The organism is Streptomyces sp. NPDC051578, from assembly GCF_044454045.1.
GTDB lineage: Bacteria > Actinomycetota > Actinomycetes > Streptomycetales > Streptomycetaceae > Streptomyces.
Genome location: NZ_JBITDH010000013.1, coordinates 56,407 through 114,077, shown reverse-complemented (window position 1 = coordinate 114,077; position 57,671 = coordinate 56,407). Strand labels below are relative to the sequence as shown.

Annotated in this window: 45 protein-coding genes and 2 pseudogenes (2 of these 47 only partly in view); 15 read left to right on the top strand and 32 right to left on the bottom strand. The window is 70.7% G+C overall.

Features of this window, described 5'->3' with window-relative positions:
- The 9 genes from metK to ACIA6C_RS31380 form a co-directional block, all read right to left on the bottom strand.
- Window positions 1-1,143 carry the 5' portion of a methionine adenosyltransferase gene (gene metK / locus ACIA6C_RS31420; RefSeq protein ID WP_399280999.1) on the bottom strand. The gene continues 84 nt to the left of window position 1, outside the view, so 1,143 of the gene's 1,227 nt are visible here — the first part of the coding sequence; it begins with the start codon at window positions 1,141-1,143; its stop codon lies beyond the left edge, outside the window.
- A complete protein-coding gene (gene acpS, locus ACIA6C_RS31415) occupies window positions 1,140-1,910 on the bottom strand; it encodes a holo-ACP synthase (RefSeq protein WP_399280997.1) in 771 nt (256 codons plus the stop codon). The genes metK and acpS overlap by 4 nt, the downstream gene beginning before the upstream one ends.
- Before the next feature lies 1 nt (window position 1,911).
- Window positions 1,912-2,772, bottom strand: coding sequence for a hypothetical protein (locus ACIA6C_RS31410; RefSeq protein WP_399280995.1), 861 nt, complete (start codon window positions 2,770-2,772; stop codon window positions 1,912-1,914).
- 33 nt (window positions 2,773-2,805) lie between these two features.
- Window positions 2,806-3,699 carry a diiron oxygenase gene (locus ACIA6C_RS31405; protein ID WP_361131489.1) on the bottom strand — a complete coding sequence of 298 codons (894 nt, stop codon included), beginning with the start codon at window positions 3,697-3,699 and terminating at the stop codon, window positions 2,806-2,808.
- Between the two features lie 59 nt (window positions 3,700-3,758).
- The gene (locus ACIA6C_RS31400) at window positions 3,759-4,805 is read right to left on the bottom strand and encodes a class I SAM-dependent methyltransferase (RefSeq protein WP_399280993.1); all 1,047 of its coding nucleotides are present in this window, start codon (window positions 4,803-4,805) and stop codon (window positions 3,759-3,761) included.
- On the bottom strand, window positions 4,802-5,641 hold the full coding sequence (locus ACIA6C_RS31395) for a class I SAM-dependent methyltransferase (protein WP_399280991.1): 840 nt from the start codon (window positions 5,639-5,641) through the stop codon (window positions 4,802-4,804). Before ACIA6C_RS31395 ends, ACIA6C_RS31400 begins: the two co-directional genes overlap by 4 nt.
- 32 nt (window positions 5,642-5,673) lie before the next feature.
- A complete protein-coding gene (locus ACIA6C_RS31390) occupies window positions 5,674-6,177 on the bottom strand; it encodes a MaoC family dehydratase (protein ID WP_399280989.1) in 504 nt (167 codons plus the stop codon).
- A gap of 88 nt (window positions 6,178-6,265) precedes the next feature.
- Window positions 6,266-7,441 (bottom strand): trans-sulfuration enzyme family protein, encoded by a 1,176-nt coding sequence (locus ACIA6C_RS31385; RefSeq protein ID WP_399280987.1) that lies wholly within the window; start codon window positions 7,439-7,441, stop codon window positions 6,266-6,268.
- Window positions 7,442-7,530: 89 nt separating this feature from the next.
- A complete protein-coding gene (locus tag ACIA6C_RS31380; RefSeq protein ID WP_399280985.1) occupies window positions 7,531-8,967 on the bottom strand; it encodes an MFS transporter in 1,437 nt (478 codons plus the stop codon).
- A 160-nt stretch (window positions 8,968-9,127) separates the two neighbouring features.
- Between ACIA6C_RS31380 and ACIA6C_RS31375 the strand changes: the two genes are divergently transcribed.
- Together ACIA6C_RS31375 and ACIA6C_RS31370 are read left to right on the top strand one after the other, a co-directional pair.
- The gene (locus ACIA6C_RS31375; RefSeq protein WP_399280983.1) at window positions 9,128-9,583 is read left to right on the top strand and encodes a hypothetical protein; all 456 of its coding nucleotides are present in this window, start codon (window positions 9,128-9,130) and stop codon (window positions 9,581-9,583) included.
- 399 nt (window positions 9,584-9,982) lie between these two features.
- Window positions 9,983-11,158 carry a cytochrome P450 gene (locus ACIA6C_RS31370; RefSeq protein ID WP_399280981.1) on the top strand — a complete coding sequence of 392 codons (1,176 nt, stop codon included), beginning with the start codon at window positions 9,983-9,985 and terminating at the stop codon, window positions 11,156-11,158.
- A 429-nt stretch (window positions 11,159-11,587) separates the two neighbouring features.
- On the opposite strand, the gene ACIA6C_RS31365 is transcribed toward ACIA6C_RS31370, so the two are convergent.
- From ACIA6C_RS31365 to ACIA6C_RS31325, 9 genes are all read right to left on the bottom strand, one after another.
- Window positions 11,588-12,901 carry a TIGR02679 family protein gene (locus tag ACIA6C_RS31365; protein ID WP_399280979.1) on the bottom strand — a complete coding sequence of 438 codons (1,314 nt, stop codon included), beginning with the start codon at window positions 12,899-12,901 and terminating at the stop codon, window positions 11,588-11,590.
- The gene (locus tag ACIA6C_RS31360; protein ID WP_399280977.1) at window positions 12,898-17,031 is read right to left on the bottom strand and encodes a TIGR02680 family protein; all 4,134 of its coding nucleotides are present in this window, start codon (window positions 17,029-17,031) and stop codon (window positions 12,898-12,900) included. Before ACIA6C_RS31360 ends, ACIA6C_RS31365 begins: the two co-directional genes overlap by 4 nt.
- On the bottom strand, window positions 17,028-18,329 hold the full coding sequence (locus ACIA6C_RS31355) for a TIGR02678 family protein (protein ID WP_399280975.1): 1,302 nt from the start codon (window positions 18,327-18,329) through the stop codon (window positions 17,028-17,030). Before ACIA6C_RS31355 ends, ACIA6C_RS31360 begins: the two co-directional genes overlap by 4 nt.
- A complete protein-coding gene (locus ACIA6C_RS31350; RefSeq protein WP_399280973.1) occupies window positions 18,326-19,882 on the bottom strand; it encodes a TIGR02677 family protein in 1,557 nt (518 codons plus the stop codon). Before ACIA6C_RS31350 ends, ACIA6C_RS31355 begins: the two co-directional genes overlap by 4 nt.
- 117 nt (window positions 19,883-19,999) lie before the next feature.
- Entirely contained in the window at window positions 20,000-24,544 is a 4,545-nt protein-coding gene (locus ACIA6C_RS31345) for a sacsin N-terminal ATP-binding-like domain-containing protein (RefSeq protein ID WP_399280971.1), read from the bottom strand.
- On the bottom strand, window positions 24,531-27,410 hold the full coding sequence (locus tag ACIA6C_RS31340; RefSeq protein ID WP_399280969.1) for a pPIWI_RE module domain-containing protein: 2,880 nt from the start codon (window positions 27,408-27,410) through the stop codon (window positions 24,531-24,533). The genes ACIA6C_RS31345 and ACIA6C_RS31340 overlap by 14 nt, the downstream gene beginning before the upstream one ends.
- A 67-nt stretch (window positions 27,411-27,477) precedes the next feature.
- The gene (locus tag ACIA6C_RS31335) at window positions 27,478-30,924 is read right to left on the bottom strand and encodes a signal recognition particle (RefSeq protein ID WP_399280967.1); all 3,447 of its coding nucleotides are present in this window, start codon (window positions 30,922-30,924) and stop codon (window positions 27,478-27,480) included.
- Entirely contained in the window at window positions 30,917-32,113 is a 1,197-nt protein-coding gene (locus ACIA6C_RS31330) for a hypothetical protein (protein WP_399280966.1), read from the bottom strand. Before ACIA6C_RS31330 ends, ACIA6C_RS31335 begins: the two co-directional genes overlap by 8 nt.
- Window positions 32,110-33,735: a PD-(D/E)XK nuclease family protein gene (locus tag ACIA6C_RS31325; protein WP_399280964.1), complete on the bottom strand. Its 1,626-nt coding sequence runs from the start codon at window positions 33,733-33,735 to the stop codon at window positions 32,110-32,112. The genes ACIA6C_RS31330 and ACIA6C_RS31325 overlap by 4 nt, the downstream gene beginning before the upstream one ends.
- Before the next feature lie 138 nt (window positions 33,736-33,873).
- Between ACIA6C_RS31325 and ACIA6C_RS31320 the strand changes: the two genes are divergently transcribed.
- Genes ACIA6C_RS31320 through ACIA6C_RS31305 form a run of 4 tightly spaced genes read left to right on the top strand, consistent with a single transcriptional unit; the run spans window position 33,874 to window position 38,799 of the window.
- Complete coding sequence (locus tag ACIA6C_RS31320) at window positions 33,874-34,773, top strand: hypothetical protein (protein WP_399280962.1); 900 nt, start codon at window positions 33,874-33,876, stop codon at window positions 34,771-34,773.
- A gap of 53 nt (window positions 34,774-34,826) precedes the next feature.
- Window positions 34,827-35,951 carry a hypothetical protein gene (locus ACIA6C_RS31315; RefSeq protein ID WP_399280960.1) on the top strand — a complete coding sequence of 375 codons (1,125 nt, stop codon included), beginning with the start codon at window positions 34,827-34,829 and terminating at the stop codon, window positions 35,949-35,951.
- Window positions 35,948-37,459, top strand: a complete 1,512-nt coding sequence (locus ACIA6C_RS31310; RefSeq protein WP_399280958.1) for a hypothetical protein — start codon at window positions 35,948-35,950, stop codon at window positions 37,457-37,459. The genes ACIA6C_RS31315 and ACIA6C_RS31310 overlap by 4 nt, the downstream gene beginning before the upstream one ends.
- Window positions 37,456-38,799, top strand: a complete 1,344-nt coding sequence (locus ACIA6C_RS31305; protein WP_399280956.1) for an AAA family ATPase — start codon at window positions 37,456-37,458, stop codon at window positions 38,797-38,799. The genes ACIA6C_RS31310 and ACIA6C_RS31305 overlap by 4 nt, the downstream gene beginning before the upstream one ends.
- Before the next feature lie 79 nt (window positions 38,800-38,878).
- On the opposite strand, the gene ACIA6C_RS31300 is transcribed toward ACIA6C_RS31305, so the two are convergent.
- Window positions 38,879-39,721 (bottom strand): tyrosine-type recombinase/integrase, encoded by an 843-nt coding sequence (locus tag ACIA6C_RS31300; protein WP_399280954.1) that lies wholly within the window; start codon window positions 39,719-39,721, stop codon window positions 38,879-38,881.
- Window positions 39,722-39,920: 199 nt separating this feature from the next.
- Between ACIA6C_RS31300 and ACIA6C_RS31295 the strand changes: the two are divergent.
- The 5 genes and pseudogenes from ACIA6C_RS31295 to ACIA6C_RS31275 all read left to right on the top strand — a co-directional run.
- A pseudogene (locus tag ACIA6C_RS31295) lies at window positions 39,921-40,025 on the top strand (ATP-binding protein); the annotation flags it as partial.
- A gap of 105 nt (window positions 40,026-40,130) precedes the next feature.
- Window positions 40,131-41,000, top strand: a complete 870-nt coding sequence (locus tag ACIA6C_RS31290; protein WP_399280952.1) for a DUF2637 domain-containing protein — start codon at window positions 40,131-40,133, stop codon at window positions 40,998-41,000.
- Between the two features lie 64 nt (window positions 41,001-41,064).
- Window positions 41,065-41,673, top strand: a complete 609-nt coding sequence (locus ACIA6C_RS31285) for a plasmid mobilization protein (RefSeq protein ID WP_399280950.1) — start codon at window positions 41,065-41,067, stop codon at window positions 41,671-41,673.
- A pseudogene (locus ACIA6C_RS31280) lies at window positions 41,670-42,848 on the top strand (relaxase/mobilization nuclease domain-containing protein); the annotation flags it as partial. The gene ACIA6C_RS31285 and the pseudogene ACIA6C_RS31280, both read left to right, overlap by 4 nt.
- On the top strand, window positions 42,838-43,044 hold the full coding sequence (locus ACIA6C_RS31275) for a hypothetical protein (protein WP_399281015.1): 207 nt from the start codon (window positions 42,838-42,840) through the stop codon (window positions 43,042-43,044). The pseudogene ACIA6C_RS31280 and the gene ACIA6C_RS31275, both read left to right, overlap by 11 nt.
- Window positions 43,045-43,101: 57 nt before the next feature.
- Here the strand turns inward: ACIA6C_RS31275 and ACIA6C_RS31270 are convergent, their stop codons facing one another.
- Entirely contained in the window at window positions 43,102-43,653 is a 552-nt protein-coding gene (locus ACIA6C_RS31270; RefSeq protein ID WP_399281012.1) for a flavoprotein, read from the bottom strand.
- A 224-nt stretch (window positions 43,654-43,877) separates the two neighbouring features.
- On the opposite strand from ACIA6C_RS31270, the gene ACIA6C_RS31265 reads away from it, so the two are divergent.
- On the top strand, window positions 43,878-44,909 hold the full coding sequence (locus tag ACIA6C_RS31265; protein WP_399281010.1) for a phosphotransferase: 1,032 nt from the start codon (window positions 43,878-43,880) through the stop codon (window positions 44,907-44,909).
- Here the strand turns inward: ACIA6C_RS31265 and ACIA6C_RS31260 are convergent.
- The 10 genes from ACIA6C_RS31260 to ACIA6C_RS31215 all read right to left on the bottom strand — a co-directional run bounded on the left by ACIA6C_RS31260 (window position 44,906) and on the right by ACIA6C_RS31215 (window position 52,783).
- A complete protein-coding gene (locus tag ACIA6C_RS31260) occupies window positions 44,906-45,937 on the bottom strand; it encodes a glycosyltransferase (RefSeq protein WP_399280948.1) in 1,032 nt (343 codons plus the stop codon). The two genes, ACIA6C_RS31265 and ACIA6C_RS31260, sit on opposite strands and share 4 nt — an antisense overlap.
- Before the next feature lie 6 nt (window positions 45,938-45,943).
- The gene (locus ACIA6C_RS31255) at window positions 45,944-46,558 is read right to left on the bottom strand and encodes a hypothetical protein (protein ID WP_399280946.1); all 615 of its coding nucleotides are present in this window, start codon (window positions 46,556-46,558) and stop codon (window positions 45,944-45,946) included.
- Window positions 46,552-47,478: a PIG-L deacetylase family protein gene (locus tag ACIA6C_RS31250; RefSeq protein WP_399280944.1), complete on the bottom strand. Its 927-nt coding sequence runs from the start codon at window positions 47,476-47,478 to the stop codon at window positions 46,552-46,554. The genes ACIA6C_RS31255 and ACIA6C_RS31250 overlap by 7 nt, the downstream gene beginning before the upstream one ends.
- Entirely contained in the window at window positions 47,475-48,206 is a 732-nt protein-coding gene (locus ACIA6C_RS31245; protein ID WP_399280942.1) for a glycosyltransferase, read from the bottom strand. Before ACIA6C_RS31245 ends, ACIA6C_RS31250 begins: the two co-directional genes overlap by 4 nt.
- Window positions 48,203-48,967, bottom strand: coding sequence for an aminoglycoside phosphotransferase family protein (locus ACIA6C_RS31240; RefSeq protein WP_399280940.1), 765 nt, complete (start codon window positions 48,965-48,967; stop codon window positions 48,203-48,205). The genes ACIA6C_RS31245 and ACIA6C_RS31240 overlap by 4 nt, the downstream gene beginning before the upstream one ends.
- A gap of 116 nt (window positions 48,968-49,083) precedes the next feature.
- Window positions 49,084-49,971, bottom strand: a complete 888-nt coding sequence (locus ACIA6C_RS31235) for a glycosyltransferase family 8 protein (protein WP_399280938.1) — start codon at window positions 49,969-49,971, stop codon at window positions 49,084-49,086.
- A 65-nt stretch (window positions 49,972-50,036) separates the two neighbouring features.
- Window positions 50,037-50,231: a hypothetical protein gene (locus ACIA6C_RS31230; protein ID WP_399280936.1), complete on the bottom strand. Its 195-nt coding sequence runs from the start codon at window positions 50,229-50,231 to the stop codon at window positions 50,037-50,039.
- Complete coding sequence (locus tag ACIA6C_RS31225) at window positions 50,228-50,674, bottom strand: hypothetical protein (protein ID WP_399280934.1); 447 nt, start codon at window positions 50,672-50,674, stop codon at window positions 50,228-50,230. The genes ACIA6C_RS31230 and ACIA6C_RS31225 overlap by 4 nt, the downstream gene beginning before the upstream one ends.
- Window positions 50,675-50,867: 193 nt before the next feature.
- Window positions 50,868-52,070: a helix-turn-helix domain-containing protein gene (locus ACIA6C_RS31220; RefSeq protein WP_399280932.1), complete on the bottom strand. Its 1,203-nt coding sequence runs from the start codon at window positions 52,068-52,070 to the stop codon at window positions 50,868-50,870.
- An 89-nt stretch (window positions 52,071-52,159) separates the two neighbouring features.
- Window positions 52,160-52,783, bottom strand: coding sequence for an HAD-IA family hydrolase (locus tag ACIA6C_RS31215; protein WP_399281008.1), 624 nt, complete (start codon window positions 52,781-52,783; stop codon window positions 52,160-52,162).
- Window positions 52,784-52,988: 205 nt separating this feature from the next.
- On the opposite strand from ACIA6C_RS31215, the gene ACIA6C_RS31210 reads away from it, so the two are divergent.
- The 3 genes from ACIA6C_RS31210 (at window position 52,989) to ACIA6C_RS31200 (ending at window position 55,693) form a co-directional block, all read left to right on the top strand.
- Complete coding sequence (locus tag ACIA6C_RS31210; RefSeq protein ID WP_399280930.1) at window positions 52,989-53,675, top strand: DUF488 family protein; 687 nt, start codon at window positions 52,989-52,991, stop codon at window positions 53,673-53,675.
- 118 nt (window positions 53,676-53,793) lie between these two features.
- Window positions 53,794-54,579, top strand: coding sequence for a hypothetical protein (locus ACIA6C_RS31205; protein ID WP_399281007.1), 786 nt, complete (start codon window positions 53,794-53,796; stop codon window positions 54,577-54,579).
- A gap of 613 nt (window positions 54,580-55,192) precedes the next feature.
- Complete coding sequence (locus ACIA6C_RS31200) at window positions 55,193-55,693, top strand: very short patch repair endonuclease (RefSeq protein ID WP_399280928.1); 501 nt, start codon at window positions 55,193-55,195, stop codon at window positions 55,691-55,693.
- Window positions 55,694-55,956: 263 nt separating this feature from the next.
- Here the strand turns inward: ACIA6C_RS31200 and ACIA6C_RS31195 are convergent, their stop codons facing one another.
- Window positions 55,957-57,288 carry a class I SAM-dependent RNA methyltransferase gene (locus tag ACIA6C_RS31195; protein ID WP_399280926.1) on the bottom strand — a complete coding sequence of 444 codons (1,332 nt, stop codon included), beginning with the start codon at window positions 57,286-57,288 and terminating at the stop codon, window positions 55,957-55,959.
- A 142-nt stretch (window positions 57,289-57,430) separates the two neighbouring features.
- On the bottom strand, window positions 57,431-57,671 hold the 3' portion of the coding sequence (locus tag ACIA6C_RS31190) for an APC family permease (protein WP_399280924.1). Its footprint extends 1,808 nt past the window's final position; 241 of the gene's 2,049 nt are visible here — the last part of the coding sequence; its start codon lies beyond the right edge, outside the window — the gene reads right to left on this strand; the stop codon is at window positions 57,431-57,433.

Genomic DNA, 57,671 nt, shown 5'->3' with positions numbered 1-57,671 from the left:
GTAGGCGGCGGTCTGGGCGTAGATGGGCCGCAGCAGGTCCAGGTCGCGGATGATCGCGGCGGGGCGCAGGTCGAAGACCTGGGAGACGGCGTCCTGGATGCGCTCGTCGGGCAGGGTCCCGGTGCCGAAGGTCTCCACGAACAGGCCGACGGGCTCGGCCTTGCCGATCGCGTACGCCACCTGCACCTCGCAGCGCGAGGCCAGACCGGCGGCGACCACGTTCTTGGCGACCCAGCGCATCGCGTACGCGGCCGAGCGGTCGACCTTGGACGGGTCCTTGCCGGAGAACGCGCCACCGCCGTGGCGGGCCATGCCGCCGTACGTGTCGATGATGATCTTGCGGCCGGTCAGGCCCGCGTCACCCATCGGACCGCCGATCTCGAACCGGCCCGTCGGGTTCACCAGCAGCCGGTACCCCTCGGTGTCCAGCTTGATCCCGTCCTCGGACAGCCGGTTCAGGACGTACTCCACGACGAACTCGCGGATGTCCGGGGCGAGGAGGGAATCGAGGTCGATGTCGGCGGCGTGCTGGGTGGACACGACCACGGTGTCGAGGCGGACGGGCCTGTCCCCGTCGTACTCGATGGTGACCTGCGTCTTGCCGTCGGGCCGCAGGTACGGGACGACGCCGTCCTTGCGGACGTCCGTCAGCCGCCGGGCCAGGCGGTGGGCCAGGGCGATCGGCAGGGGCATCAGCTCGGCCGTCTCGTCGCAGGCGTAGCCGAACATCAGGCCCTGGTCGCCGGCGCCCTGCCGGTCCAGTGCGTCGGCCTCGCCCCGACCTCCGCTTTCGCCTTCGACACGCTGCTCGTAGGCGGTGTCGACACCCTGGGCGATGTCCGGGGACTGGGCGCCGATGGACACCGACACGCCGCAGGAGGCGCCGTCGAAGCCCTTCTTCGAGGAGTCGTAGCCGATCTCCAGGATCTCCGCGCGGACGAGCTGCGCGATCGGCGCGTACGCCTTCGTCGTCACCTCTCCCGCGATGTGCACGAGGCCGGTCGTGATCAGCGTCTCGACCGCCACGCGCGAGGTCGGGTCCTCGGTGAGGAGCGCGTCGAGGATCGTGTCGCTGATCCGGTCGGCGATCTTGTCGGGGTGGCCCTCGGTCACGGACTCCGAGGTGAACAGCCGCTTGCTCATGCCTGCCCCACCTCCAGCGGGAAGAAGTGCTTCTCGATGGCGGCGAAGGTGCGGATCTCGTCGACCTCCAGGGTCTCCATCTGGATCGGCTTCCCGCTGTGCTGCTCCAGCAGGAAGACGAACTCCACGAAGGACAGGGAGTCGATCAGCCGGTGCTCGATGAGGTCCAGGTCGGGAGCGATGTCGTCGAGCTCCGTGTGGCGGGCGAGGAGCCAGTTCTTCAGCTGCTGCAGACCGTTCGACATGATGGTTCTCCTTGGGGTGGTGGTGTCTGTGGAGGCTCGGGTGGTGTGTAAGGGTCTCGCCGGGTCGGGCAGGGGCCGCGGCAGGGACGGGCCGGGTGAGCCGGGCTCCAGGACGGGGGCCGCGACGGCCACCGCGTAGTCCACGTCGTGGCTGATGGACACGGCGATCGAGGCGATCCCCGATTCCGCGGCCATGCGGGCCGCCGCGCGGTGGAGTTCGACGAGCGGCCAGCCGCCCTCGCAGCGCCGGACGACGATGTCCAGCCAGGGCAGGAACCTGCCGCCGACGCGGAGGGTTTTGAACGCCGCTTCCTTGGCGGCGATCCGCCCGCACAGGCTCAGTACGTCGAGCCTGGAGGAACAGCGGCAGTCGGCGAGTTCGCCGGGGGTGAGCATCCGTCCGAAGAAGTCCTCGCCGTACTCGGTGAGGAGCCGGCGGACGCGGGTGACGGACACGATGTCCATGCCGAGGTTCGCCCAGCCCATACCGCCCGCCGGAGGGGCGACGGGTCGGGTCGGCACGTCAGATCGCCGGCCCGGCCGCGTTCGCCCGCAGGACGGCGGCCGTCGCCGCCTCCCAGCTGCCGTGGCGCCTGGTGAGGGCGGACAGCCAGCGTTCCAGGCCGAAGGCGACGCAGCTGGTGAAGGCCGGCCCGCCGCTCGACGCGAGCGGGATGTCGCACCGGTCGCCGAAGAAGTTGCGGTGGGTGTTGACCGAGGCGATCGCGAGGTCCTCGTACAGGAACTCGTGCTTGACCGGTGTCAGCCGCTGGAGGACGGCCTTGGAGCTGCCCTTGTCGAAGAAGGGGTCGCAGGCCGGCTCCTTGCGCAGCGGCAGGTCCAGGGCCTCGGCGAAGGAGGTGATCCGCTCGGTGAACGACGCGAGGTGCGCCTCGGCGTGCTCGCGGGTGCCGATGGCGACTATCTCGCGCATCCGGAAGCCGAGTTGGCGGCGCAGCCCTTCGTAGTGCTCCTCCTTGCGGAAGCACCAGCCCACCACGGTGACGAGTTCGTCGTCGGCGGCCACGCGGCCCCGGTGGTCGATGTACACGGCGTAGCACGACGCGGAGGGGAGGCCGAGCGCGGCCGGCTGCAGCGCGTCGCACGGGAAGCAGCCGGTGTCGGTACAAAACTCGCTGGTCGCTCTTGCGGCGAGGTCGAGCGGGGCGGCGACGACGGCCTGGTGGGGGAAGTTGTCGTAGTAGTCCAGCCGCGCGAGATCGGCGGCCGGCAGCAGCGGGGGCATGGTCATCGGGCGGGCACCGGCCCGGACGCCCCAGCCCTCGAAGGTGTCGTCGAGGAGCCGGAGCAGGGCGGTCCCCTCGGGGCCGAGGGAGGGCAGGCCCTGGCTCGTACCGGGGGTCGCGGTGGTCGTGACGGTCATGGTGGGGTCACCTCTCGGACGGCAGTGGGCCGTTCAGACGACGGGCAGCACGTCGTCGGTGAAGATCCCGGTCTTCAGGAAGAAGCCGAGGGGCTTGCGGATGGTCTTGCGCTCGAAGGGGCGGCGCCGCTCGTCGGCGACCAGCGCGTTGCGCAGGGCCAGCGGATCGGCGATCCCGGCGTCGCGGTAGACGTGGGGGTTGTAGAGCGAGTTGACGCTGTAGACGACGTAGCGCTTGAGGTAGGCCTCCACCTCGGCGAGCCGTGCGGCGGAGACGCTGTCGCGCATCCGGTTGAAGAGCAGGGAGACCAGTTCGCGGCCGAAGGCGATGTGCCGGGACTCGTCCTGGTGGTGGATGCGGTTGACCTCGCGGATGGTGTGGCACAGCGAGTCGTCCTGCGCCATGCGGGTGTTGTAGTGGTCCACCAGCTCCTCGAAGAACAGGATCCGGGCGAAGACCAGGAAGTTCTCCACCTCCGGCTCCCAGGCGGAGTCGGCGCGCATGGCGGTGGATCCGTAGATCTTGTCGCCATAGCGGCGGCAGAACTCGGCGAAGAACCACATGTGCTCGTTCTCCTCACCGATGAAGTGGTGGAAGAAGTCGGACGGGACCTCGAAGCCGGGCATGTGGATCCGGCCGACGACCTCGATGAGCAGTTCGCGGATGCCGTGGACGTTGAGGCTGTAGAAGTTGATGCTCTCCCACTTGGACAGGCGGCGGATGGTCTCCTCGCCGAGCTCCTCGTAGAAGGGGGTGCCGTAGACCGTGAGCAGTTCGGGGGTCATCCACATCCGGCCTTCTTCGAGCTTCTCGGGCCAGTCGAACTGCTGGTAGGGGTTGTAGTACTCCTCGATGGAGCGGGAGCTGAGCCGGTCCAGGACTTCCAGGAACCGGTCGGTGACGGGCAGGGGGGCGCTGACGCCCATGGTGACTCCTCGGTGTGGTGGGGCGCCCGGGGCCGCGATGTGCGGCGCCGCTCAGGGCCTCAGGGCCGGACCTCGTAGACGGCGTTGACCGGGGTCTCGGTCGCGCGGCGCCAGCGCGTGAAGCCGGCTTCCTCGGCGATGGCGCGGAAGGCCTGCTCGCCGGAGTGGTTGCCGAGCGCGTGGGGTCCGCGCTGGGCGACGGCCACGGGCAGGCACATGACGGCGGACAGCGCCATGAACATGCGGGCGGCGGGGGTCTGGGTGTCGATGTCCTCGGGCGAGACGTTGGACTCGACCAGCATCCAGGTGCCCTCGGCGTCCAGCGACTTGTGCACGTGCTGGGCGGCGGCGACCGGGTCGCCCATGTCGTGCAGGGCGTTGAAGAAGGTCACCAGGTCGTAGCCGCTGCCGGGGTAGTCGTCGGCCGCGGCCACCTCGAAGACGACCCGGTCGCCCAGTCCCGCCTCGTCGGCGAGCTGGCGTGCGAGGGCGATGGCCTCTTCGGAGTAGTCGAAGCCGTGCACGGTGGCCTCGGGGAAGGCCTTGGCGATCAGCAGCGTGGTGTGTCCGACACCGCAGCCGACGTCGGCGACGGTGCCGCCCGCGGCCAGCTTGGCGGTGACGCCCTCCAGCGCCGGGAGCCAGTCGGGGACGAGCCGGTGCTCGTAGGCGGGCTGGAAGAAGCTGCCCATCCCGGTGTCGAGCGCCGGGTCGTGCTCGGCCCAGCCGACGCCGTCGCCCGTGCGGTACGCGTCGACGAGCAGGTCCTCGGTGGCGTAGAGCGCCTTGAGGGCGGTGAAGAACCCGGCGGCGAAGGTGACGGCCCCCGGGTCGGCCAGTACGGGGACGTGGTCGGCGGGCAGGGCGTACGTACCCGCGTCCGGATCGCGTTCGACGTACCCGGCGCTCAGCTGGGCGTGCAGCCACTCCTCGGCGTAGCGGGGGCTGATCCCGGCGCGTCCGGCGAGTGCGGCCGGGGTCAGCGGGCCGGCTTCGGCGAGCGCGCGGTAGAGGCCGAGGCGCTCGCCGAGGGCGACGGTCAGTCCGCGTACGGCGGCCCCCGCGTCGCTGATGACGCGCTGGTGGAACTCGTCGGTGGCGCTCATGCCGCTCTCACCCCGGTGGTCGGAAGGTCGCAGGTGAACAGGAAGGAACGGGGGATCCGCGGGACGCTGCGCGCGGGCACCGGGTAGGGCCAGCGGCCGAAGTCGGCGCCCGGCTCCCCGGGCTGGCGCACCTCGCGCACGGCCCAGCCGCAGTCCGCGAGCAGCTGCTCGGGGGTCTCCGTACCGAACAGCCACGGATTCCCGTCCTCGGCGAGGCAGTTGAGGAAGGGGCGGGAGAGCGGGTTCTCCAGCGCGGACTTGCTGATGACGTCGCCCAGCAGGACCGAGCCGGGCGCCGACTGCGTGCCGAGCGTGGAGATCAGGTTCCGTACGGCGGGCTCCGGCAGGAAGAAGAGCAGGCCCTCGACCACCCACAGCACCGGCTCGTCGCTGTGCCAGCCGGCCTCCTTGAGGGGGCCGGTCCAGTCCTCGGTGAGGTCGACCGGGACGGTGACGCGGGTGCGCCCGGCCGGGTCGGGCTCGTCCGCCAGCATCCGCGCCTTGGCCTCCAGCAGCGCGGGGCGGTCGAGTTCGTAGACGGTGACGCCGTCGGGCCACGGCAGGCGGTAGAAGCGGGTGTCCATGCCGGCGGCGAGGAAGACGACCTGGCGGATGCCGCGTTCCTCGACGGCCGAGACGATGGCCCGGTCGAGGTAGGTGGTGCGGATGGCGAGGAACGGCACGGTGCCGGCCCCGGCGTAGCGCTCCAGGAGTTCGAAGCCGATCGTGTCGGCGACGGTGCGCGCGTAGGGATCGGCGAACAGCCGGTCCTCGCGGTCGGTCTCCAGAGCCCGCGCTGCGGCGGTCCACTGGGCGGTGCGGGATACGGCCTCCACTGGAGGTCTCCCTTCACATGGGGTAGGGGGTTTCAGGCGGCGGAGGGGGCCCGTACGACCGGGTCCTGCGCGGCTGCGGGGTGGGTGGCGCGGTCGGTGGGCCGGCGCCGGAAGATGCTGTGCAGGATCATGCTGAAGACGACGGTCCCGTCACGGTCCACGAGGGTGCAGCGGGGCTGCACGACGCCGGTGCCCGGGTTGAACGGGGAGGGGCGCGAGCCGAGGATCTCCACGCGGGCGGTGAGCACGTCCCCGGGGCGTACCGGCCGCAGGTAGCGGACTTCGTCCACGCCGGGGGATCCGGTACAGGCGCTGTAGGCGAGCAGTCCGTCGACGTAGCGACGCATGAACATCGAGGCGGTGTGCCAGCCGCTGGCGATCAGTCCGCCGAACGGGGATTCTGCCGCGAGCGCCGGGTCCGTGTGGAAGGGCTGCGGGTCGAAGCGCCGCCCGAAGTCCAGCACCTCCTCGGCGGTGACGGTGACGGTGCCCAGCTCGTGGACGTCACCGGTCCGGAAGTCCTCGAAGTAGCGCATCACGCGGCCCCCTTGGCGGAGAGGAGTTTCTCTGGCGTGAACCAATCTACGAATCGTCCATTTATTTTGTCAACCCAAAAGAAGCCTCTCAGACTCCGGTCAGCGCCTGTTCGAGGTCCCGCCACAGGTCGTCGGGACTCTCGATGCCGACCGACATCCGCACCAGCCCCGGCCCGATACCGGCCAGTTCCATCGCCCGTTCGTCCAGCTCCCGGTGGGAGGTACTGGCGGGATGCGTCACCAGCGTCTCCACACCGCCGAGGGAGAGCGCCAGGCGCGCCAGCCGGACGCCCTCGACGAACCCCTGCCCGGCCTCCCGGCCCCCGGCCAGCTCGAAGGAGAGCAGCCCGCCGCCGCCCGAGAGCACCTTGCGCGCCATGGCGTACGAAGGTCCTCCGGGGAGCCACGGCCAGTGGACGGCGGTGACGGCCGGATGGGCCTCCAGCCGGGTGGCCAGCAGGGCGGCGTTGGCGCAGTGCTCCCGCATCCGCAGGGGCAGGGTGGCGATGCCGCGCAGGGTCAGCCAGGCCGCGAACGGATCGGCGGCAGCGCCGAGTTCGACCGTGCGGGGCCATATCCGGCGCCGCAGTGCGTCGTCGGCGAAGACCGCCGCCCCGCCGAGGACGTCGGAGTGTCCGGCCAGGTACTTGGTGGTGGAGTGCAGCACGATGTCCGCGCCGAGTTCCAGGGGTCGGCACAGGACGGGCGAGGCCAGGGAGTTGTCCACCGCGCCGATCACGCCGTGGCGGCGGGCGGCGGCCAGCAGGCCGGGCAGGTCCGGGACCCGGCCGGTCGGGTTGGCGACCGTCTCCAGCAGGAGCAGCCTGGTGCGCGGGCCCACGTACGATTCGAACTCGGCCACCTCGTCACCGCTGATGTAGCGGACCTCGACCGAGTAGCGGTCGGCGAGGTCGGCAAGGGCCGCGTACGTCCCGCCGTACAGGCACCTTTGGGCGATCACCTGGTCGCCGGGGCGCAGGAGCGCGAGCAGGACTCCGCTGATGGCCCCCATGCCGGAGGCGAAGGCGATGGCGGACTGTCCGCCTTCGAGGTCGGCGAGGGTGTGCTCCAGGGCGCGGACGGTGGGGTTGCCGCGGCGGCTGTACACGTACGGGCAGTCCGGGCCGGCCATCGCCCGCGCGAGTTCGGCGGCGGAATCGAAGGCGAAGGCGGACGACTGGACGAGGGGGACGGACAGCGGCCGGCTGCCTTCGGCCTGCGGCTCGTGGACCACGTGCACGGCGCGGGTCCGGATGTCCTTCATGGCGTCTCCTCTTGATGCTGGCGGATACGGGAAAAGGGGCCGCCCGACGTCCGGGAAGGACATCGGGCGACCCCTGGCCGAGCGTCGTCTCACACGCCGGCCGTCTCGCCCCGCGGCGCGGGTGCGGAGGCGGGCGCGGCGGCGGGCTTGTCGCTCTTCATCGCGATGAGCGTGATCAGGGCGCCCACGGCCGCGATGCCGGCGGCGCCGAGGAACGCGGCCCCGAATCCGTCGGTGAGGGCGGGCAGGTTGCCCAGTTCACCGGCGCCCCGGGTGGTGGCGAGCGCGGTCAGCGCGGCGAGGCCGAGGGCCGAGCCCACGTTGTAGGTGGTGTTGACGATGCCCGAGGCCAGACCGGCCTGCTCCTGCGGTGCCCCGGACATCGCGGCCATCATCGACGGGATGTACGCGAGCGCCATGCCGAGGGCGGCGACGAGGGAGGCGGGCAGGACGTCCACCAGGAAGGTGCCGGTCGGCTCGACCGCGGACAACCACACCAGACCGGCGGCGAGGGCGAACAGGCCACCGGCGATCAGCGGCTTCGCCCCGAACCTGGCCATGAGGCGGGCGGTGATGGCCGTCATGAAGATCATCAGCAGGACGGTCATGGGCAGCAGCGCGGCGCCCGAGGCGAAAGCGCCGTAGTGCAGGACCTGCTGGAGGTAGAGGTTGAGGAAGTACCACATCGGGATCCAGGCGGCGCCGAGCAGCGTCATCGCCAGGTTGGCCGAGCCCAGGCGCGGGATCCGCCAGACACTGAGCGGCATCAGCGGCTCCCGCACGGTGCGCTGGATCACGAAGAAGAGGGCGAGCAGGGCGGCCGCGGCGACCAGTTCGAGCACGGTGGCGCTCGCTCCCCAGCCCACTTCGGGGGCCCGGACCACGGCGAAGACGGCGAGCGCGAGACCGGCGGTGACGGCGACCGCGCCGAGCACGTCCACCGATCCGCGGCGGGCCTGGACGGCGGGCAGCAGCTTGGTGGCGGCGAGGGTCAGGACGCCGATCGGGATGTAGATGATGAACACCCACGGCCAGCTGACCCACTGGGTGAAGACGCCGCCGAGGAAGACTCCCGCGGTACCGCCGGCCGGAGCGGCGGCGCCGTAGAGGGCCATGGCCTTGCCGAGTTCCTTCGGGTCGTGGCCGAAGAGCATCATCAGCAGGGTCATGGCGGAGGGCGCGATGAGCGCACCGCCGACGCCCTGGACGGCGCGGCCGGCGATCTCGACCCAGGCGGTCTGCGCGGCGGCCGCGAGTACGGAGCCGACGATCATGGTCGCCCAGCCGGTGGCGAAGATCTTGCGCGCCCCGAAAAGGTCGGAGAGCCGGCCGCCCAGCAGGAGCAACCCGCCGAAGACGATGACGTAGGCGTTGAAGACCCACTGCAACTCGCCCTGCGAGAAACCGAGGTCCTTCTGCATCTCGGGGAGTGCGACCCCGATGATCGAGGTGTCCATGATGACCATGAACTGGGCGGCGGCGAGCACGGCAAGTGCCCACCAGCGCCGGGGATTGACGGTTGACATTGCCCTGACTCCTCTCCTACACATACCCCTAGGGGGTACCTTCGGGGAGCACCGTAGCATACCCCCTGGGGGTATGTAAGGCCGGTATTCCGGCCGCGAGGAGCCGAGAGGATCCGAGAGGAGAGGCGCGATCCGAGCCCGATGGTTGATCATGGTGCCCATGGAGCACCCGTCACTTCCCACCACCGAGTCGGCCGTGACCGCCGTACGCGAGATCGCCGACGCGTACCGCCTGACGATGACCGTCGCCCACGACATCGGCGCGGACCAGACCGCGCGCCGCTCATCGGCAGAACTCTTCAAGGCGACCGACCCCGACGGCACCCTCCCCCACGAGGCGTTCATCGACCTCACGGGCCGCCCCACGGTGTCGGTCCGCCTCTTCCCCGAGGACGACGCCCTGATCACCGTCGAGGGCGTGGAGTTCCACGACGTCCCCCGCGACGCCGTCCCGGCGTTCCTCCGCTCGGTCTACGGCGGCCTGGCCCACGTGACGGCCCGCTTCTTCCCCCCGGGCTACCGCCTCACCATCCCCCTCCCGGGCGACGAGACCTACCGCGAACCCCTCTCCTCCCTCACCCTGACCCCCTGGCTCACCTCGATCCTCCGGCCCTGACGCCTACGTGCTGGGCAGCGCCGACGGTGAGCGGCCGGCGGGCGACGGCGGGCCGATGCGCGGTCCGGTCTTGCCCCCCGGATCGGCATCGCGCCGAACACGAAGGTGCCGTCATCGGTGTAACGCAGCACGAAACGCCGCTCTTACCAAGCAGATGTCGGCGAGCCGGATCGCCCAGGGCGCTGCCGGGCCGTCACCGGGCGGGGGTGGAGGGCTCCGGCTGCCAGCGAGCTCACGGCGTGCCGCTCGCACCGTCGCCTGGCCCGGTGCGCGCCAGCCTGCGACCGCTCCGGCCGGAACCCGTTCGTCACGCCGGGAACCTTGCGGAAGGACGTAACCTCGGCGGTACCGGAGGCCGCGCTGGGCCCCGGGGGACCGAGGGAGCGCGAGGACAGGAACGTGAACGACCCCTTGCGCGAGCCGCTCTTCTTCCAGGACCCCTACTCCACCTATGACCGCTTGCGCAGTGCGTCGCCGGTGCAGAAGATCCCCGCCGGGTCCCAGGGCCACCACGCGTACCTGGTCACCGGTCACGCGGAGGCCCGGCAGGCGTTCACCGACCCCCGCCTGTCCAAGGACACCGCCCGCTTCTTCGCCGGACGGCCGTCCGGGCGCGACCTCCACCCGGCCGTCGCCAGGAACATGCTGGCGAGCGATCCTCCCGAGCACACCCGTCAGCGCGAGGCGGCGGCGCCGTTGTTCACCACCGGGCGCGTCACGCACCTGCGCCCGTACATCGAGGAGGTGGTCGACCGCCTGCTGGAGGGGTGGACGGCGGGCGCCGAGGTCGACCTGGTGAAGGGGCTGGCGGTTCCCCTGCCGGTCACCGTCATCTGCCAGTTGCTCGGTGTGCCGGAGTCCGATCGCGACATGGTCTCCCGCTGGTCCAACGACCTTTTCGACGCGGGAGATCCGCACACCATCGACACCGCGTCACACGCCATCGGCGAGTACATGACCGACCTCGTCCGCGCGGCCCGCGACACACCCGGGGAGGGGCTGCTCCACTCGCTCCTCCGGCGCGGCGAGGCAGGCCTCCTCGACCAGGACGACGTCACGTCCCTCGCCGTCCTCCTCCTGGTGGCCGGGCACGAGACCACCACCCACTTCATCGGGAACTCCGTCCTGGCCCTGCTCCAGCACCCGTCCTCACTCGCCCGGTTACAGCAGGACCCCGGCCTGATCGGCAGATCCCTGGACGAACTGCTGCGCTACGACTCGCCCGTCGGAATCGCCACCTTCCGGTACAGCACGCAGCCGCTCCGGCTCGGCGGGGTCGAGATCCCCGCGGGCTCCGCGGTACTCATCGCTCCCGGAGCGGCGAACCGTGACCCCGCCTCGTTCGCCGAGCCGCAGCGACTCGACCTCGACCGCGACGCCGGCGGCCACCTGGCATTCGGTCACGGAATCCACCGGTGCCTCGGCGCACCCCTGGCGCGGGCGGAAGCGGAGATCGCCCTCCGCGCGCTCATCACCCGCTTCCCCGGCTTGCGTCTGGCCATCGCCGAGGAACAGCTCGAATGGCGTCGCACCCGCCTGACCCGCGGCCTCACGTCCCTGCCGACCGTGCTCTGACCGACCGGCTCCCGATCGGGTAGACGGCGGTCAGCGCGGGCCGGAGTCACTCCTTGCTCAGCCGCACCGCGTCTCCCGCCCCTCCGCCCGCGAGGTGGGCGAGCAGCGCGGATCGGGCGGGCCCGGCTCGACCTCCCCCAAGAAGGCCGCCGCCTCGGCCGGGCACAAGCCCGGTCCAAGAGGCGGCTCCATGATGCCGGCGCTACATCAGGACATGCGTCCGGCCGGCGTCACCGCTTACCCACTACCCCACACGACAAAGCGGCAGTTCAGGCGCTCTTTGCGATGGGCTCAAGGATCGCGACGCACTCCACGTGGTGGGTCATCGGAAAGATGTCACGCGAAACGGCAGTCGACATAATCGCAGGTCAGCACCGGTATACGGCTCCTCTGAGCGCCCCTTTGACCGCTTGGAGCGTCAAATGAGCGTCACGAACAGCCAGCGGGGTGCTCCTGGCGGGCCGCAGCAGCGAGATCTTCCAACAGCACATCGGCTACCAGCTCCTCGACCACGGCGATGTCGTGCTCCGCCATGGCTTCGGCCAACTCGGGATCCCACGGTGCTCCGGTGATGCGCCCCGGTTGAGGACCGTGCGCGTTGCGGACGATCGCGGATCGGTAGTCTGCCGCCGTCATGCACCAGGGGTGCGCCCCTGTTTTCTCCATGACGTATGCGGCAATGCGGATGCCTTCGCCATCGAAGTCACCGTGGTAACGGAGAGCAGCGCCTTGGTCCGCGAGTAGGCGCAGGAGCTGGATAGCTGCGCTGTTGGGCCAGCCGGACGTGCAGACAAGCGGCGGGCAGCTGGAGCCGAAGCGACGGAGGGCGAGGGCCAAGATACTGGGGTTCTCCACTACGTGGACGACGAGTGGGGCAGGGGTGGCGGGCAGGGTGAGCTCGCCCGGGCTCCTGACGTGGGCGAGGGTCAGGCTGGCGGCCTGGCCGGCCTCCGTGCACAGGCGGGCCACACGGGCGAAAAGGCCGTCGCCGCCAGGGCGCAGTCCGCCGGCGATGACGGTGGCGGACAGCTCGTCGTCGGCGACGCCAGCGCGGGACCACAGGGCGCGCCGTTCCGCTGCGGACTGCGGCGGAGCAATGTCGTACAGAGTCGCCAGGGCACGCAGGACGAGGGTGGAGACGGGTGCGCCGTCGTCGAGAGCGTGGGCGTGGCCGTTCAGGACTCGGGCGGCGAAGACGGGCAGGGGTTCGGCCTGGCCCGGTAGTTCGGCGAGCACCTTGAGCGTGTCGGTGAGGAGCGTACGGGTACGTTCCGCCGAGCCGCCGACCAGTCCCGCGGCTCGACAGGACGCAGCCCAGTCGGCGAGCACCGGCTGCGCCCGTACCATGTCGTGACCAGCCAGCCAGGCCCACAGACCGGCGCGTTCGTCCTCCTGGCGGCGGCGTTCACCGGCTCTGTCACCGAGTGGGCCGATGAGTTCGGCGACGACTTCTCGTATGGTGCGGCCGGAGAGTTCGGTGACGGCCTCCTCCAGGCGGGCCAGGGCCACGGAGGGCCGGGGGTCCGGCAGTCGATCCAGGCCGAGGAGGTCCGCGAGGGCTTCGCGCTGGGTCTCGTCCAGCAGTCCGAGGCGTACGCGTGTGACGGGGCGGCCGGAGGAGAGACGGTCGTGGACCGTTTGCCAGACGGGATGGAGTTCGGGGCGGCGAAGGGTCGCGTCACCCAACGCGAGATGCTCCCGAGAGGTCGTCCCGCCGGACACGGGGTGGTCTCGCAAAGTCATCCTTCCTCCATTCCGGTGCCGTTCCAGACGAAGCGCGCGCTGGTGACGGCGTCGTCTCCGTCGGTCAGGAGTTGGTGGACGGCGATGCCGGGTAGCTCCCTGTAGTTTCCCCACTCGTGGTCGGAGGTGATCATGAGGTCCAGATCGAGTGCGGTGAGCAGGGCGAAGACCTGTCCGCGGTTGACGGTGTCGACGCCGACGAAGACCTCGTCGAGGAGGATCGGGCGGGGGGCCAGGGGCACGTCCTCGTAGTGGGCGGCGACGGCGGCGAACAGGGGCAGGTGCAGTGCGATGGCTTTCTCCCCGCCGGAGAGCGCACCGTGCAGCCGCTTGGTCAGGGGCTGCCAGCCGCTCCCGTCCGCCCGGTCGAGGCGGACGGTGAAGGTGTGCCAGGCGGTGTAGTCGAGCACCTCGCCGAGGTGCTCCTCCCAGCTCGCGGCCGTGTCGCTGCCCTTGGCCTCCTCGATGCGGGCACGGAAGAAGGCGTGCAGGGCCTCCCGATCGGACTCGGTGACCCGACCGGGATCCTTCAGGAGCAGCTGGCGGGCGGTGCGGGTGCTGTCGGGGAGGTCCGGGCGGACGTCCCAGACGAGCTGGACGGCGACGTTGGAGGCGGTACGGACCCGCTCCAGGTGCCCGTTCATGTGCGCGACGAGTTCGCCGGCCCGGCGGATGCGGGCGGCGAGGTGGCGGCGGATGTCACCGGTAAGGATCTGGTCGAAGAGGCGCCGTTCGGCGGTGCTGATGTCCTCGCGGCTGCGGTCGCGCTCCTGGGTGAGCGCGGCGAGCAGACCGGTCGCCCCCACGCGGACGCCCTCCAAGGTGGCGGTGAAGAGCTGGATGTCGTCGTCGGGCTCCAGCTCCAGGTCGGCGCGGACGCCGAGGTGGCGGCGGGCCTCGTGGACGGCTTCGGAGAGGCGGGTGGCGGCGTCGCCGAGGTGGCGCGGGGCGTGCGGGACCTGGGGCCACCGTGCCGCCATGGCGCGCGCGGCCTCCAGAGTGGCCTTGGTGCCGTCCCCGGCGTCGAGTTCGGGTACGACGCCCGCGTCCTCGGCCAGACCCACCAGGCACAGGTGCCGGAACCGCCGCGCCGCGCCGTCGCGGGCCTCGGCTGCCTTCTCCTGCCGGTCGGCGTCCTGGCCACTGGTGGCCCTCAGCTCTCCGATGCGGCCTTCCAGGCCCAGGAGGAGCTCGGCTGCCTGGCGGGCTTCCTTGCCGCAGCGGACCCGTTCGGCACGGGTCTCCGCAACGCGCGCGACGATCTGCCGGTAGTCCGCGCCGACCGTCTCCTCCACCGCCTTCAGGCGTGCCGTCATACCAGCCGCCTTCGCTTCCGCAGCGGCCGCGTCGGCGGTCTGCTTCTCCGCGCGAAGGCGTGACCGGTCCGCCCGTGCGGCCGTCTCACCAGCCCTTTCAGCGGCCGCGATCGCGTCGATGCGGGCGTCCATCCAGGCATCGGCGAGGTCGCGGAAGCTCTCCACGTCGCGGCCGAGTTCGCGCAGCCGGTCGCGGTCCGTGGGCAGTCCGTGTTCGGCGGCCCTGTGGCTCAGCGTGCGCAGTGCGCCGGCCACGTCACCCTCGCGTGCGGCCAGATGCTCGGTCGCGTCACGCACGGCGTCGTCCCGGGCGGCCACCTTCTCCTCGGCCCGGTCCCAGTCCCGTCGGCAGGCGTCGAGTTCCCGGTGGTCGGGCCGGGCGGCGCGGTCCTCCGCCAGCCGGGCGGCGCGGGCGCCGAGTTCCCGCAGCCGGTCGGTGAGGGTGGCCAGGGAGGCGTCCTTCTCGGCGATCAGATCGGTCAGTTCGGCGATCTCACGCTGCTTGGCCCGCTGCCGGGCGAGGGCTCCGATGTGGGCGGGCTCCGGCTTGCTCCAGGAACCCGTGGCCGGCGCGAGGCGCCAGGCGCCGTCGGAGGAGACTGCCGCAGGGTGACCGCCGGGCAGGGTAGTGCCATACGCGATGCCGGCGAGGATGCGGGTCACCGTGCCGACCGGTACGGGAATGTCCTCCTCGGGCCTCAGCACGTCCAGCAGGCTGGAGCCGGGGGCGGTCGTGGCGAGGCCGACCTCGACACGGGTGTCGTGCCCAGGAAGGGTGAGTCCTTCGGATGCGCTCACCCATGCGTCCAGGAGGCCCGACGCCTCCAGTGCCGCTTCCACCCCGGCCTGTGCGGGGAGCGGGACGTCCTCGTGGAAGGCGATCAGCCGCCACAGCGGCGCGCCCGCCGCAGCCGTGCGGACGGTGGTGCGGGTGGGTGGAGCGACGGGCTGGAGATCGGTCTCGCCGCTGAGCTTGCGCCTCCGCGCGTCGAGCAGGTCACGTTCCTGCTCCAACCCCTGTTGCGCCGTGCGGACTCCGGCCCGCTCCGTGGTGATCTCCTGGTCCAGCGGTCGTGCGACCGTTTCGACCAGCTCGCGCACGTCTGCCTCGACGGCCGCCCTGGCGGCCAGTTCATCGAGGTCGGGGATGCGCAGCTCCGTGCAGTCCCGGGCCCAGGCGAGCAGCCGCTCCGCCTGGGCTGCCAGGGCTTCGTCCCAGGCGGCGGCGGTCGTGTCGCGGTGGGTGATCGCGTCCGCGAGCCGGGTTCGGGCCTCGTCCAGCAGGCCCTCGGCGGTACCCCGGTCGCGTACCGCCCGGTCGTGCGCGTCGATCGCGTCGGTGATGTCGGCGACCTGCTGCCGTCGGGCGGTAACCGCGCCCCGGAGCAGTCGGCGGGCGGCGGTGCCAGGAGCATCGGACCGCCTGCTCCCCGTCCTGACCGGGGTGTTCGCCGACTCGTTGCCGAGGGGCTTCACCTCCCCTTCCGCGTCCAGCATCGTCTTCACCTCGTGGTGAATGGACTCCATGCCTGCGGCCCGGGCCGAGCGGTGCGCGTCGTCCGCGGTCGCGCGGGCGTGTTCGTCGCGCGAGCGGGCGTGTCCCGCGACCTCGTCGGCGTGCTTCCGGTCCTCCTCCGCCTCGGCCTCGGCGGACCGGGCGGCGGTACGCAGCTCCGCGGCGGCCGCGACCTGTTCCTCGGTGCCGCGGCGGAGCCGGTCGAGCTCCTCCCCCTTCTGGTAGGCGTCGCTCTCCCGAAGCCCTTCGACGATCTCGTCCAAGGCGTGCGCCCGTAGTTCCAGCTCCTCGCGCAGGGCCAGGGTGGAGGCGCGCTCCTCGCACGCCTTCTCGTACTCCTCGGCGCTGACGCGGGCGTCCCGTGTGAGGTCGTCCATCTCGGTGGTCGCAGAGATCAGCGCTGCCGCGCCGGCCCGCAGGACCCGACGGGCGTAGGCGCGCTGCCGGGAGGCGACGTTCCCGGCGGCCGTCACCTCGGCGTCGAGCCGGTCGAGGTGGTCCCGCTGTCGGTCCAGGCGCTCGAAGCCCTCGGCGAGCTCGGTGATCTCTCCTTCGCCGAGCGGGGGCAGGGCGCGGGACAGCAGGGTGGACAGGAGGGAGGGGTCGAGCCGTTCGGACAGCTTGGGCTGGCGGAGCTGGAGCAAGGCGGAGAGCAGGGACTCGTACCGCTGCTCGCCCATGCCCGCGAAGAGTTCGCGCCGCACAGTGGCGCGGTAGTCGGTGGCTGCCGGATGTACCTCGCCGCGGTCGCGCAGGGCTTCGGTGAGGGCCGCCTTGGTCAGGGGCTGTCCGGTGTCGTTGACGAGGTGAACCCCGTCGGGGTGGGCAATCCGGGCGGTGGTGGTGAAGTAGTCGGCGTGCGCCGTGGTGGTGTGCACGCTCGCGTGCAGGCGGGCTCCGCAGCCGAACCAGTGCTCGGTGCCGTCGTCTCCGACGCGGCGGAACTCCATCCACACATACCCAACACGGGTCTTTCCGGTCGCCCCCTGGCCGAGCAGGTTCCAGTGCATCGTGCGCTCCGAACCGCCGAACGTGGAGAGGCGGTTGGGGCGGAGGCTGGCGTCGAAGAGGAAGGGGAGCAGCAGTTCCAGGGCCTTGGACTTGCCGGTGCCGTTCTGACCGCGCAGCAGCAGGCGACCCTGGTGGAAGGTGAAGGTCTCGTCGTAGTAGCGCCAGACGTTGAGGATGCCCGCGCGATGGGGCTGCCAGCGTCCGCGGCCGGTATCCGCCTCGTGAACGGGTGACGGTTCGATGGTCTCCTCGGGCCGTCGCTGGAGGGGGAGTTCCGTCACGCTCACTGCTTGTCTCCTTCTCCGGCGCTGCCGGCGGCGGTCACGGCTGGCGGATCGTTCTTCGGGGCTGGGCCGGTGGTCTCCGTCAGGCGGTAGCGGTACGCGGCCGGTCGCGCGACGACGCGGTCTCGGGCCCTGGCTGCCAGGCCGACGTCGAGCAGGATCCGTACGGCGTCGTCAGCGAGGCGGGCCGGGCCTTCCTCCGACTGGTACGCCTTGGCCCAGCCCGGGAAGCGGCGCAGCAGCTCTGCTCCGGCCTCGGCCAGCTGCTCGGGCAGCAGGCCTGCAGGCGTGGCGCAGAGCGGTGCGAGGAGGAGTAGCGCGGCGACTCGGGCTGTGGAGGTGTCGTCGGGGAAGCGGACGTCGGTGGCGATGGCGTCCGGGTCGACGAGTAGAAAGCCCTCCGCCCGTTCCTCCAGGATGAAACCGGCCTGTTCGACAGAGCGGCGCAGGATCTGGCGGCCGGTCAAGGAAGTGACATAAGCGAGCTCGTCGTCGGCGAGGTCGGTCCGGTAGAGCACGGGATCGTCGAAGAGGCGGCGCAGCACCGAATGGCGCAGCCGCAGGTTGCGCTGGGCGTCCGTGGTCGCGGCGGTCTCGGCGTGCGTATCGTCGGCAGAAGCGCCTCCGTAGCGGCGCTCCCTGACCAGGTCGGCGAGGAGTTCCTCGAACCGCGCGGGCACCTCCTCCGGAGGCACGGCGAGCCGGGAGGCGCCGACCGGTGCGGCGGGCAGCCGCATGAGCAGTGTGTTGTCCACGCGGTAGAGGACCTTCGCCTCCGCGGAGTCGACGTACGTCTCGGTCGTACCGTCCACCACACGCAGCACGTCGTACGACTCCAGCAGCTTCAGGACGTCGACGAACGCCATGCGCTCCGGCCGGCGGACCGGGTCGAACCCCGCCAGCGCGCGGTCGGCCGCCATGGCCTGGACGACGCGGTCGGCGAGCATGCCGATGGTCGTCATCGGCATCGACAGCAGCTCCGCGGCGGTCACGCACAGCAGGACGTACCGTCGGCGGTCGAACGGGGCCCGGCCGGAACGCGCCCGGCGAGCGGGGCGGGAGCCGTCGGGGTTGACTCGGACCTTGGTGAGGCGGGCGTAGCCCCGGCGGGGCTCCACGACCAGATTCCAGCCGCAGGTGTAGTCGAACCAACGAGCCAGCGGGTCACGGCGGCGGCGCACCAGATCGAAACCGGTCGGGTCGGCTGCCTCGGTGAGCAGCGGGCGGGCCAGAAGGAGGCGGATGGCACGGGCGACCTCCTCCCGTTCGGCGGAGGCCAGTTGGTTGGCGAGGGTGCTCATCCTGCGGCCTCCTGCCCCGTGGCGGCGCGGACTGCCGGGAAGGAGATCGCCCCGCCCACGGCCGTGACGTGGATGACGTAGTCCGGTCCTGCCATCGTCCCCTGCACGGTACGCAGTACGGCGGTGCGCCCGTCGGGGGGCGGCGACAGCGCCACCTCCACCCGGCCGTCGCCGGTCGTGGCCCGTCGCCGGCCACCCGCGTCCGGCCGGGCGGCCAGCGCCCGGCCCAGCAGATCGAGGAGACGGTCGAAGGCCGCGGGGTCGAGGGTGCTGAAAGAGGAGAGCCGTACCGGGCCGTCCGTCTCCAGCGCCTGCCAGGCGCGTGCCAGCTCCGCTCGCTCCGCCCGGGCCCGCTCGGCGCGTTCCGCCCTGACCGCCGCAACGTCCCGCACCGTGGCCGTACGAGTGAAGCGTTCGGTCCGTCCGCTGGTCCTCAGCAGGGCCGACACCTGTACCGGCGGCGCCTCGGACCAGGAGTGGGACGAGGGGATCAGCTCCGGGTCCGGGTGGGCGAGGTGGGCATGGCGGGCCGGGCCGAGGCCGAAGGCGGCCGACCACAGCCGGTGCAGGTCCTCCTCTTCGGGAGCCGCAGCGAACCAGCGCGCGAGCTCCCGGAAGTCCTGTACGGCGCTGGAGGGGCGGCGCCGGGACTCGTTGATCCGCTCCAGCACCTGCAGGAGGGAGACGATGGCGCGCCGGGCGATGTCGTGCAGCTGCTCGATCCGGGGGCGCGCCCCGTCGTCCGGCAGGAACCAGGCCCTCAGCCCCGCCCAGCGCGCCCGCCGGCTCTCCAGCCAGTCGGCTGCCGGGTCCTCTCCCGGGGTCGGGGGCAGCTCGGCACCGCGCAGGGCCCGCTCACGCAGCACCGCGATGCCCCGCTCCTCCACGCGGGCCACGGCGGCGGCCACCGTCTCGCCGCGCCGGTCGAGATTGACCAGGAACTCCTGGAGATACGCGACGGTGGCGGCCTTCACCTCACGGAACACGTCCAGATCCACTCCTTCGGCGCGAAGGAGCCTCTGCAACTGGCCGTTGAAGGCCTTGGTGTTCTCCACCAGGCCCTCCAGATGACCCTCCAGCTCCCGCAGGGTGCTGAAGATCCGTCGGTCGGCCTCGGCAGGTTCGCCTGACAGGAGGGTCAGTTCGTCGAGCCGATCGGCGATCGCCTCCAGCACCGCGGTCTGCAGCGCCCCCGTGGAGGCCAGCACCTCCAGGGCGTGTCGCACCCCGGCGAGCGCGGCCTCGCCCCGGCGGGTCAGCGAGTAGTGCAGGTTGCGCCGCTCGTACTCCTCGGCCGTGCGGTAGTTCTGGGCGTGGTTGTGGACCACGTCGAGGAGTTCCCACTTCACCAGCCGTTTCAGCGTCTCGTGCAGTTCCTCGTCCTCGAGGTCCGAGACCCAGCCCACCGCACGCAGCCGCTCCCGTACGCCGTCGAGCCCGAGCGCGGTCTCCAGGTGCTCGCCGGCCACCCCGAAAGCCTCGAGCACGGCGCCGTTCAAGTCGGCCGTCTCCCCCGTGGTGAACCGGAACATCTCCGGCGGAACCCTGCGCATGCTGGTACGTCCCCTCCGCCGCCACCCCTGCGGCACGTCGGCGCCCGCGTTAAGGGGCGGTCCGAAATCACGTTCTCGAGTCGCTGTCATCATTCTCATGGCAGTCACGGCCGAGGATTACTCCGTGCTCTCGAACGGGTAGACAAGGCTCTGCGCGCCCCGGATGCCGGAGACGAGTACGTTGCTGATAGGACGGTAGGGCAGGTGCTTCAACGGCTCCAGGATGATCCGTACGGTGACCGGTGCGGCTCCGGCCTCCAAACCGGAGACGACCACAAGGAAGAAATCGTCGCTTCCGATCGCCCGCTGGAACTCCGCAGGGGTGAGCTGGATCGTGTCCGGCTCGGCACCGCCGTACGTCTTGAGTTCGTAGAACCGGGCCAGCTCGTCCACTGCGTCCGCCCCCAAACCGTGCTGAGCCCTCAGGTCACGCAGCTCGGTCTCGTCCAGCGCCAGAGCCCGGCGTACGAGGTCCAGTGCCGCCTTCTCCTGCTCCACGGCCGTATAGGGACGTGCGGCGGTGCGCTGCTGGGGGACGGCCGAGCCGGACCGGGGCTGGGGCAGGCCGGCCGGGCCCTTCTTCGGGGCGGTGCCCGTTGCGGGCCCGGCCCCGGATTGCGGTGCCGTGAGGTTTCCCCGGTCCACGACGAGACGGAGGGTCGCGGGATCCACCAGTCGGCGGAACGAAGCGGGGGGCCGCACGGCCGGGACGGAGGGGCCCCGGCCGTGCGGGACCGCGGGTAGTGCGGGCGCCCGGCCACTGATCGTCGACGGGGCTCCCGCAACCGGACGCCTTTCCCGTCCGCTCGTCCGGCCGCGTCGGTCCGCCTCTTCCCGCATCTCCATGAGCCGGCGATCGCGTTCGGCGACGGCGGCTTCCTGTTCACGGCGGACCTGATCCTCCGCGAGGCTCAGGTCCACGGCAGTGCGGCCCCGCTCCGCCCGGTCACACGCGGCGGTCCAGGCGAGGGCCGCCGCCCTGCGGTGTCCAGGGAACTTGGCGGCGATCGAAGCACCGCCCGCAGAGGGCCGGTTCACCGCTGACAGGTCACGGACGTACAGGGTGCTGGAAGCCCAGTCGACACCGGCGTCGACGGATACTTCCACCGGAGTACCGGACAGTTCCACCCGGCAGATCAGGTCCGGTGCCACGCTCACCGTGAGTGTCGCGAGTCCGTCCCAGGAACCGTCCAGGCCACGGGCCACCTCCGGGGCGTTGCGTTGCAGGTCCTCGCGCAGATGGGTGACAGCCGCGCGGACCAGTTCCGTCGCGTCCGGATCGTGCGAAGCGACAACGGAGCTGTGCACACTGAGTTGCTCCACCCCGATCCACGTGAGGCGCAGGGCCCCGGCCAGTGGACGGAACTGCTCCAGCTCTGCTCCCGGCCGCCACACGGCGTGGTCACGGCCCAAGCCCTCGGCGACCATGGGGTCCTCGACCGCGTACACAGGCCGCTTGCTCAGCCATCCCTTGCTCGTGACCAGAGGAAGTCTTCCCAGCCGCCCGGCTGTCAGCTCCTCCGACCGGACGGAAGAGGGGCGACGGAGCATCTTCAGGGTCTCCAGGACTACCGATTGAGTGGTTCCCTCCGGAACGTTCCGCCGCTCCCTCCTGTCCTGCTGCGCCAACTCCCTGATCACCTTCACAGCGTCGTCGACGGTCGGCCGACGCGCCCCGAGCCGCGTCCAGAACGCCTCGCCACCGGTGAACACGGGAGCGAACGCTCGTGACGCTCCGAACAGTGGCTCGCCGATGAGGCACTCGCCCGGGCGCCGCCAGCCGGAGTTCGTGAGGACCAGCCCTTCGCCTGTTGAGAAGGCACGAAGGACTTCGCTGAACGGCATCTCTCCCGATCCGCCCGAAGTCCCCCTTCCGGTGGCGCGCTCGGCCAGGGCCTCGTAGACGATCAGTGCGGCGGGGGCGTTTCGTTCAGCCCCGTCCTTCTCCTCACGACGGAGCCGCCGCAGGCACTCGACGAGATCGCGGGTACGGGCGTCTCCGACGACGTCCAGGGCTCGGAGTACCTCGGTACGCCGACGTGCCTGCTCCTGGATGTCCGGATGCAGGAATTGGGCGTCCCCGTCCCCGTAGACGGCCACGGTGCCCGCGGTGCGGGTACGGAGCCGGAAGGGGCTGGACGGAGTGCCGTTCCAGTCGTCCAGCCAGGCCACCTCGCGCAGTTGCCAGAGCCATAGGGCAGCCGTCCGCCCTCGGTCGTGCCATGTGTGGTAGTCGAAAGCCGCACTGACCTCGGCATGTTCGGAGAAGCGACTCCATGAACGGCCGAGTACGTGGAGAAACGCGGCCGCCCTGCGTCGGCGACGTGCAGAGTCGTCGTCTTTCGCGATATCGGTTGCCACCGCATACAGGTCGGGGCAGTCGTAATCGTTGAGGGTGTAGGTCGCGCGAAGAGCCTCCAGCGCTTTCGTGCGCGCCTTCGAACCCGAGGCGAAGACTGAGGGAAGTCCTCTGGCGCCTCGTTCGAACCGCGAGTGCTGTCCAGGATGACTGCGCGGCCGGGGAGCCGTCTCGGCTCCAAGCAACCGGAGAAACCTCAAGGCTCCGATGCTGCCGCCTTGCAACACCTTGGCGTAACGCGATCGCAGCCACGCCGGGCCGGAAGTCGAGCCGGCGGCGAAGGCGAAGCTCTCGTCGTGCTCGGCGCTGTCCAGCCCGGACGGAAGATAGGCCCGGGCGGGTGCGATCTCCACGTCCTCCCGCGCTCCATCGGTGGTGTAACGGTGGCCTTGGAGCCGGACTGCCAGCCCGACCTTCCTGCCCCACAGCTCACGGCGGCTCTCCGGTACGTGTGCGAAACCGTCCCGCAGCGCCACGAGCTGCTCATCCGTGAGGACAAGCCCAGCTCCACCTCGCGCACCCCCGAAGTCTGCGAGACGCTGAATCACCGCTGCCGGGTCGTCGTCGTTGAGCAGTACCCCTTGCTTGCCGAGCCATTCCCGGACCGACCGCGCGTCGTCGGTGTCAGCCAGAAAGTCCGGGTGGATCTCACGGGTGAGCCCCAGTTCGAATCCCAGCCCACGAGGAGTGGCGGCGAACAGCACGGGTACAGAGCCGCACATGCCGTACCGCGTACCGGAACTGTCCACGAGCCAATCACGTGACGACAGGAGGCCGCTCCAACCCGCTTCGATGACTCGCGCGACCAGTCGGACCGTCGCTCGTGGTGATCGGCTCCCGTCGCCAAGGAGGTCCAGCGTGTCGTACACCTCGACCCGGGCCGGTGCGCCGACACCGTTCTCCTCCCAATCCGACAACACCTCCCGCCACTTGCCGTCCGGGTCTCGCATCGCTCCGGGCAGCGCGGCGGGCACGTCAGCCAGACGGGCGACCTCCTCCTCGGTCACGGCACCTTCGAGTTCTTCGTCCTCCACGGCAAGCGATTCGAGATCGAGGAGACCCTCCCCCGGGACCTCCAGGAGCAGCTTCGCGGACACCAGACGCCGGGCGTGGTCGAGCAACCGCTGTTCCATCGCAGCAGCCGGATTGCGCCCGTCACGGACGTGATCCGGCAGGGGAACAGCACTCCAGGCGTTCACCGGATCCTGCCTGAACTGCCGCAGAACGGCTGCCGTCCACAGATCGGCCACCAATGGAACGAGCGCACGGTTCCACGGGGTTTCGTCGAGCGCCTGCCGGCTGGCGAGCGGGTCGAACTGCGCACTCGTCCAGAGGGCCGGCCCGATCTCCTGAACCGGCAGACCGACGTGGATCCGTCCGGGACCGCCGTGTCCGAGCGGGAGGGCGACGGCGAGAGTCGTGGTGGGTCCGGCAGCCTTGTGCGCCCTGTCGATGCCCGAGGGACTGGGCACAGTGGTACGGCACACCAGCCATCGAGTCCCAGTGGCCGCACGGGCGAGGTGGGTCCCCACCTCTGCCGGTCCACCGCCGACCTCGGCCTCGAAGCCGGGTCCGGGCTCCCGGGATAGAGCGAGCCGGTGCCGGACGCCGCCCTGCGTATCCAGGTGCGTGACGTCGGATACGTGGTCGAGGAAGAGCAGCGCGCCGGAGGTCCAGGCAGCGAGCCACCCGTCGACGCTCTCCGCGTCGAGTGCACCGGGTGCAAAGGGAACGCGGAGCACGGTCCAGGCGTCGTCCGCGAACCAGTCCGGTACGACGAGCGGTTCGGCGACGGAGACATAGGGATCGCCGATGCGCACCCGATAGTGGCCGCTGTGCACTTCCAGATGGGGAGAAAGCGACTGCAGCGTCATCAGCCCGATGCCGAACCGCCCTGTGGATTCGGCTTCGTCCGCCTTGCTGGACAACCACGGCATGGCCAGGGCCACTACGTCCGGCAACCGCACCGGGGCACCGTTATGGGCAACGAGAAGGTCTCGCTCCCTGGTGAGGATGCGCACTTCTGAGGCGCCGAGATCCTCCGAGTTCTGCACGATCTCGGACAGACCCTGCAGTGGATCACTCGAAAGGTTGCCCGCGTGGTCCCGGGTCCGGCCGAAGGCGTGGCGAACCATCCCGGGCAGTGTCGCGAACCGTTTGCCCAGGTGCTCGACGGCTGCGGCCGTCGCTTCACCACCCTCCGGCTCCGGTACGGCGTTCGCGTCCCGCATTTCCTCCTGATCGAAGATGCGGTCGGCGAACCCGAGGGCCCGCGCGGCCGCCTTCGTGTCACGCGTTCCCATGTGCCTGGTCCTCGTCGTCCTCACCGGTGTCGAAGTCGAATGCGAGCTGCCCTGGGCCGTCTTCGACGCCGGTCCCTACGACCGGCCCCGCCGTCGGGTCCACCGCCTCCTCCTCGTCGTGCGGCAGCGCGTACTCGTCCGCGAGCCGTGCGAGGTGGAGAGCGAGCGGCAGGCCGAGCACGTCCCGGTAGTCGTCCTTGCAGATGCGCTGTTGGTGGACGAACGCGGCCCATGCCTCGGGGTCGTCGCCGGGCTGAAGGCAGGCCAGGGTGAGCTCCAGTAGCTCGGGGTTCCACGCGTTCACCGTCGGCCGGTGGGCGCTCCGGCCGGCGGGGTTGACGTGAGGGGTCAGCTTCGCGTCGTCGTTCGTCAACTTCGTCTGCGTGCTCGCCTTGTCCGCCGTGCTGTAGAAGACGCGGCCGGGGGCTCCGGGCTCGTCGGGCACCCACAGTCCCATGCCGAAGCCGCCCCGCTGTTGCCCGGCCAGCTCTTCCTCGCGCTCCTCCCGTTCCGCCCACCACTGGGGCGTCTCGTCACGGCCGCTGTCAGCGACCCTGACGACCCGGAGGTGCTTGCCGTAGAGACCGATTCGCTGCGCGGGGCCCCCGTCGAGGCCGATCCGATCCACCTCGAGCCCGCCGTTGGTGAGCCACGGCCAGCGCTTGCGCACGTCTTGTGCGTGGGACAGGACCAAGGTCGGCGTGCCGCGCAGACTCGCCAGGGTCCTCCTGATGAAGGCAGCCGTGACTGCCGACTGCTGCGCCGAGATCCTCAGGTCATTCCCCCGCACTCGTCCGGTCAGGATCCGGAGCAGGTCCGGGTAGGGCATCCACTCCGAGGTGTCCGCGGTCCGTCCGAGGACACATGGTGCGTCCGGCCGGAGCAGCACGGCGATCGGGGTGAACTGTGCCCTGCCCGTGGGACCGTCGACCCGGCGCTCGACCAGATGGAAGGCCACCTGGTTCAGACCGGAAGGGATGCGATCGCCGAGAGTGTGCTGGGGCACCAGGCGCATCCCGGTCTGACGAAGGCCGTCCGCCCAGGCTGCTTCGGCCCGCAGGGCTGCGTCCTTCTCGGCGTCAGCCGTGTCCATTGCGGTGTCCAGGGGGCGGATGAACTGGGTGACCAAGCCTGCGTCCGCGCACCCGAGCCGGATCGCATACTTGGGATCGGTACGCCTCGCGGGACCTTGGAACGCTTCGCTTCCTTCCAGCTCGACAAGGGCGATCCGAGCCCCGGGCACCTGCTCCCTCAGGCGGGTCATCGCCTCGGCGACCCGTCCGCGCCGCTCACGGATGGCCTGGTCGTGTTCCTGTCTCGCGCGCGGCGGCCGGTCCTCCGCTCCGAGCGGGGATCCCAGCTCGCCCAGCGGGTGGGCGTGGAGCCGCACGGTGAGCTCCTCGGCCTCCCACACCCATGTCTCCGGTCCTCGTTCACGCCGAAACTCTGAGAGTCCGAGCGCGCTCTCGGCGGTGGCGACGAGCCTGTCCCGCTGGTCGTCGGTCTGGTGAACCAGGAAGCCGACGAGATCGGTGCCGTCCAGCGTCGCGGCGAGCGCCGCACGCCGCACCCGTGCGTTGTCCACCGCGGTCCGTTCCGTCCGTTCCAGGAGGGCGGCGAGCTCTTCGGTGGTGGCGTTCTTTGGCATGGAGGGCCGCTTCGTGAGCTGTCTGACAGGCGGGCGACCATACCGGCTGCGCTGGAGCTTCGGGGCGGGGACGAACTCGGGGGCCAGCGCTTGCTCGGCCCACTCGATGAGACGGCGGCGTTCGCTGGGCATCAGTCCGGTCCCGATGGGGTGTCTGCCCATGGCGGCCTGGTGGCCGACCGCCAGCCTGATGCCGTCCTTCCCGTCCCCGATCCAGTGGTCGGCCTCCTTGACCAGTCGATCCACCGACGGGAGCCCGTCGAGCGCGGCGACGGCGGCGAGCATGCCACTGGGGCCGCCCTGCCTCCAATCCGTGGTCCCGTTGCGCCACTGCAGCATGGCAACCGAGAGTCGCCGGGACACCGGTGCGTCCGGCACGAGCGAGATCTCTGGCAGTAGGTAGACCGAGACCCCCTTGCGAAAGGGCATCCAGACCTTTCCGGTGACGAACCGGCGGATTCCCGCGCTGAGGTGAATCCGAGGAACCGGCGAGAACGGGACGGTGCGCACGCCGACGCGGAGGGTGGCCGCGTAGTACGACGGCTTGCGCTCGCCGCCCCTACCAGCGGGTCGGTATTCGATCGGCGGCCACGACATCAGTTCCGCGCTGCTGCTTCCGGCGTCGTACCCGCCGCCGGCGCCGGCGACCTGGTGGAAGGTGAGTTGCCGGCCTCCGTGCTCGTAGGCACCCTGACGTGCGATGCGTGCGGCCAGTTCGTCGGGGAGCAGTCGGTACACCAGACGGGTGGGCTTGGCGGTGCCACCGGGAGAAGGCTGTTGTTCGAGCAGGTCGATGGTGTCTGCGCGCCAGGTCAGGCTTCCGGTGTCCAGCTCGCGGAAGCACTCCGCGAGCAGACGCCGTGCGTCCGGATCCTCGGGATGGCGGGGGAGGTTTCTGAGCCAGGTGGCGGCGTAGAGGTTGGTCACCGGGGTGGGAAACGGCTCGGTGCAGTAGAGCCAGGGGGAGTCCGTTCCGAAGGTGGCGTTGGACGCCACGGTGACGACGTCCGGGGCGGTGGTGCGGATCAGCTGGTTGATCTCCCGGGTGGGGATGCGGCGTGGGCCGTGCCACCGGCCTTCCGGCCGGCCATGGTCACGCAGCTGGCCGAGCGGCTCCTCCCAGTGAGCGGGCAGCGAGAGGGTGTGCCGTAGGACGGGGAAAGGCCCCTGTGCCGGGTCAGGCATGTACGAGGCGGTCCGTACGTGCTGGTAAGCCATCTTGTGAGTCTCCTGATCGGAGGAAGGTGCGTGAACAGGTTCGGGGTGCGGATGGGGAGCCGCGGTCTCAGCCCATGTCGACGAGGGCGCGGTAGAGCGGCTCGTACAGCTCGCGGACGAGCGACTTGTCGATCGGAGGGGGTTCCGGCGGAGCTTCGGCACCTTGAGCGACGATGCCGGGCTCGTCGAAGTAGGGGGCCAGCACGGCGCGCATGCTCGCCAGCAGGCTGGTGTCCGGGGTGTCGACAGCCTCGAATCCCGCCTCGCGGGGTGAGAAGGCGGCGTCCACGAAGGCCACCCTGGCAGGCACACCGCCACGTACGAGGCGGCCGATCACCTGCCACATCACGACCAGCTGGTCCCAGGTGAAGGCGACCTTCTCGTCGTCCCGGAGGCTGGACCAGGCCATTCGGCGGGTGAGGTACCGGTTCCACTGGCGGCGGGCGCGACTACGGAACCCGATGGCGGCCTGGTGCGGCGTGGCAGCCGCGAGCGTCGCCTGTGTGAAGACCCTTCCGGTGTCCCGGAGCTGGCGTACCGCCCAATCGTTGATCGACTGGATGGCGAGGGCGATGTCGTCGGGCCGCGGGTGGGGCCGGGCGAGGAAGTAGACGCTGCCGATCGCCGCCTTGCCCGTGCTCAGCACGATGTTGTGCCCTCGTTCCACCGCGAGCAGCGGCGCGATCAGGAGTTCGCCGCCGATCTTCGCGAAGGAGTGCACGTCACCTCGGGTGAGGGTGCGCACCGCGGGGTCCTCCGGCAGCCGGGCCCAGGCGGTGTCGGCGTCCGCGTCGTCCGAGACGAGCTGGACGACACGGCCGTTCCACTCAGGGATCCCGTTGAGGTACTCGGCCGCGCGCCGCGCCTCGTCGTAGCTGCCGACGAGGAGCAGGATGCGGCGTCGATCCTGGTCGGGGATCTCGTCCAGCTCGGTGTCGAGCATGCTGGACGCGCCGGGCAGGCTGCGGTCAGGAACCGCGAGCTGCCGGAGCATCTCGACGAGCGCCTGGGGCCGCTCCTTCGGGGGGCAGCCCGACAGCCGCAGGGGCCGCGGCCCTTCGCTGCCCGGCCAGTGGAGGAACTCCTTGCGGAACTCGGTGCCGAGGACGGCCTCGACCTCCTCGTCCCGCGGGCGAAGCACGGCTCCCACATCGGCGTGCAGGTGGTACCGGCTGGAAGTGCCGGCCCAGCTGGTCGCGGACATGAGCAGAACGTGGGGGGCGGGTCGACTGTCCACCCGACACAGGTCGCCCATTCGCATGAGGAGTTCGCGCCCCACACCGTTGCAGTGGAAGAAGCGCAGCTCACCGCTGCGGTCACCGTCGCGCTCCGAGTCCGTGAGGCGAAACTGGAAGCCGAGGACGTTGCCCATCGGTGATTCGGGGATGACCGCCTCGTAGTCCTTCGGAGGTCTGCGGGAGAGGACGTTCGACGCGTTCTCCAGGTGGAGTGCGGCCTCGACGCGCGGCCACAGGATGGTCATGAAGTCGAGTCGGCTGTGGAGCGCGGCGAGGAGCAGGGTGAACTCGAAGCGTCGGGCCTGTACGTCGATCCGGTCGAGGACTCCGGAGTCGTGGCCTACGACAGCAGTGAGGGTGGAGCGGAGCCGTTCCCGGGTGCGGGCGCCCTGGGGGGCGTGGAGCAGTTCGAGGGCCAGGTGGACGAAGGTGTTGACCAGGGGGGTCACCTGGTCGCCGTCACCAGTGCTCTCGTGCTCGTGCAGGGGGTCGTCCCGGAACCGCAGCAACGCCTCGTCCAGCAGCCGTGCCGCGGGCGGTGGTTGGTCGCCCGCGTCCCGTCCGGGGAACCAGCTGTCGATCAGCAGGTTGTGCAGGGTGAACGCGCTGAAGTAGTCGACGCTGATCCACTGCCGCAGCTCCCCGTCCTTGACCAGGAGCGAATAGAGCCGGTCGGTGGCGGCGCTCACGGTGTTGACGGCGTTCGTCCAGTCGTCGACGTCGCGTTCGGACAGCTGGAGCCGCCCGTCTCGGGCCATCTGCTGGAACTTGTGGACGGCGACCTCGTCGAACCATGAGTTCGGGTAGGTGCCGACGAGGGTGCTGGCCGGGGCGAACACGGTGTCGAGCTGCATCTGCACGCGGTCCGCCTCGTCGACGATGATCAGGTCGCTGAGTCGGCAGGCGAGTTCCAGGTAACGGATCTGCTCGTCGTGCTGGTGCTGGGGCACGGAGCTGTGCACCAGCCCGGCGGGGGTCGCAACCCAGACGCGGGCATCGACGAGGTCCCGGGCGCCGCGATGTCTCGGACAGCGGTTCCACAGCGGGCACAGCTTCCGCTGGGGCTTGGGGCGCGACCTTCGGCCGGCCGGGTTCTCCGCTTCGACCAGTGGATCGTCCGAGGTCTCTTCCTGGTCCACAGCGGGGTACAGCCCGAGGCATGGGGCTTCCCTGATGCCGAGGGGCCTGCGTGCCTCCATGCCGCGCAGCACGTCCACGGGGCAGGCACTGCTCAGGTATGCGAAGCCGGGGTGGTCGTGTCCCAGCATGGTGTCGGCGCCCGCCACCGCGGTGCGGCGGTGCAGGCGTCCGATGTTCCGCTCTCGCGTGGAGTGGCCGAGGATGGGTGCCGCCGCTACCCCGAGCCGCTTGAACAGCTCCACGACGGCCAGGGTTTCGGCGACGTCGCCGACGACCAGGGTGACACGGCGCGACGTCCGAGTGACCAGGTGGTAGGTGAGGATGTCGCGGAGGGTCGACTTGCCCGCACCGACCATGCCGACCAGGTGGAGCAGCTGGTCGATCCTGAGGCGCTCGCCCCGCGTGAACCGACCGAGGGCCTCGTCCCGGACGAGTAACCGGACACGGCTCAGTCGACCGCGCCATCCGCTTCGGGAGCCGCCGATGACCTCCTCCTTCGCGTCCATGGCTGCGGCCGCCGACTCGAGTTCTTCCCAGGTCACGTCCACGGGTTCCCCGCGCCCGGCGGGTGCCGCGTTGAGGGCGTGCGACCTGGGAAGGGCGCCGAGCAGCAGGTCGTCGGTGATCTCGACCGAGTGGAGCCGGTCCTGGGCCCGGAAGGTGTGCTCGCCCGACCCAGCGAGCGGAACACGGCGGGTCGCGAACTCGGGTCCTGTGGTGAGCAACTCTTCGAACACCTCGAAACGACGCGCTGCCCGGGCGGGTACGCGTCGACGCGGGACCGCGTCGACGCTTTCGAGGTCGTATCCGCGCAGCTGCTGCGGCACGCGTAGGTACGACTCCAGCGCCTCAGACCAAGCGTGTCCGCGTCTGAGGACCCACAGGTGGTGGCGGGCGCGCAGGATGCGCAGCCGCTGTTCGTCGGAGCGGACGTCCCCGAGCGCTTCGCTGTGGGGGTATCCGCCGAGGAGGGGCCACACGTCGAGTGCGGCGCGCGTGGGCGCCACGCTCTGCAGCAGATAGAGGCCCAGTTCGACGTCGAGGAGATCGGCGACCCGGAACGCACCGAGGTCATCCGGCCATACATCGGTGAGCTGGCGGGAGCAACGACGGTGCCAGCTGCTGCGATCACGCATGGTGGTCTCCTTGGCGGCGAGGGGATCCGGCGGCTTCCGTCCGGTCGGCGATCTGCTCGGCCACGAGACGCAGGAAGGTCCGGTCGTCGAGCAGGGTGATGTTCCCTGCCAGGTCTTCGGGAAGATTTCGGCGGAACTGTCGTCCGTACGCCTCGTTCTCGCGGAATCGATAGCGGGGCACGACCAGGAATGCTCGGTCGAAGGGCGGGTCGGCCCGGAAGCGGGTGAGTGTGCGTGCGAGCAATACCGGGTTCACCCGGTCCTTGACGTCCACGGCCCAGTACCGGCCTCCCGGCAGCGGGACGCGCAAGTCGTACGCGTCAAACTGGGGCCACATCTCGGCATCGATGCCGAAGCGTCTCTTGAGGGTTGACCCGATGTCGTTCTCTGCCAGGCCCGGACTGGTGACGAACATCCGCAGGGGGCGGCTGAGCTGGTGGAGCCCGCTGCGGTCGGGACGTACCGGAACGGGGACAGCCGCGGTGGCGTCACGGCGGCAGCGGTCCAGCTCGCAGCGGTGAGCTCCGCCGGGCAGTGGCACCATCAGGCAGCGGCAGCGTCCGCACTGCTGGTACCCGCCGTCGCGTCGATAGGTCGCAGGGACGGGTTCGTAGCACTGTCTGATGACGTGGTGGAGCAGGAGTCCACACTCCGGGTCCCCGCCGAGCAGGGCGAGCTCCGCGCCGGTGAGTACGGGCCGGGTGGTCAGCAGGAACCGGAAGGCGGTGTACGCCGCAGGATCGCCTGCTGCCCGGCATACGGTGAGTGCCTCCAGCATGCGCTGGTTCTCAAAGATCTCTGCGGCGGGGTCCGCCGCATCCACCTCCCACTCGAGGCAGAGCTGGTGCGGCAGTCTCGTCTGGGGATCCACGAGCGTGCCGGCGGCCCCACGGGCTTCGGGAGGCAGGTCCAGCGGCCAGCCCGTCAGCGGTCGTTCGCAGGCCCAGCGCACCATCTCGGGAATGCTGCCCGGCGGTTCGACTCCGTGTCGCAGGCAGTGCAGGACGAGTCGGTTGTAGGCGTTCTGTACCTGGGCCGGATAGATCGGGTGGGGCACGCCGCGCTGCCGGGACAGACGGACCAGCGCACTGGCGATCTCCCGGAGCAGGGGTTCGTCCGAGCCCGCGGACGGTCGGGAGACCAGGCCGGATCGGGCTGCCCCGGAGTTCGGTGGGGTCTGGGTGATCATGCCTTCTCCTCCGCGTCGGCAGGGGCTTGGGCGCTCGGGCACCACCGCGAGACCGGGCACTGGTGGCAGTGCCCGCCCGGCCGTGCCTCCCACGCACGGTCCTCGCGCCAGGGGCCGGCGTACCGTCGGAGCACCGCTCGCGCCTTGGCCAGGCGCTCCGCGTCCATCGGGTCGATGACGTGAGGGTCGGATCCATCGGGACGGAGGACCTCCAGTTCCACCCTCGATCCGGAGGGGTCACCGCCCAGCTCCCCCTGGGCAAGCAGGACGACGGCCAGGGCGAGCTGCGGATACGCGTCCAACGGATCCTTGCCGATGCGGGCAGGAGTGCGGGTGGTCTTGAGCTCCCGCCATACCCAGGAACCGTCCTCCCTGTAGAGCAGGTCGGGTTTGGCCACGACCAGCGCCTGGGCCGCCGTGTCGTGAAACACCCGGGTCGGTTCGCATTCGACCCGCTCGATGGCCTCGGGGAGCTGGAAGGGGCACGAGTCCACATGCTGCAGGAGCATGGCGCGGCCCGTCTCCGCCTCCTCGTCCGGGACCCTCCACCGGCCGGCGGTCCAGTTCTCCCCCGGCGGGGGCATGTCGCCGCGCGTGCAGGGAATGGGGCCGGTGCGGCGGTGGAGCGTCTCGACCCAACCGTGCACGGCCTGGCCGAGCTTGGCCGCGTCGCTGTACTCGCCTGTTTTCGGCAGGTGCAGGGAGCGCAGCAGGGACTGCGCAGGGCAGGCGGCGTGGTACCTGAGGTCGCTGATGGACACCTTCCGCAGCGGTAACCGGCGGGAGGGCAGCGCCAGTACCCCCGGAGACCGGGGCACCGCCTCACACCCGGTGAACTGCTTGCAGTCGAAGCAGGCCGCCCCGGGGCGCTCCGGACCGCCCCTGACCACATTCCTCACGTGGGGGCCGCCGTGCGCCTCGTAGTACGCCTTGGCCTCCTCCGCAGTTCCGTCGAACTGAACGGTCCGCGATCCGTCGCCTAGGCCGATCTCGATGATCCTGACTCTCGCGACGGGCCCGGGAGAGCCGTGGATCACGAACTCCTGGTTCCAGCGGCGCGGCCACGCCGCGTCGGCTCCGAACGCCGCGGTGTACGCGGCGACCGCGATCTCACCCCGGCTCGACGCACGGGCGTCCCCGTGTCTCAGCCGCCGGTACTCGCGCACCGTGCCGTCGGCCGACTGGTAGCGGCGCCACCATGCGTAGAGCTCCCAGCGCCGACCATTGTCCTTGCGCACCGCCCAGTGCGGCTGGACGGGCACGAAGGCGTCCGGCCCCTGGCTCGTGTACTGCCGCACCGCGTGCTCCACGTAGGTCCGGTGCCCCTCGTGCAGAGCAGGCCGGTGGCCGGACAGGGCTCCGAGCGCCTCGTCCACCGTGGCGCCGCCGAACTCGATCCGGTCCAGTGCCGCGCACACGGGACCGAGCGTGAAGGTCTCGTGCTCTTCCCGGGGAAGCTGCGACGGCACCCGCGCCCGAAGTCCTGGCCGGGCCTTCGCCGCGTCGCGGGCCGGGCAGACGTGCGGCTCGTCCGCTCCCCCTCCTGTGCCCGGCCCGATCCGGACCGGCCCCTCGTCCCCCGTCATCCACTGCGGCACACGCCACGGCACGTCGCACGTCATGTCGTTCCCCCTCCCGGCCGAAGCACGGAGTTAGGCCGGCCGTCGGAACCCCGAGGCCGTGCCGCCGAGCGTAGCGCACAACTTTGGAACTCTTTGGAGAACCTTGGAAATCAAAGGGATCGGCGATACAGTGCGCCCATGACCGCATCGCTGGAGGAGCTCGAGGAACGCCTGTCGCGCCTGCGCGCCCTCCTGCGAGAGGCTCGACGCGCCCGCGACAACGCGGCCACCACCCGCATCCGCGCCGAACTGCGCGAGGCGGAGGCCGCGTGGGAGCGAGCCCTCGACGCCGAGGAGACGGAGGGGGCCGCGCCACCTGCCGCGGCTCCTTACTCACCCGCCGGGACCCCGGCACCTGCCACCACCGCCGGGACCGCATCCTCGTTCCGGCTCCAGGCCCACGGGAAGCAGTCCACCCACGGCGCCGTCCCGGTCCGCGAGCAGGTGCACCAGGCGCTCACCCTGCTCGGCGCTCCCGCGTCGCCCAAGCTGATCTCATCCGTATATCAGGCCTTCTTCACCGAGCCGCTGGTCGCGACGAAACTCGCCTCCCTCCGCCGGGACGAGGAAAGGTCCTTCACCGCACAGGGCTACGCCCGCCCCTACTACATCTGTGCCGCCCTCACCCACGACCGGCTCACGCCCGCCCGCGGTCTCCTCGCCGTATCCGTCTGGCCCCTGGAGCAGCGCATCGTCGGCCCGCTGAGCCCGCGTGCCGACTTCCTTGTCCACGCCATCGGCACCGCCGAGCAGATCCTGCGACTCGACGTCGCCGGACACGCACCCTCCGGCGCTGCCCGCCAACTGCTGCGCCGTTTCGCGCTCAACATCCCCGGCGCGTACGACGACGAGGAAATCGACCCCGAACGCGTGATCTCCGCAGCACGCACGGAGGCCGCAGTGCACCAGGAGGCGGACGACTCCCTGCGTCGCACGGCCGCCGACCGCGCACGCGGCCAACTCACAGACGTGCAGCAACTCTTCGGGGCCCCGCCCCTGCACGATGCCCTGCGTGGTTCAGTCGGCTTCACCACCTGACCGACTACCGGATTCCTCCGGTGCCGCCACAGAATTCCGCGTAAGAAGAGAAGATGCCTCCGCAGCACCCCTCTGCCCCCTCTCCGGGAAGGCTCGCCGCCCTGCGCGGACCGCGTCCCCCGCAGGAGTACACGGCACGCAAGATCACCGCCCTCACGGCCAACCCGGCCTGCTCCCGCCGCGCCGTACTAGACGCAGCGGGCGTGGACAAGGCGTTGCTCGCCCAGCGCCTGGGCCATGAGCCGCGTTTCGGCCAGTCCCCCTTCGCGATCCGACGCGAGCAGAGCTTCGAGGCCCTGGTCAAATGGGGCGGCTACGCGGAGCTCATCCGCCTGCTCCGGGAGCAACTCGACGTCCCCGTCGAGGAAGCCGCGGTAGCCGATCTGACCGAGGTGGGCGGCGACGCTTCGCTCGCGGTGCGGGCGGGCGAGAGTCGGCGGCTTCTGAACCGCCTGGCGGCCGGCGCCGACGAGCGGCTGATCCTGGACCGCCCCGTCCTGACCCTGGAGGTCGCCGGTCAGACCGCCCACGTGATACCGCAAGCCCTCAGCCACCGCACCGGCGGACAGTTCTACGTGGTGGAGATCCGCTCCTTCCCGGCCATCGACGGCCAGGCGAACCCCTCGGCGGTCGCCCAGACCACGAAACAGGCGGCGGTCAGCGTCCTCGCCCTGCGGCAGACCTTCACCGAACTCGGCCTCGATCCCAAGGCGATCGCCCACAAATTCCTTCTCATCTGCCCGAAGGACTTCTCCAACCGGCCCTACGGGAAGCTGATCGACCTCCGCCAGGAACTCGACGCCCTGCGGTTCCAGTTATCGCGTCTGCGCCGGGCCGAAGACCTGGCCCACGCCCTCTCTCCCGACGCGACGCTCGACGCCGAACGGCCGAAGGCCGAGATCGACGCCACGATGCGGGAGCTGGACGCCAGCTTCACCCCCGACTGCCTCTCGTTCTGCGAGATGTCCCGCTACTGCCGGGACGAGGCCACTGGCTGCGCCTCCCCGGCCCGGCTGGGTGGAGTGGTACGCAACAGTCTTCCCGGCATCGACTCCACCCGGACCGCCCTCCGCCACCTCGACGGCACCAGCGCCCCGGGCCCCGCCGAGGAGGCGGTCATCATCCGGCTGCGGGCCGCCGAACGACTCCGTCGACTGCGTGGAGGTGCGACCGCGTGAGCGTCATCGCCACGGTGGCCGCCCTGCGGGCATCCACGTCGGAATACGCCGAGCGGCTGACGACCGTGCGCCACGAGCATGTGGACGACACCCCGTTCGTCCTCATCCCGCTCACCCTCGCCGGCGAGGCCTGCGCGCCACTCGCAGCTCTCGCCGGGACGGATCCCGACCACCCGGTGCTTCTGACGGTTCGCCGCCCCCACGACCGAACCGAGCGCTTCGGCTTCGTCGAGAGCCTCGCGGACCTCCTCCTGCCCTACTTCGAGGAATGCCGCGCCGCGCCGAAAGAGCCGTACACGGTCGGGTGCGGCAAGGACAAGGAGGAGCGGGAGCGACCCCTGCGCGCACCCCAGCTCCTCGTCCCGAACGCTGGGGGGATCACGTACGTCCGGCTGCTGGGCCGTCTGACCCGGCTGCGCGCGACAGACGGTCCGCATGCCGTCTCCCCATCCGTACCCCTGCTCGGAAAGTGGCTGACCTGGTTCGCCGACCGGGCCGAGTTCCCGGATTCCGCCCTGCTCCAGGCCATGACGCGGTCCCTCTCTGCCCACTGGGCCACCGGGCAGAGCCCCACCGAGAACGCGAACCTGGCGTCCCTGCTCGGCTGGATCGATCCCCCCGCCGGACGCACCGGGGCCGAGACCGCCCGGGAGCGCGAAGACCCCGCGGCGTGGCCGCCCGCCGGGCCGGCGACCGACCCGGTCTTCGACCGCACGCTCGACGAACTGATCACGAAGTACGACGGCGCAACCGGAGAGCGGGCGCGGGACGCCGCCGCTCGCACCATCGACCGCGAGCTGCACGCCCAGATGCTGCCGACCTGGCAGTTGATGTGGCACGGCGTCCGCCTGTTGCGCGACCTTCCCGCCGGGGGCCACGTCGCCGAACGGCGGGCATACGAACGGCGTCTGTTCGGCGAGTACGCGACCTATCTGGACGACGACGGGCGCCCGCAGGCCCGCCGCGACCACGCGGTGGGGGCGGCCCGCCGCCTCGCCCGTATGGAGGAGGCCCAGGAGCGGTACGACGCCGAGCGCGCGTATGACGATCCGCTGGTCATGGCGGAGTACGAACTGACGGGCGAGGCGTTCACGGGCGTGGTCACGGCCCGGGAGGAAGAGCGCACCATCCCCGGGGCGCGGCCCGGATCCCCGCTGTGGCGCCCGACGATCACCGTGCACTGCGAAATTCACGTGTCCATGGCAGTGGGGACGGCGGTCAAGTCCCCGGCAAGACCGAGGCAGAAAGCCGAGATCCTAGACATCGCCCCCGACGGAGCCGGGTCCGTCGTGCTGATCCAGCTGAACGGCGGCTTCGGCAACAAGCGCAAGCCGCCCGCGCCTGAGGGGACCATGGCCGACCTCGGCGAGACGATCACCTTCACGTCGATCGATCCCAAGAACATGCCGTCCTCGCTCCCGGCTGAGGAGGACACCCCCTGGACCCACGGCGGTCCGCCACAGCCGTACGAACCCACCGACGAGGACGCGGAAGAGGTCTGGGAATGACAGCCACTCCGGAACCCGACGGCGGCACGTCACCCGGCGCCCTCGCCGACCGGGCGGTCGCCGACGTGCTGTCCGGCCTGGACTCGGCCACCGGACGCGGCATCGTGGTGGACTCTCCACCGGGCGCGGGAAAGTCCACGCTGGTCAAGCGCGCCACCGGCCACCTGACATCGGCCGGCCATCAGGTGATGATCGTCGCGCAGACCAACGAACAGGTCGACGACCTGGTCGACAACATCGCCCGGGAATACCCGGACCTCCCCGTCGGCCGCCTCCACAAGAAGGACTTCGTCCTGCCCGAACGGGTGCGCCGGCACGCCAACGTGCGGGGCAGCAACGAGGCACCCGCCCTCCGCGAGCTGCCGGTCGTCGTCTCCACTGCCAAGAAGTGGTCGCACGTCCCCCGCGAGAAGTGCGCGCCATGGCGCTGGGCCATCGTGGACGAGGCCTACCAGATGCGGTCGGACGCGCTGCTGGCGACGGCACCACTGTTCTCCGAAAAGGACTCACAAGTCCTCTTCGTCGGCGATCCCGGGCAGCTGGACCCCTTCGCCACAGTGGACACCGACCGCTGGCAGGGACTGACCTGGGACCCGCTGCGCAACGCCGTCGACGTGGCGCTGGCGCACAACTCCGACCTGCTGCGACACGAGCTCCCGGTCTCCTGGAGGCTGCCAGAGATGGCAGCCCCTCTCGTGCAGAAGGCGTTCTATCCCTTCTACTCCTTCATCTCCGGTACCAAGGCGGCTGACCGCGTCCTCACCTATGGCACCGCACCTCACCGTGCAACACCGTCGGACGCCGTCCTCGCCTGCGCGGCCGGGTCGGGCTGGGGTCTGCTGGAGCTTCCTGCTCGGCACACTCTCGACGATGACCCCGAGGTGGCCGAAGCACTGGCAGAAACGGCGGCCCGGTTGCTGGAGCGAGGGGCGCTGGTGAACGGAGAGCCGCTCACCGAGTCCCGCATCGCGATCGGAGCCGCCCGCACGATCCAGGCGGACTCGGTACGGTCGCGACTGGAGAAGCGGGGTCTCACGGGCATCACCGTGGACACCGCCAACCGTCTCCAGGGCCGCGAGTTCGACGTCACACTGGTCTGGCACCCGCTCTCCGGCCGTCAGGATGCCTCCGCTTTCCATCTGGAGACGGGTCGCCTGTGCGTCCTGCTCTCCCGCCACCGCTTCGCCTGCATCGTCGTGGCCCGCGCCGGCATCACCGACCTCCTGGACCGGCATCCCCGCAGTAGCCCGGTCTACCTCGACGTACCACCGAAGTTCCCGGACGGGTGGCGGGCGCACCACGTGGTCATGGACTACCTGGAGAATCAAGCTCGTCCATAGCTGTAGGCCGCCCTTCAGCTCGCCCTGTACGTAGGGCGCAGCGCGCATCCGACGCACGCCAGTGGACAGGACGAGTTGTCTACGCCGCAAAGGTCAGCGGGACGTCCAAACGCTCCCAAGCTGCCAGCACTGCCTTGTGCGCGTCCGGCTGCAGGTGGGCGTAGCGCTGGGTGGTCTGGAAGCTCTCGTGGCCGAGGAGGTGCTGGACCTCGTAGAGCGAGACTCCCTTCTGGACGAGCCACGAAGCGCAGGTGTGGCGCATGGAGTGGGGCGGATAGTGCGGAACGGGGAGCTGCTCCCCGTCGGTGCCGAAGTAGTGGGCATTCTCAATGGCAGGCCACCAGGTCTGGCGGCGCCAATTGCCGTCGTCGAGGCGACGGCCAGCGCGGCCCTTGGTGACGGTGGTGAAGACCAGGGCGTCACGGTCGAGCGGGTGGATGTGCCGTTCGAGCGCGTCCAGGACGTGCAGCGGAAGCGGGACCTCCCGGCGGCTCCTCGAACTCTTGGGGTACTCCTTGATGCCGCTCTTGGTGTTGACCTCCACCACGAACAAGCGGGAACGGCGCTGGTCGATCCGATGGCGATGCAGGCCGGTGAGTTCGCCCCAGCGCAGACCCGTGTAGAAGCCGAGCAGGCACATGGTGCGCCATGGGGCCGGGAGCTCGTCGACGATGCTCTGCGCCTGATCGAGGGTGAACCATTGCGGAGGCCTGATCGCGATCTGCGGCAGGTCGATGTTCCGGCAGGGGCTGACCGCGATGACATCGTCGTCGACGGCCGCACGCATGATGGACGACAGCAGGTTGTACGCCCTCTTGATCGCCGAGGCACCGACCCCCTTCTCGGCCAATCCGCGGATCCAGCTCTGGACGTCCATGCGGGTGATGGCCCGCATCTCCCAGTCGGCCCAGTGGGGCAGCACGTGGTTCTTGATGCTGGAGGCGTCCCCGCGCAGCGTATGGAGCTCGGCAAATGGCAGGCAACCGTCCGCAACCGGGTTGGAGACCGGTTCAGCGAGTCGTTTCCCCTCAAGGCGCAGGCCCGCGCCTGGGGTACCGATATGGAGACCCAGTTCGCCCGCGGAAGCATGCGGGACCCCCGGGCGGGCGAGATGGCGTGCCCTGCGCACGGCCCTCGGCGACCGCGTCGCCTCCCGCCTGGCCCAGATGACCGAGCGCGTCACCCTCGACGGCCCCGACCGCCGCCGCACCAGACCTGTGGGCTGACCGCCGCCACTCGCCCCACATCTCGTACAACCTCCGGAGCCCGTGCCCTTGCCCTCCCCTGCCCTGATACGCCCCGCCTCCGAACGATGGGGCCGCCCCCTCCTCGTGGGGATCATCCTGATCGCCGCCGCCGGCTTTGTCCTCTCGTACGACGCCCTGCGGCAGATGGCCGTCGCCGCCCACATCAGCGGACCGCTGACCTACCTCTTCCCCCTCGTCATCGACGGTTTCATCGCCCTCGGCGTCACCGCCCTGCTCATCCTGCGCACCGCCCCGCTCCGCTCCCGCCTGTACGTGGGGACGCTCGTCACCCTGGCGACCGGCACGAGCATCTGGGCCAACGCCCTGCACGCCATCCGCCTCAACGAGCAGGCCCGCCTCCACCTCAACAACGCCACCGTCGGCGCCCTGTCCGCCACCGCACCGCTCGCCCTCGCCGGCGCCGTCCACCTCTACCTCGTCATCAACCGCCACCTCACCGCCAGCAAGCCGGCGGCCGCCGAACCGCCAACCGCCACGGCGCCCAGCAGTGAACCGCCAACGTCGACCGCCAAGCACGCCGCCAACGCCACGCTCGCCGGCCATGCCGAGTCCGCCGCCACCACCACAACCGCCAAGCCCGCGCCGAAACCGCCAACTCCGCCAACGGCGGCCACACAGGCCGTGCCCGCCACACCCGCCACACCCATCACCCCTGCCACACGTGCCGCACCCGCCAAGGCGCCTCTTCCCGCCACCGCGCAGTCGGGGAGGGCGGCGCCGAGCTCCGGCGGTCGCAAGCCGAAGGCCACGGAGGCGTACCTCCTGGAGCTCGCGCGCCAGATCCACAGCGAGACCGGCCACGTCTCCCGCACTCCCGAAGAGAACGCAGCCCGCGCGCAGGGCTACACCGTCGACCGGATCTGGGCCAAGAAGGCCGCCGACGCGGTCCTGGAGGAGGCGGCCGTCACCAAGGACCTGGCATCCACGGCCTGACGAACCCGCCGCTCCTCACCCGCCAGAACGCCCGCACCCAGCACTCACTCCAAGGGAACCCCTGATGCACGACAGCCACGCCGAAGCTCTCACCATCCAGCCGCAGGTGGAGACGGACCCTGCCCCGGGCGGAGCAAGTTGGAGGTTCGGACACTCCCCCGTCGGGGGCGCGTCCGAACCGGTGCCCGCCCCGGGGGTGGCGGGCGCCCTCCCGCGCCAGGGGGCGCGGGAGGGAGGGGCTGCGGCCGGGGGCGGACCGCCGCCGGTGCGGCATCGCCGGGGCAAGCCCCGCGTACGCGCCCGTACGCAGCGTCGCGCGCACAGCGTCCGCCTCAGCGACGCCGAGCACGCGACCGTCGCCGCCGGCGCCGAAGCGGTCGGCATGAGCATCGCCGGCTTCCTCGCCCACAGCGGACTCGCCGCCGCCCGCGACCTCGACCGCACCGCAGCCGCCATCGCCACCCGCCAAGACGCCCTGACCGCCCTGTTCGCACTCCGGCGCCAGCTCGGGCAGGCGAACAACAACCTCAACCAGGCCGCCCGCGCACTCAACAGCGGCACCTACCCCGACGGCCTGGAAGACACCCTCGCCGCCGTCCGCCACGCCGCCGACGCCGTCCGCAACGTCACGTCCCGCCTCACAGGCCCGCTCTCCGAAGGCACCGCCGCTTGATCCCCCGCATCCACCAGCAGGGCCGCAACACCGCCCGCCTGCTCGCCTACCTCTACGGCCCCGGCCGCCGCGAGGAACACACCGACCCCCACCACGTCGCCTCCTTCGACGGTCTCGCCCCCGACCCCGGCCGCGACCCGAGTACCACCCTCGCCGACCTCGCCCAGCTCCTGGACGAACCCCTGCACCTCCTCCCCGACGACACCCGCCCCACCACCCATGTGTGGCACGCCTCCGTCCGGGCTGCCCCTGGCGACCGCGCCCTCACCGACACCGAGTGGGCGGACATCGCCCGCCGCGTCATCGCCGCCACCGGCATCGACCCCGGCGACGGCGCGGGCTGCCGCTGGGCCGCCGTCCGCCACGCCGACGACCACATCCACCTCATCGCCACCCTCGTCCGCGAAGACGGCCGCCGCCCCGACCACCACCGCTCCGCCAAGCGCGCCCAGACCGAATGCCGCCAGATCGAAGTCGACTACGACCTCCACCGCGTGGCGGCCGGGGACGGCACCGCCGCCAAACGGCCCACGAGCGCCGAACGACACAAGGCCGAACGCCGGGGCCGACAGCGCACTCCTCGCGAGGAGCTGCGTGAGACGGTGCGCCGCTCGGCGGCCGGTTCGGCGGGCGAGGAGGAGTTCTTCGACCGCCTCGCCGCGGGCGGGCTGCTCGTCCGACGCCGCATCGCCCCCTCCGGCGACACCCTCGGCTACACCGTCGCTCTTCCCGGCGACCGCAACGGCAACGGCGAACCGGTCTTCTACTCCGGCTCCAAGCTGGCCCCTGACCTCTCCCTGCCCCGCATCCGTGAGCGCTGGACCCAGGGCCCAGGCGATACCGGCCCGCAGTCGCCCCCACCGGTGACGGGGCCCGCGTCCGCCCGCCGGCGCGCCACCGGCGCCGCCTGGCAGGCCCTGCTCGTCATCGACCACGGCGACGACGGAATGGTCGCCGCGCAGATCGCCGCCACCGGGGAGGTCCTCGACGCCCTCGCCAAATCCTCCGCCGCTCATACTCGCGACGAACTCCGCGCCGCAGCAACCGCGTTCGAGCGCGCATCCCGCTCCCACATCCGAGCCGTACGCGGGCACGACCACGCCCTTCGCCAGGCCGCCCGCAACCTCGTCCACGGCGGCCCGGCCCTCGGCCGGGGCGAGGACGGTGCCACCACGGATCTTCCGACTCCTCGCCAGGGGCGACGTCGAGGAGTACCGGGCCCTCGTCCATGCTGGCCGCCACGCCCGCCCCCACCTCAGCTACGGCAAGGACTGGGGCGGCCCGGTCTCCGTCCACGCCGACGGCTCGGTCCTCGCCCTGCGACTGCTGCCCGGGCAGGACGAGGAGCCGCGTCCGGGCTCCGCCCACTGACGAAAGATCCGCCCGGTCCTCTCCGACCGACGACAGGCGCGCGGGCCTCGATCCGGATCACCGTCCGAAAAAACCTGCGCCCCTGCCGTCCAAGAGCTCCAGCGCCTCCTCCCACCGAAAACGCTCCGCTCCCCCGCCCGCCTTCGGCTGGTGCGGCTCGTACGACCCGACCATCACGCCCATCTCCCGCAGCTGGTCCAGGCTCCGGTCGTACGCCGGGTGTGCGGCCATGGCCGCGTTGACGTACGGCAGGACGACCGTCGGGATACCCATCCCGTACGCCTCGCACATGATGCCCAGCGCGAGAGTGTCGGCGATGCCGGCGGCCCACTTGTTGATCGTGTTGAACGTGGCGGGCGCGACCGCGATGGCGTCGGCGGGCGGGAGGGGGCGCGGGTCGCCAGGGCTACGCCAGGCCGAGCGGATCGGGTAGCCGGTCTGGGACTCGATCGCCTTGGTGTCGAGGAAGCCGAGGCCCTGGGGTGTGGCTATGACGCCGACGCCCCAGCCCTGCTCCTGCGCGGCGGTGATCAGCTTGTGCGCGTCGCCCGCGATGCCGGCGGCGCAGACGACGACATACAGGAACGGCTTCTTCGGCCGGTCGTTCATAGCTTTGCCCCCCTCGTCGACGCGCTCCCCTGCGGTCACGATTCAGACCCTAGCCGTCGGCATCCGCGGACGGGGCCGGGTCGGAGAAGCCGCCTGCCACCTGCACGAAGGGCACGGTGTCTGAGTACAAGCGTCGGCTGGACCACTGATGCCGGTGCCGCGCGGTGATCCTTGTGCACCCGGTGCTCAGCTCACGTATCGTCGCCAAGGTGACCAACGCGCATATGGCGAGCAGGCACCGCATTCCCTCCCATGATCTCGCGGAACTGATCAAGGACTTCGACCTCGGGGACGTCGTCGACTGGCGTCATCTGGCTGATGGCCTCATGAACATGAACTGGCAGCTGAACACGTCGCGAGGGACCTTCGCTCTGAAGCGGGTCACGGATGTACCGCTCGACAGGTTGCGCCGCAATTTTGCCGTGTTGCCGGCCCTGGCCGAGGCCGGCATTCCAGTGATCGTCCCTGTGGTCGGCTCGTCGGGTGGGGTCGTGGTCGAGGTCGGCGGGAGCGGGTACTGCCTGTTCCCCTGGGCGCAAGGGGCGCACATTCGTGGCGTGGACCTCCCCCTCGCTCAGGTGCGACGGCTCGGCGCAGTCCTCGCCAAGCTCCACCTGGCGCTCGGGCACGCCGCCGAAACCGGGGTCCTCCCCGCTGTTCCCGACAGTCTCACCGCGGACGTTGTCACGCCGGAAAGGGCGTCGGAGAAGGCCGACCGGCTCGCCACTGCTGCGCGGGCCCACGGTTCGGGCGACTCCTTCGACGCGGCGGCGCTCGACGCCCTCGCCAAGCGTCGGGTGCTGCTCGCCAAGTACGCGGCCCTGCGCCCTGAGGGAGACGTTCCCGCAGGGCCGTACGGCTGGACGCACGGCGACTTCCAGTACCGGAACCTCCTCTGGGCCGACGGCGATCTGACGGCCGTCCTGGACTGGGACCGGCTGGGCGTCCGCCCGTACCCCGAGGAGATCGTCCGCACGGCGCAGGTGCAGTTCGGGGTGGAAGGCGTCTTCGACCTGGAGCGAGTGGCGGCCTTCGTGAGCGGCTACCGGTCGGTGGTCCCGTTGGAGCCGGCCACGCTGCTCGACGCCGGACGCCGTTTGTGGTGGAAGCGGATGACGGACTTCTGGCAGCTCGAGTTCCACTACGACTGGGGTGACCGCTCCTGCGACGACCTGTTCATCGCCGACGAGGCGCTCCTCCACTGGTGGACGGAGCGGCTCGACGAGGTGGAACGGGCGTTCGGCGGCGCTCTCTAGATCCCCAGTTCCCGGAGCTCTGGGAGGCACGAGCGGGTGAAACGTGCCGCTCTGGTCCGTGCCCGCCCCCCCAGCGCTTCGCGGTCCACGTCTCGGATTGCTCGCGCCCACGCCTCGGGGCCGGCGGTGGCGTGTAGGACGATCCCGGTGTCGCCGATGGCTTCGGGGATCCCGCCCCGGTGGGTACCGATGGTCGGGACGCCGTGGAGGGCGGCCTCGACGATCACGCGGGGAAAGGCGTCTTCCACGATGGACGGGGCCAGCAGAAGGCGGTGGCTACGGTACAGCGGCTCCATGTCGTAAACACGGGGCACATACGTGACGTTCGGATAGGCCGCGAAGTCGGCAGACGTGTCCCACCAGCCCTCGACCAGGGTGAAGGGTTGCTCCGGCATGAGGCGGATGAGCTGGTGCAGCAGCTCGGCGCCCTTGGCGGGGATGGGGTTGACCATCAGTACGGCTGGGGTGCGCTCCGTGTCCGTAGCCGGTCGTGGGCGGGCGAACGGCGGGTACACCACGTCGATGCGGGTGCGGGGCGTGCGGGGTGCCCGGTCGCGGACGAACTTCGATACGGCAAGTCCGTAGTGGGGGCGGCCGGTGAGCACGCCCAGGCCGGTGGCGGAGACGGAGTGGAGCAGGCCGGCGACGAGGGTGGTCGGCTTCGCCAGTTCGGCCAGCCTCGCTGATCCTTCCTGGGCGGTGAACACGACGTCGGGGCGGAGTTCCCCCAGGAGGCTGCCCAGTTCTTGCTCCACGTTGTTCTGCGTCAGCGCCACGCACTCGACCCCGTCCCACCAGTAGCGCAGGGTGCCGTTCGCTTCGTCGTACGGGACGCGATGCCTGTGGAGATGGGCGCGCATGTCGGGGAGCTGGGTGGCTCCGTCCCACGGCGCCTCGTGTGAGCCGAGGTAGGTGACGCGCCAGCCGGCGACGGCGAGTTCTTCGGCGAGGAGTTGCTGGGTGACCTCGGCGCCTCCGATGAGGAAGGGGGGCGGGGTGCGACGCCAGGCGAAGAGGGCGGTGGGCACCGGCGGTCACCTCGTCCAGAAACCGACGAGGGCTTCCATGGCCCGGGCCACTTCGTCCGGGTCGGCGTCGGCGGCGAGGACCGTGATCTCTCGCGTCATGGGCCGGCGGGCCGTGTGGACGAAGTAGTCGCGTGCGTGGTGAAGGAAGCCCGGCTCGTGGAGGAAGTACTCGGACTCGGCGGCGGTGTGGCCGGTGGTCTTCCGGCGGAGGTGGAGCGTCTCGGCCGGTACGTCGAGGTAGAGGGTGTGGTCGGGGCGCAGGAAAGGGAGCGTCGTGAGCCGGTGGTGGAGCTGGTGGTGGACGCCGTACCCGAACAGGGCGTCCAGGGCGTACGCGTGGGCGAGGAGGGTGTCCACGGAGCGGTCGAGGACGACGAGCTGCCTGCCGCTCGCGGCGGCCTCGGCCACTCGGGTCGCCTCGATCTCCATGAACCGCTCGAAGGCTGCCAACTGGGCGGCCGCGGAGTCGGTTCGGGCCGGAGGGATGTCGTCGCGGTGGGCGATGTGCTTGACGTAGCAGTCGGAGACGAACGCGCGCGAGCCGAGGGCGGTGTGGCGGAGGTGGCGTATCGCCGTGGACTTGCCGGCGTAGGAGGGCCCCTCCAGGGCGATGATCAGCACGTCGTCTCCTCCGTCCGGTAGAAGCGCTCGGCGTAGAGTCCCGTGCCGTCGACGAGGTCGGCCGCCGTGGTGAAGGCGTGCCGGATCGGCCGGTACATCTTCCGGGCCGGGTGCATCTGCGAGCCGTGCATCCTCAGGACGGTGACCTTGTCCAGGACGACGTCGGTGATGTCGACCAGCTCGGGCCGCATGGCCGCCCCCGTACGTGTACGGAACAGGTGCTGGTCGCAGCCGACGAGCGCGTACGTCGCCCAGAAGGCGAGGTCCTCCCAGAACCAGGTGCAGCCGAGGCGGACGGCGGCCTCGTGGACGAGGAGGTGGTCGGGGTGGCGGGTGACCGCGGCGGGGGCGAGGAGCTCGGCGTCGGGGTGGACGGCGGCGATCCGGCGCAGCTCCTCGGTGACCCGGTCGAGCAGCTCGGGGTCATAGGGCCGGTACGGCGGCTCGGCGTCCCTGTGGCCGAGAAGGAGTCGGCGGGCGGCGAAGGGTGCGAGCGCGGCGGCGCCCTCGCGGTTGCGCAGCTCGGACACCGTGTCGACGTCGGCGTACGTGGCTTCCAGGGCGGGGTGGACGCTCCGGGAGTGGGTGAAGACGGTGACCACGGTCAGCGGTCGGGGGTTGGCAAGGAAGGCACCCGAGGCGGAGAGGGCGAAGTCGTCGTGGTGGGGTTCGATCACGAGGACCGGGCGGCCGGCGGGGGTACGGGCCTCGACGTAGTACGGGACGCGGGTGTGGGGCGCCGTCACCTCCAGGACACGGTGATCCATGGCCCGGTGGCGGGCGGCGAGCTGCTGGGTGTGCATCTGGTGGGCGCGGTGGAGGTCGTCGGGGAAGGTGTAGATGCCGCTGCCGTCCGGAACCGGCAGGTCGGCCGCGGGCAGGGGCTTGGGCTGAGGCCGCACAGGGGTTTCCTTCGTCATCTCACGGTGGTCTCGTACCAGTGGCGCCACATGCGGGGCGACCGGAGCCGCAGGCGGGCGGTGACGGGGTTCTGCCACCAGAGCATCCGCAGGCTCGACCACTGGTCGTAGCGGCGGGTCGACGGGCGTACGCGCAGCTCGTCGAGGATCGCCACGGGCCGTCCGGTGACCTGGCCGTGGGTGCTGAGCCGGGCGAAGAACTCCACGTCCTCGCTCATGAACAGGTCGTCCCGGTACCCGCCGACGTGGTGGAAGGCGTCGGCGGTGCAGAACTGGTTGACGCCCTGGGCTCCACCGCGCCGGGTGCGGTAGTGATCCCAGTACGCGCACAGCAGGCGGGCTCCGAGCCGCTCGGGTGTGTAGAGCGGCGGGATGGCACCGCCGACCGCCCCGGCGTCCATGGCGGCAGCGGCGGCGCTGACCGCCTCCAGTGGCAGGGCCACGTCGGCGTCGGTGAAGAAGAGCCGGCCGCCGCGGGCGGCACTCGCGCCGGTGTTGCGTACCCGGCCGATGTTGCGGACGGACTCGGTGACGACGCGGGCGCCGAAGGAGGCTGCCATGTCGGCGGTGGCGTCGGTGCTTGCGTTGTCGACGACGATCACCTCCCCGGTGCGGCCGGTGACCTCCTCCCAGCGGGCGAGGGAGGCGAGGACGGAAGGCAGGTAACGGGGCAGGTAGGCGACTTCGTTGAAGGCGGGGATCACCACCGACAAGGCAGGGGTGGTCATCGGTATGTCCTTTCCGGGCGGGGTACGCGGAAGAGGTGCGGGGTCCGTCGACTCAGCTCGTCCAGGCGGGCGGCCCACCGGGCACGGTCGTCGCCGGGTTCCGAGTGGGCCCAGCAGCGCATCGTGTGGAAGACGGCCCAGACCGCCAACTGGTGGTGGTCCAAGGCGAGCGGATAGGCATCGGTGACCGTGCGGGCCCGGGCGGAGGCGATGGCGCCGGTCATGACCAGGGTCTGGGCCACGTCGGACTCGCGGGGACCGGCTGCGGCGTCGGTGAAGTCGACGAGGTGGCGGACGGCTCGGGGCCCGACGAGTACGACGTTGTCGCCGTGCAGGTCGCTGTGACACCACACCGGGGCAGCCGCCGGGGCATCGGCGATGGCGGCCAGGGTGGGCGCGATGCGGTCCAGAGCGCTGGCCGGGCAGCGACGGCCGATCGAGGTGACCTGCTCGTGGAACGGCCGGCGTCGGGCCCACGGCTGAACCGGGGCCCGGTGTAGACGGCCGAGCAGGCCACCGAGGTCCCTCAGGGCTCGCTCGTCGCCCACCTGGCCGGACCGCACGGCGCTTCCCAGGGTGAGCGGGCCGAGGTCCGCGGTGATGAGAGCGGTCACCTCATGGCCGGGCACGTGTCCGTACGCGAGGACGACGGGCACAGGGACGTGCTTCGCGACGGACCGGACCGCCGTCGCCTCGGTCGCCGCGTTGCGGCGGGCAGTGACCGCGTACAGCTTGATCACCACGCTCCGCCCGTCTGCCAAGAAGGCCCGGTACACGACCGTTCTCGACCGCGCCGACAGGCGGTGTGCGGCACGGACCGGAACTCCCACAAGACCGAGGGCGGCCCGCACAACCGCCGCGGGTACGTTCGTCGTGCTCACCACGCACCCGCCGGTTCCGCCCCGAAGGCACCCAGGCGACGGACGTGCCGAAGGGTAACCGCCAGGTGCCGCCGGTACTCGGCCACGTCCTCGGTCCGGGGGCAGTCGGCCTGCCAGGGCTTCTCGGGGCCGACGAAGTGCACGAGGGCCGCGGCCGGATCCGGTCTGAGCGACCGGGTGACGACCCGCCGCACCCAGTTGCCCCGCTCCAGGAACCGGCCGGTCTCGAACCTGTTGAGCCCGGCGGTGGCCTGCCGCACGCGGCCGGAGTGCAGGAGCCACAGGTTCAGGGCGTCCTGGTCGTTGTGGAGGATGTGGCGGCGGCCGTGGATGAGTGCGTGCTCGACGCCCTTGCGGACGACGGGCAGGTGACCGGTGCGGGTCCAGAGGACGCCGGCATTGAAGTAGGGACGGCCGCGCAGGTGGGGCCAGCGCTCGGCGGCCCCCGGCAGCGCCGGACACTCCCCTACGGCCGGGTTGAACTCGTCGCGTACGGCACCGATCTCGTCCTCCTGGAGGGATCCGAGCGGATCGGTGATGTCTCCGCGTACGAGCACGTCCGCGTCCACGTAGATCAGGTAGGGCTGGTGGACGAAGTCCGGCGTGAACTCGAACCGCAGGTAGGTGGTGACGGTGATGTACGAGGCGTCCGCCATGCGCGAGGCGCGCAGCGGGGCGCAGCGCCGGAGGTCGAAGGAGCCGAAGCCGGTCCGCTTGGCGAAGTCGGAGAGGAGCAGGGCCTGCGCCGGGGCGAGGTCGAGGGTGAGCACCCGTACCGCGGCATGGCGGCGGGCGACGAGGGTGAGGCCGTCGGCCAGGCCCGCGATCGTGGCGAGGCCGGGGACGAGGTACTGCTGGTCGATGCAGAGACCGAACGCGTACACGAGACGTCGCCTTTCAGGCGTGGCGCACGGAAGGGGGTGGGGGACGGGACGGTGAGCGCGGAAGCTCACCGGTTGTCCTCGCCGCCGGAGGGGGCGAGGACGTTGAGGCTGTCGGGGTCGTCGGTCTCCCAGCAGGGCCCGCCCCCGGTCGGCGGCCGCAGCACCCACACGGTGCCGCCGGCACGGACGTCGGTGACGATCGCCCGCCGCCCGTCTCCGTCCCGAACGAGGTCACCGACCCACGCGCGCCGGGCGCTCACGAGGTGCCCTCGTCGTGTGTGTCGGTCTGTCCGAACCAGCCGGAGGCCGCGTCCGCGAGGTCGCGGCGTCGTCGGGCCTGACCGGGCGTACGGCGGGCCGGGGTGCCGTTCGACGCGTCCGCGAGGAACCCTCCCCGATCGCGGAGGAGCACGCCGAGGGCCGCGAACTGGGCCGCGTCGGAGGCGACATGCGCCGCGCCGCTGACGACGACGCCCCGGATCATCCCGGCGGACAGGGCAGCCGTGACCGCCTGCCACCCCGGCCGCTCAGCAAGCGGCAGCGCCGGATCGGAGTCGGACCAGACCCCGGCAACGTGCCAGTGCCGGGCGTCGGCGTAGTAGCGGCCACGCTCCTCGCTCTCGCCCAGGGCGGTGGAGGTGGTGGCGCAGGAGTAGACGGCAACGGGTACGTGCCCGAGGCCGCCGGGCGGGTTGTTCGGCATGCCTCCAGGCTGGTGGCCTGCGAGGCTCGGGCCCAGGCACGGCCCGTCGCAGCGGAGGAACCTCGTACCGGGCTCGACTGCCACGTCCCGTGGCAACGGTCGCGGACTCCGCCCTGGGGCTGACACGGCCCGTGGCAGTCATGCCGGCGGCACCCGCGGAGCTACTACGGACCGTGGTACTGCGGCCCGTTCCTCAGCGCACCCCGAGCGGGACACCGGCGGAGTTGGCCAGCCCGCGCAGTCGGCTGACGGACACGCCGGCGAGCCTGCTGATGATGACGCCGGGCAGCATCTGGTGGCGCACCCAGCCGGGAGCCGTCTCGCACACCGTTTGGAGGGTGTCGGCGGCGGCCTCCCACCGTCGGCATTCCACCTGGGTGAGAGCGACGTCCAGGCCGAAGCGGGCGCGGGTGGCCAGCGGCACGCTGGCGTCCAGGCGGACGGTGTCCATGAGGCGCAGAGCGCCGCCCGTGTCGCCGAGTGCCACCGCGATGCTCATCGCTTGCGTGGCGGCGTACATCGGCCCGTACGGCTGTGCGTGCGAGCCGCGGGCGTGTTCGTCTCCGATGCGGGCTGCGACGGCGTGCGCCTGGGAGAGGTACTCGCGGGCGTGGTCCGCGCTCGCCCCGCCCCGGGAGGCGGCGACGGCGGCGTTCGTGACGAGCTGACCGTAGACGCTGAGCCGGTCCGGATCGTGCTCGCTCATCTTGGGCTCGATCCGGTCTGCCTGGGCCGCCGCGAGGAGGAAGCCCTGCTTGGTGCGCCCATCACGGAGATTGACCCACGCGGTCGTGGCGGCGAGATGGGCGTCGCGCAGTTCGTCCCCGCCCTGGACGGCGATCTGCCGTCCGTACGTCAACGCCGCGTACGCCAGGTCTCGCGAGCCGAGCACGTTGGCGGCCATGCCCGCGGTCTGGAAGGTGTCGATCAGGACGCCGGCGGCGGCCTCCCGTTCATTGAGGCCGGCGGCGTCGAACCGGGCGCGGGCTTCTGGAAGGAGCCGCCCGAGGAGGGTACCGAGCTCGGTGTACCGCCCTTCCCAGTAGGCGGCGTCCGCCCGACGCACGACCGCTCGGAGCTCTTCGACACTGCCCGGCTCGACATCGGCGGGGATGCCGATGGCGGCGTCGTGGGTCGCCGCGGAGACCAGACGCAGCGCGGCCCGCTCGTCGCGGTCCATGGACCGGCGGGGCGCCTGCTGCCCGAGGAGCACGGCGATGTCTGTACCGAGCGCGTCGGCGATCGACAGCAGCGACGGCAGGGAAGCCGTCCCGCCGCGTTCGAGCTTGCGGACGACACCGACGGACACACCGGCGGCCTCCGCTAACTGCTCCTGCGTCATGGCGCCGCGCAGCGCCTTCAAGCGCTCAGAGGTGGTGTACTCCGACCACTGCATGCTCTAGAACCTCCCCGTGATGGGCCCCGCACGGACAGTACTCGCAGAGACATGGCGATGGACAGCCGTCGACCAGGCGGCAGTTGGGCTCAGACCGTGAGCACAGCCGTGACCCCGAGGAGATCCTCCAGCTCTGCCACGGCCCTATCTTCGTCGGTGACGTGAACGGTCGTGATGCCCAGCTCGGCTGCCGGCGGCAGGTTCACCTCGTGATCGTCCACGAACACGCACCGCCCAGCAGGCAACCCGATCCGCTCCAGGGCCAACCGGTAGATAGCCGGGTCCGGCTTCGCCATCCCCTCCAGCTCGGACACGACGTGCACGTCGAAAAGGTCCCAGATCCCCACGTGCTCGTACGGGTTGAACGGGTCGAGCCCAAAGCTGTTCGACAGCAGCGCGAGCCGGTGACCGGCGGCCCGCGCGGCCCGGGCGAGCGCGATCATCCGACGCGCCGGAGGCACCTCGGCCCAGGCCCGCCCCATAAGGTTTACGGGGTCCACGTGCTCCCCCAGCAGCGCCGCTGTCCCCTCGTTCCACTCGGCCTGCCCGATTGCCCCGATCTCCAGCGCCGCGTACAGCCGCCGACCTTCGGGGTGATCGTTGAGCGTTGCCCGCCACGCACCAGGCTCCAGTCCCTCCGACACGCACCAGGCCCGATGAACCTCGATGGGGCTGGCCGTCAGTACCCCGGCGAAGTCGAGGATCAGCCCCATCGGCTCCTGCTCATCGACCGCGTTCCTGTGCGCCACCGGGTGAACGTCCTTTCCGAGACCGGACTCGTACGAGGACGCTATCGCGTGAACGAGGGCTCACGCGAAGGGTGCGCACTGCCCAACAGAGCTAGTGACAGAGGCCGCTCGATTCAGTTGAACAGGGTGGCAGTACCGTCTAGTTCGAGTCCCGTTAGGATCACAGCCCATGGCCGGTCGACTTTCAGCGAACAGCTTTGACCACACTCATTCTCGTGCGCTCGCACGACAAGTGAAGGCACTTCGCGAGGCACGGGGGTGGTCGCCGAAGCGCCTCGCATCGGAGGCCGGAATCGGCCTGAGCACGCTCAGGAGGCTGGAAAGCGAAGGCGCGATCCAGCCAGGATTTTTCACGGTGGGAGCCCTCGCGGAAGCGTTGAACGTCTCTCTCGACACACTCTTCCGCGGAGCGAGGCCCGCCCCTGGACTCTGGTCGGCAGGCTATGAAGGCCGGAACATCGACTCTTTCGTCTCATCACTCCTCGAAAGCGACATCCAGGTTGTGGCCGACGTCAGGCTCACGCCGATCAGCCGCAAACCCGGCTTCAGCAAGACACGTCTTGGGCAGGCACTTGCCGAGGCCGGCATCGAGTACACCCACCTGCGCGCCCTGGGAAACCCCAAGGACAACAGGGCTCCCTTCTGGGACGGTCGCGTGAGCGTGGGACGGGCCCGCTTCCGAAGCGTGTTGCGGTCGGACGAAGCGCAGTCGGACCTCGACCGCCTGGCCGAGCACGCCGCCCAGTCACGCGTCGCGGTGTTGTGCTTCGAAAAAGACGAGGAGCGATGCCACCGGAAGGTCGTTCTGGACACCGTCCGAAAGAGGACCTCGGTAGACGTGCAGCCTCTGGCCTGAGATCAACGGTTCCCCATGTCTGCGGTCTTGACCGGTGGCCGCCCCTCCCTTCCCATCTGAATCGGGGCGATTCATCAGAGGGGGAAACGTGGCCGAGAACTGGCAACGGGCTCGAATCATGATCACCGTCAAGACATACCCGGAGCTGTCGTCCAAGTACCGGGAGACAAGCTGCGTCGCAGGCATCCGGTTGGATCAAGGGACGCCACAGCACGTGCGGCTCTTCCCGGTCCCCTTCCGGCTCCTGCAGCAGGAGGCCCAGTTCCAGAAGTACTCGATCGTCGATGTCGATGTCCGGCCCCATCACAGGGACAGACGGCCTGAGAGCCTGCGCCCCAACCTCGAAACCCTGAGCGTCGTCGATCACCTACCGACCTCCGACGGCTGGAAGCAGCGGTACGCACACATCGAGCCCCTGGTCGCTCGTTCCTTGTGTGCCATCAAACGGGATCAGGAGGCAAACGGAACGTCCCTCGGTGTGTTCCGCCCGGCCGAGATCACCGACTTCCGGTTGGAGGCGGCAGAACCATGGCCGGCGGGTAAGGCCGCACTCGCAGACCAGTTGGATCTCTTCGACCAGGACCTGCGGCGCCTCGACTGGGTTCCGTACGAGTTCCGCTACCGCCTGCGCTGCGTCGACGACGACTGCCCCGGGCATCGCATGGGGCTCAAGGACTGGGAGGCCGGACAGTCCTATCGGAAGTTCCTCCAGAAGTACGGCGAGCGAGCCGTCCTGGACAAGCTGCGCGAACGGTGGTTCGACCGCATGGTGACACCGGACAAGGCCGTGCACTGTTTCGTCGGCAACATCGCCGCCCACCCGCGGACCTTCATGCTGCTCGGGCTGTTCTACCCCCAGCGGTATGTGGTCGACTTCGTCCAGGACGACCTGTTCTCTGTGTGACGCGACAACACCATCACCTCCCTGACGAGTCGTCCGTCCCGAGAACGCCGGAAATCCGGGCCAGCTCCCTGAACGCAAGGGCAAAGCAGCAGGTCAAGGGGCTGGCCCTCCGCTATCCACCAAGTGCCTTCTAAGCACTTGGCCGCAGGTCGAGTCCTGCGAAGAGCAAGACGGAAAGCTTTCTTCGGTTACGCACAGTTCCTCAATGACAATCGGAGGAGCGGCACAGCCGGCACGCGGGACCGCGTGTCCGACTCCCACGCTTCGGAGGAAGTTCAGGAGCGGCCGCCGACCGCCCCCAAGCACTCGATTCGGCCTGAAGATGACGCCCCTCTGTGTCCGCCCCTGATCTTCAGCGCGGTCGGCACGGAACCATCCCCGGCGTCCTCGCGGCGGCCCAACTCGTTCAATCCACGGTCACGGCGCTGCTATCCGGCTCCTGAGGCCTGCCCGTCGCACAATCACGTCCGACCGCTGCCCACAACCCCTCGGTGAAACCGGGAAGGAGCACGATGCCGAGTTCGGTCGCAGCATGAGCGGCGGTCGTGAACGGCCCGGGCGGATCACCGGTACGACGCCCGTAACGGCGAGGCACCCCGATGGTTGATCAGACGTGAGAATTCAGGAACGCCGCAGGGGGACGCCGGCGCCTCGCGATGCCAACGCGCGGAGGGTCATGGTCGCCCAGCGAAGCCGGGACACCGCTCCGGAGCTTGCGCTTCGCCGGGCTCTGCACTCATTGGGCTTCCGCTACCGCGTGGACCTGCCGATCGTCGGCATGCCGCGTCGTCGCGCCGACGTCACGTTCACGAAGTGGCGCACCGCCGTGTTCGTACAGGGCTGCTTCTGGCACGCCTGCCCGAGTCACCTGCATGTGCCCCGGCACAACTCGGAATGGTGGCGGCAGAAGCTTCGGGGAAATGCCCGACGTGACGAGGAGACCGATGCCCACCTCACGCTGATCGGTTGGCTGCCCCTCCGCATCTGGGAACACGAGACCGTCGACGGCGCGGTCGAGCGGGTGGCGGCGGCGCTCGCCACCCGGGGGCATCCCCGCGCCTTGACCATCAGCACCTGGACGCCCATGTCGGAACGGGCGACCGAGGGCTCGTAGAGGAGCGCGTGCGGCATACAAACACACGCGGGACGGGGCTCTCAGCTGTAGGGAAGCCGCCACGACGCCCAGCGCCGCCCAGTGGAGGTAGAAGACGCCTTGCGGAGTCAGCAGGACAGGAGGGGAACGATCTGAGCGACCCAGCCCTGACCTGACATCCCATCAGAACGAGCGTCAAATGAGCGTCACGAGCGTCATCTCAGCGTCAAGACATCGCCCATAACGCCCACACCGCACATACCGCGCACCCGCAAAACCCCAGGTCAGGCGTCCTTCTTCACCGGCTCCAGAATCGCCACGCACTCCACGTGGTGGGTCATCGGGAAGAGGTCGAAGACGCGGAGGGTGCGGACCTTGTAGCCGTTGTCCGCGAAGTACGCCAGGTCGCGGGCCAGGGCCGCCGGGTCGCAGGCCACGTAGGCGATGCGGCGGGCCGAGAGGGAGGCGATGTGGCGGACCGTCTGCTTGCCGGCGCCCGCGCGCGGGGGGTCGAGGACGACGAGGTCGCACTCGGTGATGCCGGTCTTCGGGAGGGCCTGGTCCACCTTGCCCTGCTCGATGCGGACGCGGGGGAAGTCCGCCAGGTTGTGCCGGGCGTCCTCCACCGCGCGCTTGCCGGACTCGATGCCCAGCACCGCGCCCGTCTCGCCGAGCCGCTCCGCGAGCGCGCCCGCGAAGATGCCGACGCCGCAGTAGAGGTCGAGCGCCATCTCGCCCTTGCGCGGCATCAGCCCCTGCATGACGGCCTTGATCAGCGTGTCGGCGGCCTGCGGGTGGACCTGCCAGAAGCCGCCCATGCCGACGCGGTAGGTGCGGCCGTCCGCGCGCTCGCGCACGAAGGGGCGGCCGTGCACCCGGTGGATCCCGCCGTCCTTCTCCTCTACGCGCAGGACCGAGACGGGCTTGTCCAGTTCGACCAGGGGCAACCGGCCGCCGGGACGCGGGGTCAGGACGACCTGGCGGTCGCCGGAGCCGGAGGCGGCGATGGCCTCGACCGTCGCCATCTGGGGCCAGTCCTGCTGCTCGATGCCCAGCTCGCTGACGCCCTGAGCGGCGATCAGGCAGTGGTCGATCGGCTCGATGTCGTGCGAGCGGTGCTTGCGCAGGCCGACGCGGCCGTCCTCGTCGATCGCGTACTGGACCCGGGTGCGCCACTGCGGCACCTGCCCGGCCGGCAGCTTGTCGCCCTCGGCCGGCATGACCGTGCCGTCCCAGCCGGCCTCCTCCGGGGTGAGCCCCGCGAGCCGCTTGAGCTGCTCGGCGACGACCTCGCCCTTGAGCCGGCGCTGGGCGCCCGGCTTGGCGTGCTGCCAGTCGCAGCCGCCGCACTTGCCCGGACCGGCGTACTTGCACGGCGCCTCGACGCGGTCCTTGGAGGCTTCCAGGACGGTGATCGCGTCGGCGCGCAGGAAGCGGGAGTCGACGTCGCCCTCGGTGACCCGGGCGATGACCTTCTCGCCGGGCAGGGTGTGCCGGACGAACAGGACGCGGCCCTCGGCGGTACGGGCGATGCAGTGGCCGCCGTGCGCGACGGGGCCGACCTCGACCTCGTACTCCTCCCCGACCAGTGACTGCTTCTCGATCTGCTCGGTCATGGTGGGGAGACTCCAAAACATAAAAACGGGAACGGCCGGACGACCGACCCACCAGTTTACGTGGATCTCGTCCGGCCGTTCGCCACACCGACCGCCCGGCGCCCCGACCGCCCGGCGCCCCGGCCTCCCGACCGACCGGCGGCTACTTCCCCGCCCGGTCCTTCGGCCGCGGGGTGTCCACCGGTCCGCGGCGCACGGCGCCGGGGGCGTTCCATTCCTGCCGCTTCTTCGCCCGCCGCTTCGCGAGCTCCGAGGACTCCAGCTGGTAGGGCACCGAGGTGACCATCACACCGGGCGTGAACAGCAGTCGCCCCTTGAGCCGCAGCGCGCTCTGGTTGTGCAGCAGGTGCTCGTACCAGCGTCCGACCACGTACTCCGGGATG

What these genes read in the sequence shown, in the direction of transcription:
- ACIA6C_RS31265 (WP_399281010.1), top strand. Translation starts at nt 43,878, where the DNA reads ATGGCGAGCAGGCACCGCATTCCCTCCCATGATCTCGCGGAACTGATC.
- ACIA6C_RS31195 (WP_399280926.1), bottom strand. Translation starts at nt 57,288, where the DNA reads ATGACCGAGCAGATCGAGAAGCAGTCACTGGTCGGGGAGGAGTACGAG.
- ACIA6C_RS31390 (WP_399280989.1), bottom strand. Translation starts at nt 6,177, where the DNA reads ATGCGCTACTTCGAGGACTTCCGGACCGGTGACGTCCACGAGCTGGGC.
- ACIA6C_RS31320 (WP_399280962.1), top strand. Translation starts at nt 33,874, where the DNA reads ATGACCGCATCGCTGGAGGAGCTCGAGGAACGCCTGTCGCGCCTGCGC.
- ACIA6C_RS31405 (WP_361131489.1), bottom strand. Translation starts at nt 3,699, where the DNA reads ATGGGCGTCAGCGCCCCCCTGCCCGTCACCGACCGGTTCCTGGAAGTC.
- ACIA6C_RS31285 (WP_399280950.1), top strand. Translation starts at nt 41,065, where the DNA reads ATGCACGACAGCCACGCCGAAGCTCTCACCATCCAGCCGCAGGTGGAG.
- ACIA6C_RS31355 (WP_399280975.1), bottom strand. Translation starts at nt 18,329, where the DNA reads ATGAGCACCCTCGCCAACCAACTGGCCTCCGCCGAACGGGAGGAGGTC.
- ACIA6C_RS31385 (WP_399280987.1), bottom strand. Translation starts at nt 7,441, where the DNA reads ATGAAGGACATCCGGACCCGCGCCGTGCACGTGGTCCACGAGCCGCAG.
- ACIA6C_RS31220 (WP_399280932.1), bottom strand. Translation starts at nt 52,070, where the DNA reads ATGCAGTGGTCGGAGTACACCACCTCTGAGCGCTTGAAGGCGCTGCGC.
- ACIA6C_RS31380 (WP_399280985.1), bottom strand. Translation starts at nt 8,967, where the DNA reads ATGTCAACCGTCAATCCCCGGCGCTGGTGGGCACTTGCCGTGCTCGCC.
- ACIA6C_RS31350 (WP_399280973.1), bottom strand. Translation starts at nt 19,882, where the DNA reads ATGCGCAGGGTTCCGCCGGAGATGTTCCGGTTCACCACGGGGGAGACG.
- ACIA6C_RS31340 (WP_399280969.1), bottom strand. Translation starts at nt 27,410, where the DNA reads ATGGCTTACCAGCACGTACGGACCGCCTCGTACATGCCTGACCCGGCA.
- ACIA6C_RS31215 (WP_399281008.1), bottom strand. Translation starts at nt 52,783, where the DNA reads ATGGGGCTGATCCTCGACTTCGCCGGGGTACTGACGGCCAGCCCCATC.
- ACIA6C_RS31305 (WP_399280956.1), top strand. Translation starts at nt 37,456, where the DNA reads ATGACAGCCACTCCGGAACCCGACGGCGGCACGTCACCCGGCGCCCTC.
- ACIA6C_RS31205 (WP_399281007.1), top strand. Translation starts at nt 53,794, where the DNA reads ATGATCACCGTCAAGACATACCCGGAGCTGTCGTCCAAGTACCGGGAG.
- ACIA6C_RS31375 (WP_399280983.1), top strand. Translation starts at nt 9,128, where the DNA reads ATGGAGCACCCGTCACTTCCCACCACCGAGTCGGCCGTGACCGCCGTA.
- ACIA6C_RS31335 (WP_399280967.1), bottom strand. Translation starts at nt 30,924, where the DNA reads ATGCGTGATCGCAGCAGCTGGCACCGTCGTTGCTCCCGCCAGCTCACC.
- ACIA6C_RS31400 (WP_399280993.1), bottom strand. Translation starts at nt 4,805, where the DNA reads ATGAGCGCCACCGACGAGTTCCACCAGCGCGTCATCAGCGACGCGGGG.
- ACIA6C_RS31250 (WP_399280944.1), bottom strand. Translation starts at nt 47,478, where the DNA reads ATGACGAAGGAAACCCCTGTGCGGCCTCAGCCCAAGCCCCTGCCCGCG.
- ACIA6C_RS31225 (WP_399280934.1), bottom strand. Translation starts at nt 50,674, where the DNA reads ATGCCGAACAACCCGCCCGGCGGCCTCGGGCACGTACCCGTTGCCGTC.
- ACIA6C_RS31410 (WP_399280995.1), bottom strand. Translation starts at nt 2,772, where the DNA reads ATGACCGTCACGACCACCGCGACCCCCGGTACGAGCCAGGGCCTGCCC.
- ACIA6C_RS31245 (WP_399280942.1), bottom strand. Translation starts at nt 48,206, where the DNA reads ATGACCACCCCTGCCTTGTCGGTGGTGATCCCCGCCTTCAACGAAGTC.
- ACIA6C_RS31365 (WP_399280979.1), bottom strand. Translation starts at nt 12,901, where the DNA reads ATGACTTTGCGAGACCACCCCGTGTCCGGCGGGACGACCTCTCGGGAG.
- ACIA6C_RS31315 (WP_399280960.1), top strand. Translation starts at nt 34,827, where the DNA reads ATGCCTCCGCAGCACCCCTCTGCCCCCTCTCCGGGAAGGCTCGCCGCC.
- ACIA6C_RS31325 (WP_399280964.1), bottom strand. Translation starts at nt 33,735, where the DNA reads ATGACGTGCGACGTGCCGTGGCGTGTGCCGCAGTGGATGACGGGGGAC.
- ACIA6C_RS31270 (WP_399281012.1), bottom strand. Translation starts at nt 43,653, where the DNA reads ATGAACGACCGGCCGAAGAAGCCGTTCCTGTATGTCGTCGTCTGCGCC.
- ACIA6C_RS31210 (WP_399280930.1), top strand. Translation starts at nt 52,989, where the DNA reads ATGGCCGGTCGACTTTCAGCGAACAGCTTTGACCACACTCATTCTCGT.
- ACIA6C_RS31345 (WP_399280971.1), bottom strand. Translation starts at nt 24,544, where the DNA reads ATGGGAACGCGTGACACGAAGGCGGCCGCGCGGGCCCTCGGGTTCGCC.
- ACIA6C_RS31330 (WP_399280966.1), bottom strand. Translation starts at nt 32,113, where the DNA reads ATGATCACCCAGACCCCACCGAACTCCGGGGCAGCCCGATCCGGCCTG.